The organism is Rhizobium sp. YS-1r, from assembly GCF_000757525.1.
GTDB classification, from domain to species: domain Bacteria; phylum Pseudomonadota; class Alphaproteobacteria; order Rhizobiales; family Rhizobiaceae; genus Neorhizobium; species Neorhizobium petrolearium.
Map to the genome: position 1 here is coordinate 6346 of NZ_JPYQ01000046.1, position 41247 is coordinate 47592.

Annotated in this window: 37 protein-coding genes and 8 pseudogenes; 25 read left to right on the forward strand and 20 right to left on the reverse strand. The window is 59.3% G+C overall.

What is annotated here, in order from left to right; all coding sequences use genetic code 11:
* From JL39_RS21355 to JL39_RS21370, 3 genes and pseudogenes are all read left to right on the forward strand, one after another.
* Positions 1-858 (forward strand): HEPN domain-containing protein (locus JL39_RS21355; protein WP_037155586.1); only part of this gene is annotated, 858 nt, incomplete at its 5' end.
* Positions 859-1416: 558 nt separating this feature from the next.
* Positions 1417-1770, forward strand: a pseudogene (locus tag JL39_RS21365) (group II truncated hemoglobin); the annotation flags it as partial.
* A gap of 4 nt (positions 1771-1774) precedes the next feature.
* Positions 1775-1921: pseudogene (locus JL39_RS21370) on the forward strand (DUF423 domain-containing protein); the annotation flags it as partial.
* Between the two features lie 131 nt (positions 1922-2052).
* Here JL39_RS21370 and JL39_RS21375 read toward each other — a convergent pair.
* The gene (locus tag JL39_RS21375; RefSeq protein ID WP_037155589.1) at positions 2053-2925 is read right to left on the reverse strand and encodes a GntR family transcriptional regulator; all 873 of its coding nucleotides are present in this window, start codon (positions 2923-2925) and stop codon (positions 2053-2055) included.
* A gap of 107 nt (positions 2926-3032) precedes the next feature.
* Here JL39_RS21375 and JL39_RS21380 point away from each other — a divergent pair, with 107 nt between their 5' ends.
* From JL39_RS21380 to acnA, 9 genes are all read left to right on the forward strand, one after another.
* Positions 3033-4193, forward strand: coding sequence for a C45 family peptidase (locus tag JL39_RS21380; RefSeq protein WP_037155592.1), 1161 nt, complete (start codon positions 3033-3035; stop codon positions 4191-4193).
* A gap of 36 nt (positions 4194-4229) precedes the next feature.
* Entirely contained in the window at positions 4230-5798 is a 1569-nt protein-coding gene (locus JL39_RS21385; protein ID WP_037155594.1) for an ABC transporter substrate-binding protein, read from the forward strand.
* A gap of 3 nt (positions 5799-5801) precedes the next feature.
* On the forward strand, positions 5802-6755 hold the full coding sequence (locus JL39_RS21390) for an ABC transporter permease (protein WP_037155597.1): 954 nt from the start codon (positions 5802-5804) through the stop codon (positions 6753-6755).
* Positions 6752-7567, forward strand: coding sequence for an ABC transporter permease (locus JL39_RS21395; protein ID WP_081952927.1), 816 nt, complete (start codon positions 6752-6754; stop codon positions 7565-7567). Before JL39_RS21390 ends, JL39_RS21395 begins: the two co-directional genes overlap by 4 nt.
* Entirely contained in the window at positions 7567-9174 is a 1608-nt protein-coding gene (locus tag JL39_RS21400) for an ABC transporter ATP-binding protein (protein WP_037155600.1), read from the forward strand. Before JL39_RS21395 ends, JL39_RS21400 begins: the two co-directional genes overlap by 1 nt.
* Positions 9175-9223: 49 nt before the next feature.
* On the forward strand, positions 9224-10432 hold the full coding sequence (gene rocD, locus JL39_RS21405) for an ornithine--oxo-acid transaminase (RefSeq protein ID WP_152601223.1): 1209 nt from the start codon (positions 9224-9226) through the stop codon (positions 10430-10432).
* Positions 10433-10450: 18 nt separating this feature from the next.
* A complete protein-coding gene (locus JL39_RS21410; RefSeq protein WP_037155606.1) occupies positions 10451-11890 on the forward strand; it encodes a M20 family metallopeptidase in 1440 nt (479 codons plus the stop codon).
* Positions 11891-12053: 163 nt separating this feature from the next.
* Positions 12054-13373, forward strand: coding sequence for an aminotransferase class III-fold pyridoxal phosphate-dependent enzyme (locus JL39_RS21415; RefSeq protein ID WP_081952928.1), 1320 nt, complete (start codon positions 12054-12056; stop codon positions 13371-13373).
* A gap of 32 nt (positions 13374-13405) precedes the next feature.
* Complete coding sequence (acnA, locus tag JL39_RS21420; RefSeq protein ID WP_037155613.1) at positions 13406-16018, forward strand: aconitate hydratase AcnA; 2613 nt, start codon at positions 13406-13408, stop codon at positions 16016-16018.
* A gap of 1085 nt (positions 16019-17103) precedes the next feature.
* Here acnA and JL39_RS21425 read toward each other — a convergent pair.
* From JL39_RS21425 to JL39_RS21440, 4 genes and pseudogenes are all read right to left on the reverse strand, one after another.
* Complete coding sequence (locus tag JL39_RS21425) at positions 17104-18639, reverse strand: tannase/feruloyl esterase family alpha/beta hydrolase (RefSeq protein WP_081952929.1); 1536 nt, start codon at positions 18637-18639, stop codon at positions 17104-17106.
* A 341-nt stretch (positions 18640-18980) separates the two neighbouring features.
* On the reverse strand, positions 18981-19622 hold the full coding sequence (locus JL39_RS21430) for an RES family NAD+ phosphorylase (RefSeq protein WP_037155616.1): 642 nt from the start codon (positions 19620-19622) through the stop codon (positions 18981-18983).
* Positions 19619-20446 (reverse strand): hypothetical protein, encoded by an 828-nt coding sequence (locus JL39_RS21435; protein WP_037155677.1) that lies wholly within the window; start codon positions 20444-20446, stop codon positions 19619-19621. The genes JL39_RS21430 and JL39_RS21435 overlap by 4 nt, the downstream gene beginning before the upstream one ends.
* 566 nt (positions 20447-21012) lie before the next feature.
* Positions 21013-21739: pseudogene (locus JL39_RS21440) on the reverse strand (ISAs1 family transposase); the annotation flags it as partial.
* Between the two features lie 212 nt (positions 21740-21951).
* Between JL39_RS21440 and JL39_RS21445 the strand changes: the two are divergent.
* Entirely contained in the window at positions 21952-23049 is a 1098-nt protein-coding gene (locus tag JL39_RS21445; RefSeq protein ID WP_037155680.1) for a Fic family protein, read from the forward strand.
* A gap of 173 nt (positions 23050-23222) precedes the next feature.
* Here JL39_RS21445 and JL39_RS31170 read toward each other — a convergent pair whose 3' ends face one another.
* A complete protein-coding gene (locus JL39_RS31170; RefSeq protein WP_161784787.1) occupies positions 23223-23696 on the reverse strand; it encodes an ATP-binding domain-containing protein in 474 nt (157 codons plus the stop codon).
* Positions 23697-23752: 56 nt separating this feature from the next.
* Positions 23753-23947 (reverse strand): annotated as a pseudogene (locus tag JL39_RS32600) (hypothetical protein); the annotation flags it as partial.
* A gap of 89 nt (positions 23948-24036) precedes the next feature.
* On the opposite strand from JL39_RS32600, the gene JL39_RS21455 reads away from it, so the two are divergent.
* Both JL39_RS21455 and JL39_RS21460 read left to right on the forward strand, forming a co-directional pair.
* Positions 24037-24360, forward strand: coding sequence for a type II toxin-antitoxin system HigB family toxin (locus JL39_RS21455; RefSeq protein WP_037155621.1), 324 nt, complete (start codon positions 24037-24039; stop codon positions 24358-24360).
* Positions 24350-24730: a transcriptional regulator gene (locus JL39_RS21460; protein WP_037155623.1), complete on the forward strand. Its 381-nt coding sequence runs from the start codon at positions 24350-24352 to the stop codon at positions 24728-24730. Before JL39_RS21455 ends, JL39_RS21460 begins: the two co-directional genes overlap by 11 nt.
* A gap of 210 nt (positions 24731-24940) precedes the next feature.
* On the opposite strand, the gene JL39_RS32210 is transcribed toward JL39_RS21460, so the two are convergent.
* The 6 genes and pseudogenes from JL39_RS32210 to JL39_RS21485 form a co-directional block, all read right to left on the reverse strand.
* A complete protein-coding gene (locus tag JL39_RS32210) occupies positions 24941-26005 on the reverse strand; it encodes a zinc ribbon domain-containing protein (protein WP_200883986.1) in 1065 nt (354 codons plus the stop codon).
* 120 nt (positions 26006-26125) lie between these two features.
* Positions 26126-26830 carry a recombinase family protein gene (locus JL39_RS32215; protein ID WP_200883987.1) on the reverse strand — a complete coding sequence of 235 codons (705 nt, stop codon included), beginning with the start codon at positions 26828-26830 and terminating at the stop codon, positions 26126-26128.
* A gap of 260 nt (positions 26831-27090) precedes the next feature.
* Positions 27091-27345: a toxin-antitoxin system HicB family antitoxin gene (locus tag JL39_RS21475; protein WP_037155628.1), complete on the reverse strand. Its 255-nt coding sequence runs from the start codon at positions 27343-27345 to the stop codon at positions 27091-27093.
* Complete coding sequence (locus tag JL39_RS21480; protein WP_037155631.1) at positions 27342-27761, reverse strand: putative toxin-antitoxin system toxin component, PIN family; 420 nt, start codon at positions 27759-27761, stop codon at positions 27342-27344. Before JL39_RS21480 ends, JL39_RS21475 begins: the two co-directional genes overlap by 4 nt.
* A 55-nt stretch (positions 27762-27816) precedes the next feature.
* Positions 27817-28059, reverse strand: coding sequence for a hypothetical protein (locus JL39_RS32605; protein WP_244446937.1), 243 nt, complete (start codon positions 28057-28059; stop codon positions 27817-27819).
* Positions 28049-28263 (reverse strand): annotated as a pseudogene (locus JL39_RS21485) (AlpA family phage regulatory protein). Before JL39_RS21485 ends, JL39_RS32605 begins: the two are co-directional and overlap by 11 nt.
* 924 nt (positions 28264-29187) lie before the next feature.
* Here JL39_RS21485 and JL39_RS30605 point away from each other — a divergent pair.
* The 3 genes and pseudogenes from JL39_RS30605 to JL39_RS32615 all read left to right on the forward strand — a co-directional run.
* Positions 29188-29745, forward strand: coding sequence for a lipid II-degrading bacteriocin (locus tag JL39_RS30605; protein ID WP_161784788.1), 558 nt, complete (start codon positions 29188-29190; stop codon positions 29743-29745).
* 181 nt (positions 29746-29926) lie between these two features.
* Complete coding sequence (locus JL39_RS21500; RefSeq protein WP_037155637.1) at positions 29927-30265, forward strand: hypothetical protein; 339 nt, start codon at positions 29927-29929, stop codon at positions 30263-30265.
* A 35-nt stretch (positions 30266-30300) separates the two neighbouring features.
* Positions 30301-30525 (forward strand): annotated as a pseudogene (locus JL39_RS32615) (type I secretion system permease/ATPase); the annotation flags it as partial.
* Here JL39_RS32615 and JL39_RS21505 read toward each other — a convergent pair.
* Positions 30511-30819, reverse strand: a pseudogene (locus JL39_RS21505) (MobA/MobL family protein); the annotation flags it as partial. The pseudogenes JL39_RS32615 and JL39_RS21505 sit on opposite strands and share 15 nt — an antisense overlap.
* A gap of 181 nt (positions 30820-31000) precedes the next feature.
* On the opposite strand from JL39_RS21505, the gene JL39_RS21510 reads away from it, so the two are divergent.
* From JL39_RS21510 to JL39_RS32620, 3 genes and pseudogenes are all read left to right on the forward strand, one after another.
* Complete coding sequence (locus JL39_RS21510; RefSeq protein ID WP_200883988.1) at positions 31001-31327, forward strand: conjugal transfer protein TraD; 327 nt, start codon at positions 31001-31003, stop codon at positions 31325-31327.
* A gap of 1 nt (position 31328) precedes the next feature.
* On the forward strand, positions 31329-31544 hold the full coding sequence (locus JL39_RS21515; protein ID WP_037155646.1) for a conjugal transfer protein TraD: 216 nt from the start codon (positions 31329-31331) through the stop codon (positions 31542-31544).
* 49 nt (positions 31545-31593) lie between these two features.
* Positions 31594-31887: pseudogene (locus JL39_RS32620) on the forward strand (hypothetical protein); the annotation flags it as partial.
* 71 nt (positions 31888-31958) lie between these two features.
* Here the strand turns inward: JL39_RS32620 and JL39_RS21520 are convergent.
* From JL39_RS21520 to JL39_RS21540, 6 genes are all read right to left on the reverse strand, one after another.
* Positions 31959-32588, reverse strand: a complete 630-nt coding sequence (locus JL39_RS21520) for a DUF4410 domain-containing protein (RefSeq protein WP_081952932.1) — start codon at positions 32586-32588, stop codon at positions 31959-31961.
* 89 nt (positions 32589-32677) lie between these two features.
* Positions 32678-33007, reverse strand: a complete 330-nt coding sequence (locus JL39_RS21525; RefSeq protein ID WP_037155652.1) for a hypothetical protein — start codon at positions 33005-33007, stop codon at positions 32678-32680.
* 22 nt (positions 33008-33029) lie between these two features.
* On the reverse strand, positions 33030-33722 hold the full coding sequence (locus tag JL39_RS31190; RefSeq protein ID WP_244446938.1) for an SH3 domain-containing protein: 693 nt from the start codon (positions 33720-33722) through the stop codon (positions 33030-33032).
* Positions 33723-33832: 110 nt separating this feature from the next.
* Positions 33833-34555 (reverse strand): ABC transporter ATP-binding protein, encoded by a 723-nt coding sequence (locus tag JL39_RS21530; protein ID WP_052183036.1) that lies wholly within the window; start codon positions 34553-34555, stop codon positions 33833-33835.
* Positions 34552-35712, reverse strand: coding sequence for an ABC transporter permease (locus JL39_RS21535; protein WP_037155653.1), 1161 nt, complete (start codon positions 35710-35712; stop codon positions 34552-34554). The genes JL39_RS21530 and JL39_RS21535 overlap by 4 nt, the downstream gene beginning before the upstream one ends.
* A complete protein-coding gene (locus tag JL39_RS21540; RefSeq protein WP_081952933.1) occupies positions 35709-37133 on the reverse strand; it encodes an efflux RND transporter periplasmic adaptor subunit in 1425 nt (474 codons plus the stop codon). Before JL39_RS21540 ends, JL39_RS21535 begins: the two co-directional genes overlap by 4 nt.
* Positions 37134-37634: 501 nt before the next feature.
* Between JL39_RS21540 and JL39_RS21545 the strand changes: the two genes are divergently transcribed.
* The 4 genes from JL39_RS21545 to JL39_RS21560 all read left to right on the forward strand — a co-directional run bounded on the left by JL39_RS21545 (position 37635) and on the right by JL39_RS21560 (position 40762).
* Positions 37635-38351 carry a response regulator transcription factor gene (locus JL39_RS21545; RefSeq protein ID WP_037155656.1) on the forward strand — a complete coding sequence of 239 codons (717 nt, stop codon included), beginning with the start codon at positions 37635-37637 and terminating at the stop codon, positions 38349-38351.
* A gap of 2 nt (positions 38352-38353) precedes the next feature.
* Positions 38354-39694 carry an ATP-binding protein gene (locus JL39_RS21550; RefSeq protein ID WP_037155658.1) on the forward strand — a complete coding sequence of 447 codons (1341 nt, stop codon included), beginning with the start codon at positions 38354-38356 and terminating at the stop codon, positions 39692-39694.
* A gap of 116 nt (positions 39695-39810) precedes the next feature.
* Entirely contained in the window at positions 39811-40350 is a 540-nt protein-coding gene (locus tag JL39_RS30610; RefSeq protein WP_052183038.1) for a hypothetical protein, read from the forward strand.
* Between the two features lie 169 nt (positions 40351-40519).
* On the forward strand, positions 40520-40762 hold the full coding sequence (locus tag JL39_RS21560) for a cysteine rich repeat-containing protein (protein WP_037155660.1): 243 nt from the start codon (positions 40520-40522) through the stop codon (positions 40760-40762).
* Positions 40763-41247 lie beyond the last annotated feature (485 nt).

Here is a 41247-nt window from a genome sequence, read left to right on the forward strand (position 1 = left end):
TTGGCGCGTGCCTTGAAAATCATCTTCGAGGAATTCGAGGCGGCACAGCAGTCGAAGCTTTCCGAAAAGAAAAGGGCCGAGCGGATCTTGAAGGTCATCCTCTTTGGTTCGCACGCCCGCGGTGACTGGGTGGAAGATCGCAAGAGCGGTTACCGCTCCGACTACGACATTCTCGTTGTCGTCAACCTGAAGAGCGTCGGGGAAGACAATGATCTCTGGCACGACGTGTCCGATCATTTCCTGCGCGAATTGACGATCACCAAGGAAATCGAGACGCCGGTCAACATCATCGTTCACACGCTGCAGGACGTGAACGACCAGCTGGCACGCGGCAGGCCTTTCTTTATCGACATCATCCGCGACGGCATCATGCTCTACGAGAAGGAAGGCCATCCGTTCGTGGCACCGAAGCCGCTCAGCGAAGAAGAGGCGCAAAAGGAGGCTCAAGGTTATTTTGAAAAATGGTATTCGAGCGCCGAGAGGCGTCTGGAGCTCGCGAAGGAAGGACTCCGAAGGCAATATTGGAATGACGCTGCTTTCGACCTCCACCAGTCAACCGAGCGCCTCTATCACTGCGCCCTGCTTGTCCTGATCCTCTACTCGCCTAAGTCGCATCGCCTGAAATTCCTGCGCTCTTCGGCCGAGCGGATCGACCCGCGCCTGATCGAGGCATGGCCACGAGATACCAAATTCGCGCGTCGTTCTTTCGAGCGGCTCGATCGCGCTTATGTCGATGCAAGGTATTCGCCGCATTATGAAATCACGGAAGAAGAACTTCGCTGGCTGATAGAACGCATTCAAGTGCTTCAGGGGCTCGTCCGGATAAGCTGCGAAGAGCGCCTCATGAAAATACCGTAGCCCGAATGCCATCTCCTCTGCCTCCACAGGCCGAACTGCCACGCTCGAAGGGCTTGCTAACTCCTCCTAAGGTCGCTGAACCAACCGACGGATCCGAACTCGCTGCCAAGGGTACCGATCACGATTCCCTCCTGCCCAGGCGCCCGATGTCCCGGCGACAATGGCTGCAGTGATCGCTACTTCATCCTGCCTGACGCCTGAAAGCATGGGCGGCGCCTTCGACAGTCACAATGAAGCCGTTCAAACGAAGTGGTCGGCCTGGAAAAGCGAGTTCACCAGGCAATGAGGACAGACGTCTCAGCCGATTTCGTCACCGGGGCGCATACTTCTCCGGCAGCCGGAATTCCTGAAACGACCCAGACCAAAAATTGCGGCCTGATCGCAATTGCCTCTCACGGATGCGAAGGCCTCAGTTGCATCATGCTCGAGAGCCAGGCCACGGAAGTCGTCGAAATTTCGGTGATCCCCACCTCGTCGTCAAGAGAACGTCCCCACGCGGACATCGGTGCCACATGACCTTGCACAGAAAATCATCGCCAACCTCCGAATAGCCGGTCCGGCGGCGACACGACGGTGCGTGCCCTGGTGAAGCGCTTCTATGAACTGATGGATACGCTGCCGGAAGCAGCCCGTTGCCGTGCCATCCATCCGCCGAGCCTTAAAGGCAGCGAGGCGAAGCTTTACGATTATCTCACCGGTTATCTCGGGGGCCCTCCGGTCTATGTGGAAAAACATGGCCATCCAAGGCTGCGCGCCCGCCATTTCGCCGCGGCAATCGGCCCTCAGGAGCGCGACGAATGGATGCTCTGCTTCCGCCGTGCGATGGACGAGACGATCGACAACGAAAATCTGCGCGAGATTATCTGGCCACCGGTCGAGCGCCTCGCCCTCCACATGCAGAACCGGGAATAGGCCGATGGAAAGACTCGACAATCTGCGGCCGTTGATTCTTTTTGTGAGCGGCATGATGGGGGCCATTGGCGTCGCCCTGGCGGCGACAGCAAGCCACGCCGGCGACACGCTGCTTCTGGGTTCCGCCTCCACCATGTGCCTGGCGCACGCAATCGGAGGAACCATGGAGGGGCTTGGTTGGCATTTGCCCCGACAGACATGATGCTTGTCACTATCCATGCGCGCAGGTCTGGCGCCGCGACGACGATCTGGCCAATACGGTATTTTAGAAACCAAAATGCATCATTTTGCTTTTGCGGTGCCCCGCGCACCCATCAGGTGCTTGCGCATCAAAGCCGCAGCCACGTCTTGATCGCCTTTTTCCAGCCGCTCAAGGATTTCCAGGTGTTCGCGGCACGTCACTGCAACGCGATCGGATCCGTGCTGCCAGTTGTAGTTTGATAGCCGCCGAAGCTGGTTCTGGCGGTGCATTGCCTCCTTGATATAGCGATTTCCGGAAGCCGCACTGATGCCCAGGTGAAACTCCGCATTCATCTCAAACAGCGTGACGCTCGACGTGTCCGTCCAGGGCGCGCTCAACATCGCTTCATGCCGCGACTGCATGGATTTTATCCAATCCGCGGAAAGCGAAAATTCAGGCGACATGATGGCTGCGCATTCGATGAGCAGGCGGAAGTCATAGCTTTCCGCGCGTGCGCGGGCATCGCGAACCGGATCGAGGAACTGCCAGCCATAGCCCTGCCGGCGCTCGATGACGCCCAGTCCCTCAAGTTTGATCAGCGCATGGCGCACCGGCGTTCGCTCGCAGCCCGTCAGCCGCATCAGCTCCAGTTCGGCAAATTGTTCGGCAAGCCCTCCCTCGCGGCGCAGCCTTGCGATAGCGACGAGCAGTTCTTCATCTTCCGGCGGCGTTTCCGGTTTTTCGACGCGTGGGGGGATCGTCGCAAGCCTCATGCCGCGGTTGGGCTCATGCTGCACGAAACCCTCCTCCGCCAGCATTTCCAGCGCGATGCGCACCGGCGTGCGGGAAACGCTAAGCCGGGCGGCAAGCTGGTTCTGACGCAGCCGCGCACCTGGTTTTAGATCGTCGTCATGGATGACGTCGATGATGCGGCGCATCAGGTCCTGTTGAAGAGGCGTGCTCGCGTCCGACATTTTCCGCTTGCCTTCCCGTCATTTTTGGTTTTTGTTTTATGAAATACTTTTTTGATGAAGGCAATCGGATCCGCCCTCGCCATCGTTCAGCATCTGGAAAAGCCGCCATGACCTCACCCCTTCCCTGCCCCCTCATCGAAGTTTCCGGTACGCCGTTCGAACGCGGCCAACAATATGGAGAGCAGGCTGCGGAACGGATTCTCAAAGGCATCGAACATTACAAGGTCCAGCTGCATTCCTCAGGCCTGAAGGATGGCGATCTTGCCGCAATGATCGACCGCTTCGCCGGCGCAGTCGACAATTACGGCAGCCAGTATATCGAAGAGATGCGCGGCATCGCCAGAGCGATCAATATCGACCTTGCGGCGATCCTTCTTCTCAACGCACGGACGGAAATCCTCAAGCTTGCACGAAGACGGCAAAAGGGTGAGGCCGACTTCATTCAGTCGGATGGCTGCACGGGCGTCTTCATCATGCCGCAAGCCAGCCGCGACAAGACCTTCATCCACGCCCAGAACTGGGACTGGAAGGCGGAATGTGCCGAAACCGCAATCGTTCTGAAGATCAAGCGCGACGACGGTCCGGATATCATCACCTTTACCGAGGCCGGCGGCCTTGCGCGCACCGGCTTCAACGCCGCCGGCATTTCCATCAGCGGCAACTATCTGGAGACCGATCGGGATTACCGTGAACTTGGCGTACCGCTTGCCATCATCCGCCGCAAGGTGCTCGAACAGGATCATCTGGCGATGTCGATGCAGGCCGTCTACGGCACCCGCAAATCGGCTTCCAACAACATGATGATCGGCCACGCGCATGGGATCGCGATCGATTTCGAATGCGCGCCGGACGAGACCTTTCTCATTCATCCGCAAAACGGCGTGCTTGTGCATGCAAATCACTTCCAAAGCCAGGTCGCGCTGTCGAAGCTGCTCGACAGGGGCGTCGTCAACATGCCGGATTCGCTTTATCGCGATCTGCGGGTGCGCCAGCTGATCGAACCGCATATCGGCAAGGTTACGGTCGACACGGTCAAGGCGGCACTTTCCGACACGTTCGAAAGCCCGTGGTCCGTCTGCCGCCCACCACGCAAATCGTTGTCCAACAACCAGTCCGCCACGGTGGCGATGATCCTCATGGTGCCGGCTGAAGGCCACATGGAAGTGGCACTCCTGCCGGCGCTTGGAGCGCATTTCTGGAACTACAGCCTCGACATGCAGATCAGACCCATCGAAGAGCCCGGCAGGGCACAGACGAACGCGGCCTAACCAAAACCAACAAGGGAACGAATACGGGAGCCTCCAATGAAATTTCAAACCCTCTTGAAGACCACGGCAGTCATGGCGCTGCTGGCTGCAACCACCGGCACGGCGATCGCGCAGGACAAGATGATGCGGGTGCGCATCAATGCCGACATCCGTTCGACCGATCCGGGTGTCAATCGCGATGCCAACAGCGATGCGGTCGTGCTGCACATGGTCGAGGGCCTTGTCGGCTATAAGGACGACGCCTCGATTGCGCCGCTGCTGGCAAAATCGGTCGATGTGTCTGGTGACGGCAAGACCTATACGTTCAAGCTGCGCGACGGCCTGAAATTCAGCAACGGCGAGCCGCTCACCTCCGCCGACGTACTAGCCTCCTGGCAACGCTACGTCGATCCGAAGACCGCGTGGCGCTGCCTGAAGGACGTGACGGGTTCGGGCGTCGCCAACGTTAAAAACGTCACCGCCCCGGACGCGTCGACCGTCGTCTTCACGCTGGAAAAGCCAACCGCCCTCTTCCTCACAACGCTTGCCCGCACCGATTGTGGCGGCACCGGCATCTATCACAAGAGCTCGCTCGATGCGCAGGGCAAGTGGGTGAAGCCGATCGGCACCGGCCCGTTCATGCTGAACGAATGGCGCAGCGGCCAATATGTCGAGCTTGCCGCCAATCCGAATTACGTCTCCCCCGGCGGCGAGCCAAGCGGTTACGTGGGCGACAAGACGCCGAAGGTCCCCGCCGTGCGTTTCATGGTCATTCCCGATGATGCCGCGGCCAAGGCGGCGTTATATTCCGGCGATATCGACGTCATCAGCGAGGTCAACAATGCCGATGTGGAAGAGTTTTCGGCAAGCGACGAGTTGAAGGTCGATAAGGTCGCCAGCATGGGCCTTACCGGGCTTCTTTTCCAGACGCGAGATCCGCTCCTGAAGGATGTCCGGATCCGCAAGGCGCTGCTGCTTTCGCTCGATCTCCCGCAGATCGCCGAAGCGCTGACCAACGGTCAGGCGCCGGCCAACCTCTCGGTCATTCCGGTTCCAAGCCCGTATTCCGGCAAGCTGCAGAAGGACGTACCGGCCCGCGATCTCGAAGCGGCCAAGACGCTGCTCGCACAAGCGGGATACAAGGGCCAGCCGATCAAGTGGCTGGCGACAAAGTTCTATCCCTCACTCTTCGATGCTGCCGTACTCGTGCAGGCAATGGCTCAGGAAGCCGGCATCAATATCGAAATCGAAACGCTCGATTGGGCAACGCTGCTCGACCGTTATACGGCCGGCAACTATTCGGCCATGTCGTTTACCTATTCCGCCCGGCTCGATCCGTCGCTCTCCTTCGACATGGTCAGCGGCAACAAGGACAAGAGCCCCAACAAGGTCTGGGACAATCCGGAAGGCCTGAAGCTGATCGCAGAAAGCACGACCGTCAGCGACAGCGAAAAACGCCAGGTCCTGTTCGACAAGCTGGAAGGCATGATCCGCGCCGACGTGCCGTTGATTCCGCTTTATTCCGGCACCCGCATCGGCGCAGTGCGCGCCAATGTGGACGGCTACCAGACCTGGCCGGTCGGTTATCCGCGCATGTGGGGCGTCTCCTTCGCGGCCGGAAAGTAAGCCATGCACGCCCTTTCGAAATATGTCGCGAAGCGTCTGTTATGGACGCTTCCGACACTCCTGCTCGTGGCCGCCATGGTGTTCTTCCTGGTGAGGATGATCCCCGGAGACCCCGCCCAGTTGATCCTCGGCGATAACGCCAGCCCGGAAGAACTGGCCAACCTGCGCGCCAATTTAGGCCTCGACCAGCCTGTGCCGCTGCAGTTCGTCTATTGGCTCGGCAATATGCTCAGGGGCGATCTCGGGCACTCCATCTCCAACGGGGCGGCCGTCCTGCCGCTGATGCTCGACCGTTTCCAGGTCAGCGCCACAATCGTGCTTGTCGCCGTTGCACTCGCAACCCTGATCGCAGTTCCGGCCGGACTTATTGCAGCCTGGCGGCAAAACGAGCATGTGGACGTCGCGATCGTCGCCCTATCGACATTGCTGATGTCTGTTCCGAGCTTCTGGCTCGGCCTCGTCCTGCTGCTGGTCTTCGGGCTGAAGCTCGGATGGCTGCCGGTCGTCGGCTACGTACCGTTCACCGAAAAGCCCTGGACCGCGATCACCTATGTGATCCTCCCGGTGGTAACGCTGATGCTGATCGAGGTCGGCGTGCTGACCCGCATGATGCGCGCAAGCGCCATCGAAGTCCTGCGGCTTGAATATGTCATGCACGCCCGCGCTAAAGGCCTTTCAGAACGCAAGATCTTGCTGCGCCACGTGCTGCCCAATGCCTTTGCGCCGACCTGGACGATGATCGGCTTGGTGCTCGGCGGCCTGCTGGGCGGCATCGCGGTGCTGGAAACCGTCTTCACACTGCCCGGCCTCGGGCGCCTACTCGTCGATGCGATCTTTGCTCGCGACTATCCGGTGGTACAGGGATGTCTTCTGTTCACGGCCTTGATCTACGTGATCGTCAATCTGATCGTGGACCTTTGCTATCCGTTGTTCGATCCGCGGGTCACCGCGTCATGATCAGACAACCCGCAAACCTGATCATCGGCTCCATCCTGCTGATCTTCATTGGCGGCATGGCGCTGCTTGCGCTGTTCTGGACGCCCTACGATCCGGCGGCGATCAAGCTCGTCTCCAGACTGAAACCGCCATCGGCGCAATTCTGGCTCGGCACCGACGAATTCGGCCGCGATGTCGTCTCCCGCCTGATGACCGGTGCGGTGCAGAGCATGACGGTCGCCATCTTGACAGTCGCTTTCGCGGTCATCGTCGGCACCTTGACCGGCCTGATCGCCGGATATACGCGCGGACTGGCAGATCGCATCCTGATGGTCTTCAGCGACGCACTGCTCGCCTTTCCCGGCACCCTGCTGGCGCTTGGTCTGATGGTGATTTCCGGTCCGAACAAATATGGCATCATCCTTGCTCTCGGCATCGCATATTCCCCGTCGGTGCTGCGTATCGTCCGCGCCAGCGTTCTTTCAGCCCGTGAGCGCGAATATGTCGAAGCCTCCCGTGTCATCGGCAATTGCGAATTCACCACGATGTTTAAGCATATCCTACCGAACTGCACGGCGCCGATCGTGGTGCTCGCGACCTCCATGTTCGGGTGGGTGGTGCTGGCGGAAAGCGGGTTGAGCTTTCTGGGGCTCGGCGTTCCGCCACCGGCGCCGACCTGGGGCAACATGCTGTCGGCGGCGCGCACCTATATCGAAAAGGCCCCATGGCTCGGGCTTGCCCCCGGTATCTGCATCTCGCTGACTTTGCTCGGCATCAACCTTCTGGGCGACGCGTTGCGCGACCGCTTCGATCCGAGAATGGAGCAACGGTGATGAATATCGAAACCTCCCGCCCTTTGCTGAGCGTCCGCAACCTTCGCGTCGAGACATCCAACGGCCATCCGGTTCTGCACGACGTGTCCTTCGATGTCGAGGCTGGCAGCATCGTGGCGCTGGTCGGCGAAAGCGGCAGCGGCAAGACGGTCGCGGCCCGCGCCGCCATGCGGCTGCTTCCCAAGGCAATCAGGCCGGTTGCGGGCGAAATCCTGTTCGACGGCCGCAATGTCCTGAACATGTCGGATGCCGAGATACGCCAGGTTCGCGGCGCAAGGATCGGCATGGTTTTCCAGGAGCCGATGGTCTCGCTCAATCCCGCGATGACGATCGGTGCCCAGCTCGTCGAGGGCCTGCGGCTGCATGAACATCTCACCCTGGACGAAGCTCTCGCCCGCGCGACGGAAATGCTCGCACGGGTAAAAATCGCCAACCCGGCAGCCTGCCTCTCGGCTTTCCCGCACCAGTTTTCCGGCGGCATGCGCCAGCGCATCATGCTCGCATCCGTCATGTTGCTCAGGCCGAAACTGCTGATCGCCGACGAACCGACCACGGCGCTCGACACGCTGACGCAGCGCGAGGTTCTGGAAGTGATGGTGGATCTCACCCGCACCTTCGGCACGGCGGTGCTGCTCATCACCCACAATCTCGGCCTCGTCGCGCAATATGCCAAAAAGGTCATCGTTCTGGAGCGCGGCAAACTGATCGAGACGGGGCCGGTGGCAGAGGTGCTTCATCATCCAAGGGAACAATATACGCGCACGCTGATCGACGCGCTTCCGAAGCGCGACCACGGACGAAAGCCGCCTGCCGATGGGGCAACGCTGATTGAGGCGCGCAATATCGAGGTCACCTTCTCGGGTGCCGGCAACATGTTCAGCACGGCGGAAAGGAAGCTTGCCGTGCGCGGCGTCTCGCTCGGCGTTCGCCCAGGCGAAGTCGTGGCGGTCGTCGGCGGCTCGGGTTTCGGCAAGACGACGCTCGGCCGGGCAATGCTCGGCCTGCTGCCGCTTTCCGACGGGGACGTGTTTTTCCGCGGGCGCCCGATGGCATCCACCGATCGCGCGACACGGCGTGATTATCGCCTGCAATGCCAGCTCGTTTTCCAAGACCCCTACTCCTCCCTCGACCCGCGTCAGAAGATCTCCGACATCATCGGCGAGCCGCTGGCACATGGCCCGAAACTCAGCCGGGCGGAGAAGGCGGAAAGGGTTGGCGCCATGCTCGACGAGGTGGGACTTGCCGGGCTTGGCGAGCGTTTCCCGCATGCACTTTCCGGCGGGCAAAGACAACGCGTCGCAATCGCTCGGGCGGTGATCCGCAATCCGGCCTTCGTCGTTGCCGACGAGCCGGTTTCGGCGCTGGACATGACGATCCAGAAGCAGGTCCTCGATCTCTTCCGCAGGCTGCAGGAGAACCATGGCTTCGCCTGCCTGTTCATTTCACACGATCTTGGCGCCGTCTCCCGCGTGGCCGATCGGATCGTCGTCATGCAGCAGGGCCTGATCGTCGAGGAAGGCAGTGTCGACCGGATCCTGGATCACCCGCAACATCCCTATACGCAAGCCCTGCTCGAGGCGACGCCGACCCTTAAGATCGCGGCCTAACCAGACGAGAAGTCGGTGAAAAATGGCCTCCCGGAGGCAGGAGAAATCCATCATGTTAACGGAAGACTTGATCGCTATCGAAGCCCGGTTGGGTGCCAACAACTACAAGCCGCTCGACGTGGTCCTGTCGCGCGGCGCCGGCGTCCATGTCTGGGATACCGACGGAAACCGCTATCTTGACTGCCTGTCGGCCTATTCCGCCGTCAACCAGGGCCATTGCCATCCGAAGATACTGGCCGCCCTGATCGAGCAGGCCGGCAAGCTGACGCTGACCTCACGCGCCTTTCGCAACGATCAGCTTGCGCTGTTTTACGAGGAACTTGCCGCGCTGACGAAGTCGCATCGGGTGCTGCCGATGAACAGCGGCGCGGAGGCGGTCGAGACCGCCATCAAATCGGTGCGCAAGTGGGGATACGAGGTCAAGGGCATCGCGGAGGACCGCGCGGAGATCGTCGTCTGCGCCAACAATTTCCACGGCCGGACGCTCGGCATCATCAGCTTCAGCACGGACGAGACCGCGCGCGAGAGCTTCGGCCCGTTCCTGCCCGGTTTCCGGGTCGTGCCGTTCGGCGATATCGAAGCATTCGAACAGGCGATCAGCACAAATACGGTCGCCTTCCTGGTCGAGCCGATCCAGGGCGAGGCCGGTGTGCTGATCCCGCCCGCCGGTTACTTCACGAAGGTCCGCGAGATCTGCACGGCCAACAATGTCATGCTGATCCTCGACGAGATCCAGACCGGCCTCGGGCGCACCGGCAAGCTGCTTGCCGAGGAGCACGAGGCAGTCGAGGCGGACGTGACGCTCGTCGGCAAGGCCTTGTCGGGCGGCTTTTACCCGGTCTCCGCCGTGCTTTCCAACAACGAGGTGCTGGGCACCTTAAAACCGGGCCAGCACGGCTCGACCTTCGGCGGCAACCCGCTGGCCTGTGCGGTCGCTCGGGCGGCGTTGAAGGTGCTCACCGGGGAAGGCATGATCGAGAACGCCGCCGTTCAGGGCGACTACTTTCTCCAGGGACTGAAGGACATCCGCAGCAACATCATCCGGGACGTGCGTGGGCGCGGCCTGATGCTCGCCGTCGAACTGCATCCGCAAGCTGGCGGCGCCCGCCGTTACTGCGAGGCGCTCCGCCGGTCGGGCATCCTTGCCAAGGAGACCCATGACCACACCATCCGTCTTGCGCCGCCGCTGGTCATCGAGCGGGAGCAGATCGACTGGGCGCTGGAGCGGCTGACGCCGGTTCTAAGCGGCATGAACTGATCAGGCAACGAGGACGCAATGCGAAATTCCCAATCCATCTGGACGATTGTCGACGAAAAGAGCCCCGCCTTTTTCGAGCTCAGCGACCGCGTCTGGGAAACGCCGGAGATCAACTACGAGGAGTTCCGCTCCTCTCGCGAACATCGGCGACTTCTGGAGGCGGAAGGGTTCAGGATCGAGCTCAATGTCGCGGGCATTCCGACTGCCGTCATGGGAGAGGCTGGCGAAGGCGGCCCAGTCATCGCCATTCTCGGCGAATACGACGCGCTGCCCGGTCTCAGCCAAGAAGCCGGCGTTGCCGAAAAGCGGCCACTGGTGAGCGGCGGACACGGGCACGGCTGCGGCCACAATCTTCTCGGCGCCGGTTCGATGCTCGCGGCCGCCGCCGTGAAGGACTATCTCGCCGCCAACGGTCTGAAGGGACGTGTCCGCTATTACGGCTGCCCGGCGGAGGAAGGCGGGTCGTCGAAGGGCTTCATGGTGCGTGCCGGTGTATTCGACGATGTCGATATCGCCATTTCCTGGCACCCGGCAGCCTTTAGCGGCGTCAACAATCCGATCTCGCTTGCCTGCAGCGAAATGAACTTCCACTTCTCCGGCCGGGCTTCGCACGCCGCCGCGACGCCGCATCTCGGGCGCAGCGCGCTCGACGCGGTCGAACTGATGAATGTCGGGGTTAATTTTCTGCGTGAGCACATGCCCACAAGCGCTCGTATCCATTACGCGATCACCGATACCGGCGGATCTGCGCCGAACGTTGTGCAGGCCAACGCGACGGTGCGGTATCTCGTCAGAGCAAGGACGTTGCCAGAACTTCTTTCGCTTGTAGCGCGCGTCAAGCGCGTGGCCGAGGGGGCGGCATGGATGACCGAAACGACCATGCGACACGAGATCATATCGGGGGACGCCAACCTGATTGGCAACCAGCCTCTGGAAAAATGCATGCATGCTCAGCTGGAGCGCCTGGGACCTGTCGTTTTCGACGAAACCGACAAGGCAACCGCGCGAACGTTCCAGGCGACATTCACGCCGGACGATATCGCCTCGTCTTATGCTCGCTTCGACCTCAAACCCGGCAAGGACGAACCGCTCTGCGATCTGATCGTGCCGCTTTATGCGGGCGACGGATCGATGGTCGGGTCGACCGATGTCGGCAGCGTCAGCTGGGTGGTCCCAACCGTGCAGATGCGCGGCGCGACCTACGCGATCGGCACCCCCGGCCATTCCTGGCAACTCGTCGCGCAGGGCAAGCTGCCCGCAGCCCACAAGGGCATGGCGCACGCGGCAAAAATCATGGCTGGCACGGCGATCGAGCTCGTCTGCAATCCCGCACTCATCGAAGCGGCCAAGGCCGACCACAAAGACCGCCTCGACGACAATCCCTTCGTTAATCCCATTCCCGATGAGGTCATGCCGCCTACCCGGCCGGAGCCCGACACACCGGATGCTTCGCAATGACGAAACCAGATCCCTGCGAGCGGCGACAACCTCGCCTGCGACGCCAATGCGCGCCTCGGACGGTATTTTGGCAAGGATCGCTGGCCGCACGTTGTTGGGGCCGCGATCGCAAAAGCTCTCCAGAAGAGCGACGTCACCTGATCCAAGAATGAAAGCCATGCCCATGCAGCAGCTGAATGCCAATTCGCTCGAAGCCTTTTGGATGCCGTTCACGGCGAACCGGGATTTCAAGAAGAAGCCGCAGATCATCACCGGCGCGTCGGGCATGTATTACCAGATGAGCAACGGCCACCGGGTGCTGGATGCCATCGCCGGCCTGTGGTGCGTGAATGCCGGGCATGGGCACCCGAAGATCGTCGAGGCTATTCAGAAACAGGCAGCACAGCTCGATTTCGCGTCCTCCTTCGGCCTCGGCCATCCGCTCGCCTTCGAATATGCCAGTCGGCTGACATCCGTCGCGCCCGAGGGGCTCGACCACGTCTTCTTCACCAATTCCGGGTCGGAGGCGACCGATACCGCGCTCAAGCTTGCACTTGCCTATCACCATGCGCGCGGCGAGGGACAAAGGCAGCGGATCATCGGCCGTCAGCGTGGCTATCACGGCGTCGGTTTCGGGGGACTTTCCGCGGCCGGCATGGGAGCGCACAAGAAACAGTTCGGCATGCTCCTGCCGGGAGCCGCCCACATGCCACATACACACGACCTTGCCCGCAATGCCTTCAGCCGCGGTCAGCCGAGCCACGGCGCGGAGATCGCCGACACGCTCGAACAGATGCTGCAGACCTACGATCCGTCGACGGTCGCGGCGGTCATTGTCGAACCGGTCGCCGGCTCGACCGGGGTTCTGGTCCCGCCGCTCGGCTATCTCGAACGGCTGAGGGAAATCTGCACGCGTTACGGTATTTTGCTGATTTTCGATGAGGTCGTCACTGGTTTCGGCCGGCTGGGGCGGCCATTCGCGGCTGATCGTTTCGCCATCACACCCGACCTCATCGCCATCGCCAAGGGCATGACGAACGGAGCGGTCCCCATGGGCGGGGTGATCAGTTCAAACGATATCTACCAGAAGCTCATGGAAACGGCGCCGCAAGGGACCGTGGAATTTTCCCACGGTTATACCTATTCCGGTCATCCGCTGGCTTCGGCGGCGGCGCTTGCAGCGCTCGATGTCTACGTCGATGAAGGCCTGTTCGAGCACGCAGCGTTAATTGAACCGGTCTGGGAGGAGCACGCGCATGCGCTCAAGGGCCTGCCCGCAGTGGTCGACATCCGCAATATTGGCCTGCTTGCAGGCATCGAGCTCGGTGAGGAGGTCGCAAGCGGCAAGGCGATGGCCAAGAAAGTACATGACTTCTGCTTTGAGCGCGGCGTCCTAATACGCCCCGTTGCGAACACGATCGTGCTGTCTCCCCCTTTGGTTATTTCAGAAGCGGAAATCGCCACCGTGTTCTCGGCGATTGCCGCCGGGTTGAAGACGCTGTAGCGCGGAAAACGGCGAGAGGCTGAACCGAAGGCATGCACGCAACCATCGAAATTGACGGCGTAAGTTTTGACTTCATCGACGTGCCGGCGGTCGTCGGCGAGGCGCTTGTGCGCATGCCCTATATCCATAGAATCTTGCTGGAGAACGTGCTGAGGACGGCTGGAGGCAACGCTGCGCGCGCCAAGGCGGCCATGATAGGTTGGCTAAAGACGGGCACCAGCGATCACGAGATCCCATTTCTGCCGAACCGCGTCCTGATGCACGACACGACCTGTGGCCCGGCTCTGGTCGACATTGCCGGCATGCGATCTTGCCTGACGGAAGCAGGCGGCGATCCGGCACAGCTCAATCCGGTCGTGCCGGTCGACGTGTCTACCGATCATTCGGTCGCGGTCGACGCTTTTGGCGAGCCTTTTGCACTCAAACACAACATGAAGCGCGAATACGAGCGCAATGCCGAGCGCTACAGCTTCATGAAATGGGGAACGAATACGCTCACCGGCTTCCGGGTCCATCCCCCTGGGACCGGGATCATGCATACGCTCAATCTCGAACGCCTTGCCACGATCGCGACATCGCAACGGCAAGGCGGTCGGCTCTGGGCCATTCCCGACACGCTCATTGGCACCGACAGCCATACGCCGATGATCAACGGGATCGGAGTGTTAGCCTGGGGTGTGGGTGGGCTTGAGGCCGAAAGCGTCTTTTTTGGGATGCCGGTCACGTTGCGGGTGCCTGATGTTGTCGGCGTCCGCCTGACGGGTGCGTTGAAGAAAGGTGTTCTTGCCACCGATCTGGCGCTCCTCGTCACGCATCTCTTGCGCCAGATCGACCTTCAGGACAAGTTCGTGGAGTTCCATGGCCCCGGCGTCTCCAACCTGACAGCCGGCGATCGAGCCGTCGTCGCCAACATGGCGCCTGAATTCGGGGCCAACAGCGGCTATTTTCCGATCGATCGCCAATCGATCGACTACCTGCTGAGAACTGGCCGCGGTGAGGGTCACGCACGGTTTGTCGAACGTTATGCGAAACGGGCTGGTCTTTGGTTCGATCCCTCCACCGATCCTTGCTACACCTCGACGCTCGCTCTGGACCTCGGCAGTGTCGAGCCGAGCCTTACAGGCCCACGCCGCCCCCAGGACAGGATCGCGGTCAGCGAGACGCGTTTGGCCATTCGCGGAATGAAGAAGCGTTGCGACAAATCAACCAAACAGGGCGCACCCAATGACGGCGCCGTTGCAATCGCTGCGATCACCAGCTGCACGAACACCTCCGATCCGCGGCTTCTCGTGGCGGCAGGTCTCCTCGCCCGCAAGGCACGCGCCTGGGGGCTCCGGCCAGCGCCTTGGGTGAAGACGTCCCTTGCGCCCGGATCCCCGACCGCCGAGCGGTATCTCGCCCGCGCCGGCCTGTTGGAAGACTTAGAAGCCCTTGGCTTCGGCATCGTTGGATATGGCTGCACATCCTGTATCGGCAACTCCGGATCTCTGACCGAGCCTATTGCCGAGGCCATGACCGAACGCGGCATACTGCCGGTGGCGGTTCTGTCCGGGAACCGGAACTTTCCAGGCCGGGTGCATCCGCAGTTGGAGGCCGCCTTCCTCGCCTCGCCGCCTATGGTCGTCGCCTTCGCGCTCGCCGGAACCGTCGCGCTCGACATTCTGCGGGATCCGATCGGAACTTCCGCCGATGGAACGGCGGTCACGCTGTCGATGCTCTGGCCAGATGCTTGCGAAATCGACGCAACTCTTTTGGCCGCGTCTGACGCGAATGATTTTTCGCTCGCCTATGATGCCGCTGAGGCGAGCAGGACCTGGAAAGAGCTTCCCGCACCTGGAACGACACTGTTTCCTTGGGATGAAGGCTCCACCTATATCCGGCGCCCTCCATTCGCAAGCTTCGGCGAAGGAATACGGCTCGGCACCTATGAAGCGCATCCGATCCTCGTTCTCGGCGACGACATCACCACTGATCATATTTCTCCAGCCGGTGCCATCCCGGCAAACGGCGCGGCAGGGCGGCATCTCATCGAACGCGGCGAAGACCCGAAGAACCTCAACGTCTTTTCATCTCGCCGCGGAAACTGGGAAGTCATGGTTCGCGGCCTCTTCACCAACAAGACAGTGGGTAACCTTCTGGCAACAGGCATTGCGCCAGGCTCCACTGTTTATGCCGGGTCGGAGAAGGTCCTCCCGCTATGGGATGCGGCGCAGCGCTACAAGGCTGAGGGAAAGTCCGTCGTGCTTGTGGCGGGAGAGCGATACGGGATGGGCTCGTCCCGCGACTGGGCGGCCAAGGGCGTGGCACTTCTTGGCGTGCGGGCCGTCCTTGCATCAAGCTTCGAGCGCATACACCGCTCGAACCTGATCGGCATGGGCATCCTGCCGCTGCGTTTTCCACCCAATGTGAAGCCGCAGACGCTCGAACTTCGTGCGAACGATCTCCTGGCAATCCACGCCGATATCGACATGGTCTCCCCGCGCTGCGAGATACCGGTCACGGTCAAAAGAGCCAACGAGCCATCGATGACGTTCAACACATCCGCGGCGATTGAAACAAATGCCGAAATTGAGATCTTGCGCGCCGGCGGCATCCTTTCGCTTATCCTCAAGCGGTGTCACGCAGAAGTGCCGCAGTCCAGGTGACCCAATGAGCATGTCTCGATGACTTCCATTCTTCGATGACAGACGAGGTGCAGGGATGAGGGTGATCGCCCTCGCCTCAGCAATGGGGACGGATCGCGAGCCTCCAGGCTGCCTCTCTTTCGAAAGTCGATCCGAACCGGAGTTTGATCGTCCCTGTCTCGTTCCACCGTCCGGAACGGAAGTTCCCGGTCGCCCAGGCCGATATTCGCATCCAGATCAGGATTTCCATTACCATATTCGCAAGAATGGTAATAACGCATTTTCTTCACCGGTTCCGGCGGGGAGCTGCTGAACTCTCAAGAAAGGAAAGTTCATGTCTAGCGACGCCGCTCACTGCGAACAGGCAGTGCGCCTTGCCGTCATCTGCCGCGACCCCTGCGCCCCCTCAGAGCTTTGCTCCAACCCTCAGTCTCAGGCTCAACTATCCGGAGGCACTAGAGGGCAGACAACAACAACCATCTAAGAGCTAACCCACATCACTCGGCCCCTGGCCAATCATGACAGCCATATGGCCTCTGCCATCCCTATACCGAACGCGCCTCCCAATGCTCGATAACCTTGACGGAACCGAAGGTCTACAAGACGACTTATTGATGGGTGCCGATGCGATCGCTGCATATCTCGGCATCACCCGCCGTCAGGTTTATCGTCTCGTTCATGATCGTATAATGCCTTCCTTCACAGGATTATGAGAGGTAAGGCGATTAACAATTTTCTGGGGCGCAGGGGCAAATATGACTGGAAAGGCGACAGTGACCACCGCCGGCGAAGATGACCTCCTCCATGTAGTGGAACGATTGAGGGTTGCTTTCAAAATTCGTCGAGTCTCGGTCACTCGGTCGGCACCCTGAGACGCGTGACCAGGCAGAGTTTAAGCGCCCTGTCATCGAAGCGAAAACGATCATCGATACAGAGCTGGGCTCCAGCCAACTCCTTTTCACTCAATTTGGCAACTGTAAATATCCATTCAGGCGGCATGGCGGGAGGCCCCCCTATGCTGGGGGTGCAGGAAGCTGCAGTTATCGTGCGCGGGGCGATAAACGGCATTAGTCGGAAGGTGGCAAACTCATATGCGGCGCCTCAGCTCATCGGCGGCATTCGAAGCTCGCTGCATTGTTCGCGTCGCCCTCGCCTTTGTAATGCGCATATGAAGGATATGGGCAAAGCGGCCTTGTTCGATCGGCAGGTGCGGCTCCTCCTGCGTCCACGCTTTGTGGAGCCTTTCCATTTTCCACCCAATCAACGAGTTTCGTCAGCATGTCGAACTTTTCGAGCCCGCCTGGACCTCCCCGGCAATGCGACATGCCTGGAACCAGATAGAGCCTTGCCCAATCATCGGCAGGTATGTTGGTCTTCGTTGCCTTTTTCATTCGATTGAAGAAGTCGATGGTGTCATTGGCGGAAAACCATGGATCGCTCATCCCATGGAAGAAGATGATTTTACTCCCCTTTGAGGCAAAGGAACTGAGATCGGTCCATTGGTCTACATTGATCAGCCGTTGCTGCGGATCGTCGACATCCACCTTCTCAATAGCGTCGTCGACATCAAATGTGAGGGCATGATTGGCGAATTGGCGGTTGCGCTTGTCGTCGAAGCGCATGAGGCCGGGAATGGCGTCAGTCGTGCTCATAATCCCGCTATCGTAGGGAAATGCGGGGTAGGCCGTTCGCCCTGACGCGTCGAGGGTCGGAGAAAAAATCTCGGCAACGACCTTGGCCTGTTCGGGTCTCAGGCAATCCTTTGATGTACCGCTTGCGCATATCAGGCTCGAAGGATCGAATTTGCAGGCAGAGGCATTTGCGATCATGCCGTCTTCGATCCCATCCAGCTTATCGCAGGCATTTAAAATTCCGCTTAGAACGAGCTTCCGATCAGCATCGCTGAAGGCGGCAGAACGATCAGGCACCCCATCCGTTCCTACTGGCGAAATCCGGTTCATCGCCACATTCTTTTGGGCCAAGGACATATTCGAACGTCCGGTGCGTATGGCGGGGGCCCCGGCAATGATACCGTCAAACAGCAAGGGGAAGCGCTGCGCGGAGGTCATCGCCTCTCTCCCGCCCGTTGAGCAGCCGGCAAAATAAGAATGGTGCGCGCTTGTCCCGTAGTAGTTTGAAACAATCGCCTTTCCCAGAACGGTAACCTTTTCGACCGACCATCCGGCAAAGTTCAGCGTCGCAATCTGGTCAGCCTTGAACGAGCCATCCCACACCTCTCCTCGATGGCCGCTGTCATGCGAAATAACGGCAAAGCCCCGAGCAAGTGCGGTGTTCGCCCCGGCCGCGACATCCCCGATGGGCGGCTTCACCACACCGTTTAGTCCCCCTCCTCCTTGAACGAGGAACCGCCCTGACCAATCATCCGGCAAGGCGATCGAAAAACCGATAGCGTACGGTTTTCCGTCGGCTCCCGTTCGATGCTCAAAGGAGCCGTTCACCAAACAATAGGACGGTCCCTTGCCGCTGACGTAGTCTGTGCCGGCAACTTTCACGTCAAACCCCGGCAACTCGAGGGCTCTTGCGGCTTTGCACGTCGCACCGGCCGATTGGTCGGACGCCCCGTATGCGAGTTGCACCATCAATAAAAGCGCTGAAGCCGTTGCAGATAGCAGCGTTCTCATGCCTATCTCCTCCCTATTGCCTTCTCCACTCTCCCACAACAAATGGAACGAATCTCAGGCTTCCTGTCAATCGACAACTGCAAGCTTGCGAGGACGTTGGTTTCAGCGCCCAGGCCTGCCCTAGACAGTGCCGCGTCAAGGCGGCGTCGCCTTGACGGATTTTGCTGTGCCAAGTGCTATTCGATGACATGATCGAAGAGCACCCACTCGTTACCGACGCCATCGTTTTCCAGACGAAATTATCGCCCAGGCCGTAGGCTCTCTTGTCGGTCTCCGCTGAACCTGCGCGACGTCGAGGACCTGTTCGCCGAGCGCGGCACTGCGATCAGTCCGATCTGGAGCTATGCGATGATGGTGATGCCGGCGCGCTGCCCGAAGCGGCGCATTTCGAGCAGAAAGTCATCGTCCTTTCCGACGTCGATCTCCTCGATCACCTCGAAATCATCCTCGCCAATGCGATCTTCGAACAGAACGAGACATCGTTCCGGATCGCACTGCCTGGAGGTCCAGATCATCCCGTCGAGATCCGGACGCGCCTTATGGATCGCCTTTGCCCAAAGGACGGTTCGGGCGTAGCTCGATTTGGGCGTGTCGATGATCTGGCCCCGGTCGATCCCCCAGAGTTTCAGGTCGGGGGCAAAAAGCGCAGCAAGGGGTAAATCACGCTTCGGCGATATCGTGCTGGCGGTCCTGGCTTCCACATTATTCAAGCGGACGGTCTTGAACCTCGCGGCAGGATCGATGTCGTGGAAGATCGTTTCGAAAGCGGCCGCTTGTCGGCTGGTGGCGGCGTAAAGCGTTGCGACACAGCCGCCAGCCGCGTCCAGGAAGGGAGCGAAGCGGGTCGGCTGTCCCTTGCAGGGATTGAACTGCGCGGAGCGGAAGGCGGACAAATGATTGCGATGGAGGACGGTTCCGGCTGAGAGCGTTTGGGCGTTGACGGTTGGAAACGGATCGGGCGGTAGAGGCAGCGGGGATGTCACCCGACCACCTCTTGCCTTTCATGCTCGGCCGCTTCGGTTACGGCCTTGGCGTTATCGAGCACGTCGACCGGCGCCTTGTCGCCCAGCCAGCCATTGGTCGACACGAACCAGAACGCCTTCTGCCATCCAGACAGGTGCGCGGGCAGCGCCTTCAGCACCTTCTTGATCGCCGGATGCGGTCGGCCGTCGCGGAACTGGAAGGCTGGATAATATTCGGTGCCGCGATGAAGGACGGAGAAGATCTCGCCATTCTTTTTCCACCGGGCGGCAGTCGCATAGGGGTTCTTCGTCTGCAAGCCTGCCTTGGCGCCGATCTCCGCGCTTGTCAGTTGCGGGACTTCCGAAATGAACCTGTCACGCAGTTCCAGATTGTCCGCCGCGAGCGCTCCCCTCGCTACGGACAAATCATCGGGCAGCATGAGATCGGCAAGCTTGCTGATCGTCGCCTCGAACCGGCTTTCGTCCAGGTTCTCCGACACGCGCACCAGCGTCTCGAGGAAGTTTCTGACGGCGCTCCGCTCGCCTTCGGCCAGATCCGGCTTGAGCTGCAAGAGCACGGACCTGCCGCTCACGAAATCCGCAAAGGCGTCAGCCAGCTTGTCGAACTCGATCCCAGCCGCTCCCTCCCTCGGAAGGCCCGAAGGCACAGCTTGCTCTACGCTTTGCCGGAACGCCCTGACCAAGGCATCGTGGAGCGTCTGATCGTCCGGCCCGCGTATAGGCGCAGTCCTGAGCGCCCGCCTGGTGCGAGGCACTTTTCGATCACCTGGTGATGGGACAACCCCGTCGATCATCAGGAATTGGGAAATGAGCGCTTCGGTCATGATCTGCACATGAGATAGTTTAGTTACGTATCCATATCACGTATATCACGTCACGTCGACTACAAGACCCGTTCCAACCCGATCTGCGCATTTTTGATCGCGGTCGAGCCGATGGCACCCACTTTGCGCGTGAATGGATGGTTCAATTCGGTCCTTGGCCCTCGATCCGCACACCTCTGACCCGCGTGAAGACCGGAGGCAAAAATCGACTGCTGCTCATAGCGCAGTGGCAAATCCGGTCGTTGGGCATCTTAGTGACAAGATTGGTCGTCGTCCCCTCGTGCTGACGTCGGCCGCGGGCCTAGGCTATCGACCGACTTTCGGACGAACCGGTACGAAGGCCGTGGCGAGGCTAGAGCGAACTTCTAATTCGAAGGCATCCTGCCCATCACGCGTGGACTGAAAGGAGCGTTGATCGGTCTGTATTCGAGGCAAGCGGCGCTGCCGTAGCCGTCAGTATAAAACCACTCGACCCGCCCCTCCAGACCGATGGCCTCGGCCTCGACTCTTGCGATGGTCGACAGCCCGGGCATGGCGGGACGATCGCAATCGGCCTTGCCTGCCAACAGCCAGTCCACCGCATGCACGACACAAGTGCCGGCGAACTTCGATGCGCCCGTGATCGGCATACGTCGTGGTCAGGGTTTCGGCGATATCCGCGTCGGGGTCGGCAAAGTAGTCCCCGACGTCTCGCAAGGTCGTCGGCCTGTTGTTCTTCAGCGAAAACAGATAGTCGGCACCGCGATCGAGCACCGTCTGGCCGGTGTCGCGATTGCAATGGACGGCATCGGCCGTGATCAACGCTCCCCGGACGTCGATCATCTCCAGCAACGCCCGTGCGGCGATGATCGCGTTTTCGCCCACCCCGAACGCCGCCTGCCCCAGGACCAGTTGCGCCTCGGCAGCGAAGGCTGTCACGACATGAAGCGGGCTCTTGGCCGCCGCCCGATCGAAAGAGCGGCGCAACGTCTTGCCGTCAATGGCGATGATACCCGCACCATCCGCTCCCAACGCCTCCAGAAAGCGCCCGAACGCCGACGATAGGGATGATGGGTCAAGCAACCGGAACAGCCGCGAAAACGTGTCATGGCTCGGAAGACCATTCTCCAGGATCAGAAATTCCCGAAACAAAGCTTCCCGATCCTCGGCAAAATCGGCGAAATCAACGCAGCTGTCACAGCCGCAAATCGACGCCACAAGCGCTATCGTCAATATCTCCAGAAGATCGTGACGCCGTGCATTGCCCGTCCGAGGATCAGTGATCCCGTGAAGTATCGTAATGAGCGAAACCATAAAAAGCTCCAAAGCAGAGCTCCCTAAAGAATCCATCTCAATTCAAGCCGCCATATTTTTTTCTAAATGCGATTCCCCTGCGGCTCGATGCCGTGCCACTTGCGCAGCAGTTAACATGTCGATAAATTTTACAAAAATCGACACGTAATCCCGACCTGTCGATGACGTCGACAGGTCATTCCCGCATGTCGATCAGAAAGTAGGTGATCGACATGACCTTTCGTCCGGACCGCCCGTTCAACGACCTCCCTGCCCTGCCGCCGGCACAGGACATAGAGACCAAACCCGTGCTGAAGGCCTGCATCGAGGCACGGGCCGCTCTGGCGGAGCTGCGGGTCTCCGGGCGGATCATCCCCAACCAGGCGGTGCTGATCAACTCCATCCCGCTGCTCGAAGCCCAAGCGAGTTCCGAGATCGAGAACATCGTCACCACCACCGACCGATTATTCCGCTTCGCCAATGATACGGGCGGTCAGGCGGACCCGGCGACCAGGGAGGCGCTGCGCTATCGCACCGCCTTGAACCGTGGTTTCGGAATGCTGCAGCAGCGCCCACTTTCGACGACCATCGCCGTCGAGGTCTGCAGAACCATCAAGGGTGTCGAACTCGACATCCGCAACACGCCCGGCACCGCGTTGATGAACGATGCCACCGGGGCCGTGATCTACACCCCGCCTGAAGGTGAAGACCTGCTGCGCGCCAAGCTTGCGAACTGGGAACGTTATATCCACGAGGCAGAGGATACCGACCCGCTGATCCGACTCGCGATAATGCATTATCAGTTCGAGGCTATCCATCCCTTCATCGACGGCAATGGCCGCACGGGAAGAGTGCTGAACCTGCTCTATCTGGTGGACAAGGGGTTGCTGGACATCCCGGTGCTGTATCTCAGCCGGCACATCATCCAGAACAAGGCGGTCTACTACAGGTATCTGCTGGAGGTCACCACGCAGGGGGCCTGGGAGCAATGGCTGCTGTTCATGCTGGAGGCCGTCAGGGCGACGGCCCGATGGACGACAGCGCGGATCCACGCGATCCGCGACCTGCTGGAACAGACCGCCGCGCGGATGCGTCAGAACCTGCCCAAGGTCTATTCCCGTGAACTGGCCGAACTGATCTTCGTCAACCCCTATTGCCGGATCGGCGATCTCGTGGGCTCTGGTGTCGCCAAACGACAGACAGCGGCAGTCTACCTCAAGGCGATGGTTTCCGAAGGGTTGCTGGAAGAAGTAAAGGTCGGGCGCGAGAACCTCTACATCAATCCCGCTCTGCTGGCACTGCTGTCGGAACGCGATCACTCAGACGCCTAACCAGGCGGCAGTTGTGCTCCCCAGGGACCGCGCGCGCAAAGATTTTCTTGCAAAGTTCAGTAGGGGAACCGTGCGGTGTTCATGCGGCGAAGTGCTTGGCGATGTTGCCTGCGGCGTCCTGGCTAAGCTGCGGCCCTTCGAAGGTCTCGATCATGCGGCCCGGAAAGTGCTTGTCATACCATGCGATCTTTCTCGCCCGGTGCTCTTGGTAAGAATCTGAAGACGTCATCCCCCAGTGCTCCCAATACTAGTGCACTGACGCAAATCAGCCCGGTCTGAGCATTCTCCGGCCGCCGCGCCGACAAAAGCGTCGAGACATCGCCCTGCACAAGCAAGGTGCAGGGCTGCCGAGCGCGCGTGAGCGCCATATAGAGGAGCTCGGAGGACGGCGATCGGCCCTTCGAACGAGGCACCACCACATAGGAATGGTTAAACTCGCAGCCCTGCGCTTTGTGGACGGAAATCGCGTACGCCAGCTCCAGATTGTCTTCGACACTCTCGAACCTGCCGTTTGCGGAGAGTTCGCTGCCATAGCCGACGGCAAGGTGATCCTTCCTTTCAAACTTGACTTGGAAGCGTTTCAGCCGGGGCGTAAACTTCTTGTCGAAGTTGTGCTTTTGGACAAAGCCGATCTCGCCGTCAAACACTTCGACCCGTTCGGCTTTGCGGGTCTGAAAATTGTAGGCCCAGACTGGGTCAGACTGAGGTCCGCGGACCAATAGTGCTTGGCGATATTCTGGGAGTTGCGGATGACGTGATAGGCAATTTCAGGGTTTCCCCCTTCGAATGTATCCGGGGCTGCACCACACATGCGACAATACATTCTCTGATGAACAACTGCCGCAAAATATTGCAATGCGGGCGCAGCATCTTCCTGGTTCACGATAGCCTGCATTTCCCACCGCAGGTATTTCTTGTCCGATTGAGATTGGGATTTTTTCACATCATCATTGATCCCGTATCGGGATCATGATAAAAGGTCAGTTCATGAGGATTATCGCTCGGCGCACCCTGCGGGTATTCGTTGACAGCCTTGCAGGGCAGAAAGATCAGCCCGCCGTCAAGTCTGCGCTCGATGCCTGGTTCGATGAAGTCAGCAAGGCGAGCTGGGCGAGTTCCGCCGACGTGAGGAGGCTGTATGCCACGGCGAGCATCGTCAGCGCCGAGCGGATTGTGTTCAACATAAAGGGAAATGACTACCGGCTCGTGGTGGCGGTCGATTTCGAGAAGAGCATCGTCTGGATCAAATGGATCGGTACGCACAGAGCATATGACAAGATTGACGTGACAGAGGTGACGCATGGCGACTGACCTGAAGCCCATTCGCACGGAAGCGGACTACGACGCGGCGCTCGCGGAAGTGGAACGGCTTTGGGGTGCAAAAAGCGGTACGCGAGAAGGCGACCGACTTGATGTTCTGGCAACCCTCATCGAAGTCTATGAAGCTAAGCATCATCCGATGGACCCGCCTGACCCGATCGAGGCGATCAAATTTCGGATGGAACAGCAAGGACTGACCCGCAAGGATCTCGAGCCGATCTTCGGCACCCGCAACCGCACCTCGGAAATCCTTAATCGGCGACGCGGCCTGTCGATTGAAATGATCCGGCAATTGCACGCAACGCTCGGTATTTCGGCCGAGGTGCTGATCCGCCCCTCCCTCCACGACAAGGCGGCCTGACCGGAAGGAACTGTCCGATGACCCGCGTCGCGCGCTACGTCCGCGCGAAGAGGCAAAGCGAGAACAGTGGCAGATCGTCGCGACCTCCAAGGATGCAGCCATCTCCGGCTCTAGATCGTCGGGCGGATTCACAAAATCCGCCCGACGATTTAGCCTCCTTGACGATGTGCCGCGGGATGTCCCTGACTGGCCGCCCAGCGCATCTGCGATCTATGCCGGCAAGGTCGCCCGCCTGACGGAAGCGCCAAATCGCCCCGAGAAACGGACCGAAGCGGCGTAGGTTTTGCGTACCTTGATTGAAAAGATCGTCCTTCGTCCCGGCCCACAGCGAGGCGATATTGACGCGATGTTGTACGGCGAACTAAGCACGATCCTGAATTGGATCGAGCGCCAAGCTGTTGGAACTATTGCACAAACAACAACTCCCGCAGCAATGGCTACGGGAGTGTCGGTATCAGTGGTTGCGGGGCCGGCTTCAACTGCTGGCATAAATCCTGCTGGCCTGCTGGTTTCTTCGGCCTTGGCGAAGTCGAGAATGCCGAACAACTCGCCGCATAGGGTGGCATGAACCTCGCCACGCTTGGCTCCGGGGGTGAGGACGATTTCCCCGATGAGGCTACGCAGCGCCTCCGCCGCCTGCCTGCCGCCGTCCGGGTCGCTGAGGACTTCGGACAGGCGCTCGACGCGGCGGCGATAGAGGTCGGCGAGGTTCGGGTGAATGTCGGGCATGTCCGCGGGCGCTTGCGCAAGGCGGGCGACGATTTCCGCCTTCTGCCGTTCAAGGTCATCCATGCGCGCTTTCATGCTCGGCTGGTACATACCGTCCTCGATAGCCGCGATAATGCCCGCAATCGCCTTCTCGATCTTCGCAAGCACCTTCTGGTCCGTGGCGGCCTGTGCACGCCGGTCACGGTTCAGCCGGTTCATTTCCTCCGCATAGGCGCGGACGGCTTCTGCAACCGCTTCCGACGACATCAGCCGCTCTTTCAGGCCGGTCAGCACGCGGGCCTCGATCTTGTCACGGGTGATGGACCGGCCATTGTCGCAGGTGCCGCGCCTGTGGTGGTTGAGGCAGGCATAGCGGTTCGGCGTGATGATGCCGACCTTGCCGCCGCAGCATCCACAGGTAAGAAGGCCGGAAAGGAGATGAACGGGGCCGTTCGCCAGATGCACGCGCTTCATACGCCCTTCCAGCGTATTGGCGGGATTGGGGCCGAAGATTTCCGATATCTGCTTCTGGCGGGAGCGAGGGGCATTCCAGAGTGCGTCATCCACGATGCGGAGATGCGGAACCTCCGTCCTGATCCATGCGGCTTCCGGGCTGATGCGCGATACACGCTTGCCGGTGGCAGGGTCCTTGATGAAGCGCAGCCGGTTCCAGACAAGGACGCCGGCCTATAGCTCGTTGTTGACGATGCCGGTTCCACGCGAGGCATGTCCCCGGATGCTGGTATCTCCCCATGCCCGTCCAAGCGGGCCGGGAATGCCGTCGCGGTTCAGGTCAACCGCAATGGCCTTCGGGCTTTTGCCGGAAGCGAACTCGCGGAAGATGCGGGGGATGGTGTCGGCTTCTTCGGGGATGATTTCCCGGTCGCCCCGGATCGGCTCGCCGTTGGCGTCCAGCTTCTTGAGACCCTTGTAACCGTAGCAAAGCCCGCCGCCTGCCTTGCCCTTCTCAACCCTGCCCCGAAAGCCGCGATGCGTCTTCATGGCAAGGTCTTTCAGGAATAGCGCGTTCATCGTGCCTTTAAGGCCGACATGCAATTCGCTGATTTCGCCCTCGGCCAGCGTGACGATGGTGACGCCCGCGAATTTCAGGTGCGTGTAGAGGGTGGCGACGTCCGCCTGATCGCGGCTGATCCGGTCCAGCGCCTCGGCAAGCAGGATTTTGAACTTGCCGCGCTGCGCATCCCGCACAAGCCGCTGAATGCCGGGACGCAGGATGGTGCTGGAACCGGATATCGCCGCATCCTCGTAGGAACCGACGGTCTGCCAGCGCTCCCGCCCCGCATATTCTCGGCAAAGCCGGAACTGGTCCTCAATCGACGCCTCGCTCTGGCTGTCGGACGAATAGCGGGCATAAAGGGCTGCGCGGGTCATGTTCAAGCTTCTCCTTCATTCAGCAATGGGCTGCGGCTGCCGACATTTGCGCCGGAGCGTCATGGCTGGCGCTGCCTGCCAGCGCACGCCCCGCCTTTCCTGCTTCAGAAGCCCACGCCGGGAGGAAACTGCCCGGTCAAGGCTGGTGCGCAGCACCACCGCGGAACGCGGCGTGGCCTTGAGGGGCGGTTTCGTTCCGGCCCAATCGCTGCAAGCCAAAAAAGGTTTTCATCGCACCCGTTCAGGTCCGATGCATTGCATCAAATGGTGTCTTCCTTCAGCGGCGGCACATCCGGTGCTTTGTCCAGCAAGCCTGTCAGCGCACCGCGCTTCGTCGTACCTGCACGCGCTTTCAGGAATTCGCTGGCCGTCTCCACAGCCCCGATCTTCTGCGCAACGGCAGAGATGATCCACTGATTGAGCGATACGCCGTCCTCCTGCGCCAGACGTGCCGCCGTTTCCTTGAGCGACTGCGGCAGTTGCAGCGGATATTTGTAGCGTTGGGTCTGCGTCATGTGTTCAATCTCCTGACGATCTCTCCCGGTGTAATCACAGTCACGCCCAGCCCGAGCGCCGGACGGAAATCCCTGACGTTATGCGTCACGATGGCCTCGGCCTGTCCGTTCAACGCGGCTTCCAGCACCATTTCGTCCGCGACATCGGAGAGCATCGGCCGCGTCCGAAACGAAATATCGACGCCTTCGGCAATGGCGGCAAGCGCGCTCATCACCGAAGCGACGTCCTCAAGACTATGGCCGGTTGCCTGCCGGGTTTCCTCCCGGCTCAGCACCGCCTCATATTCCAGAAACAGCGCCGTCGAGCAAAGCGGCGTCACCAAGCCCTTGTCTGCGAAACGCAGAAGCAGGTTGCTCGCGCCGTTGCGGCTGCGGAACGCGGACACGATTACATTGGTGTCAAGAACCAGCCTCATGGGAGATAATTTATAGACATCCCATAAGATGTCAAATCTTGATTGGCACTTGCCGTCATCCCTCGTCATCCTCGGCGCTTTCCGGGCGGTCAGCGTTTGCGGCCCGGTTATCGTTGGCGGCAGTACGGGCTGCAAAATCCTCCCGTGCCATCTGCCTGCCGACCAGTCGGGCGATAGACAGCACAACCGCATCCAGCCGCTCGGAAGCATCGGCTTTGCCTCCGCTCTCCTGTCCATCGGGCGGGCGGTTGTCATTCGCCGGACCTTCTCCGTTATTGAGCTTTCCGTCATCGACCATCGCTGCGCTCTCCCTCCGGCCGCCATGCGACGGGTATGCGATCCAGCGATTGATGTCGGATTCCCGCCATCCCGCACCGTTGACGCTGATCCTGATCTGCGCGGGAAACGTGCCCTCGGCGATCTTGCGGTAGATCGTGGAGCGGGAAAGGCCTGTGCGGGAAAGCACGGTGTTCAGGCGGATGATACGGTCTGGCATGAGCATGGCAGCGCTGCCTCCTCCTGCTGGTTCTTCGTGGCCGCCCCTAATCCAGACAGAACAAGAATTTATTGTTTTGCAAGAGGTATTTAGCCGTCGTCGTACTGTGGCGCGCAAAGGGCGGTAAAAAGGAAAAACCTGGGGTTCGATATTCCAGCCCCGCACCCAAGATCGATACCGTGATGGAAGGCAGATTCAAGGCCGAGTCTACGGCCTGCTTCGGATGCGATGCAAAGCTCGCGGTTGCGGTTGGCAAGGATGGATTCCGGCTATGGATCGCGGGCAAGCTTGCGGCGGATCTCACCAAATTTGGAGGAGAATCAGGACTGAGGTCACTCGCGCGGGCCGTCTATAACGCAAAAGTGAAGGTAGCGCCGCTTTGCCTCCGCCAGACGACCCTCTCGGGGAGAGTGACCGTAAGCCTTTGAATTGCAGCGCTTCGACCAGCCATTAGATAAAAAGAAATTACAGACGACGGGATTCAACCCAGCCTTGCGCTTCTGAAATTATGAGATTACCACTCATCTTAATGGGGATGATGTGTTCGAAAATATCGCGAAACTTAAATTTCCCATTGTTAGGCCCACGGATCGAGCATCACGGCGTTTTTTATTTATACCCGTATTTCATTGCGTATAATTGAATTAATCTCGATTAACATTAATATATTTCAAAAATACTTAGGTGTTTTGCGAAAAAAAACAGAACTTCAACGGAATTATAAGCGTATTTCTTGGACTTACATGAATAATCAACCCTTGTGAGGACATAATGGAAACAGTTCTTGAGCCGATAATTATTCGAAATCCAGACATAACTAACAGTTATTATACCCAATTTCCTTAATTTTCCTTGCAGGATTATGGCGCTGACTGGACTCATACGCAATATATGATTGATCTCGCGATCGAGTCCTACAAAATATACTGGATGAATAGAGCAGTTGAGCTTTTTCAGTCCATTGAAGGTTATGTTATGTTTGGCATCCTGCTGGATCAATTGGCTGTTGATGATCTCTCTGCGTTTAAGGAAACCATGTATGGTTACGCTTACTATGAGCACATATTGGAGGCTGGAGAGACAATTGCAGATCTGCCCCAGGCAATGGCAGATAATGACATGCCCCCTGAGACCATGCCGACAACCTATGATTCATATGACAATACCTTCGATGGCAACTATGCGACACCGATGGCCGCGCTGTCTCATTATCTCTTTGGTGATGGCGAGGAGATGAATGTATCGATACATGGTGTCGGCCTCAGCCTTACTCCGAACGATGTTGTTGTCGAAGGTTATCGTCCTCTGGAAATGCTGGCTGCGGACACCAGTTTTATCGGCACCAAGAGCGTTACAGTTGAGCAATTCGGCTACGACACGGCCGACTCGTCCTTCATCTCCGGCGCGTATCTCGGAAACATTTCGTTGAAACTCGAAGGCGACTCACACGCTATGCTGACGGCAGTTGGGACTTTGAGGGCAATGTAACTGCCTATAATGATATCTACGACTTCAACCCGAGCACACATCGAGACTGGTGGGAGGAAACATTTACTGTGGGAGGAAACATTTACTAATGTGATGGAGATGCTTCCCGGCTCCGCTTATTATATCGACATTCAAGGTTCCATCCCCGTCGAGTGGCACAGCGATATCGGGGCGTGAAGCAATGAGGGCAATTGTCGTCGTAATGTTTTTCGCAGCTCTGGCACAAGGAGCACTTTCGGCTGAACTTGCGGCTGCCGAACCTCAATGCAGCAGTCTATCGCAAGGGGAGTTAGAACAGCGGATAAAGAGCTATACGGCGAGGCCCTCGCTGTCACGTATTCTGGCAGCGGATAGTCTGGAAATCTTACTACAGCGCGCAAGTTACAGCGATGCCGCCGCGCTTTGGTCAGTACCGTTTTATCTGGTGAATGACGGAAAGCGGGTGAAGCGTTTCTTCGCCTTGCTTGATTGTGATGGCGGGGTAGAACTGTCGCGTGATCAATGGTTCAAGCCAAAATAAGACCGAAAGCGGCATAGAAAACCGGTAACTTCCGCATGTGGAGAGGCTGTCCTCTTTTGAAGTCCTTTCCTCTGACTTCCACGATTTTGGGAATTTCATTGATCAGCGGCGTTGTCAACGCGCTCGCGCTGACCTCGCCGCTGTTCATGCTGCCGGTCTACGACAGGGTCCTGGCAAGCGGCAGCGTCCCGACGCTGGCGGGCCTCGCCGTGCTTGCTGTGGGGCTTTATGCGTTCCAGTCCGTGCTCGATGCCCTGCGCCTGTGACAGTTCACGCGGAATGGCGAACTCCACCTCGCGGGCAAGCTGGGCATCCTTGCGAACCTCGAAGGCTTCGACATCGTTCCAGAGCCGTTCGCGGTCGCCCCATTGTTCCGGCGCGTGTTCCGGCAGCATGACCTCGGAATGGACGACGCCGCGTTTGGCGGAAAAGTCCTGAACGCGGTCAATGCGATCGTCGCGCAGCCGTGACGCCGAGCGGTAGGCGGCGGACGCCACCGCGCTGGAGCCTGCCTTGCGGCCAATGACCTTGACGTGAAGATGATAGATCGCCATAGCGATCTGAACATCAGCACGGAAAAGCGCACATCGGCACGACGTATAAGCGCGCCCTCCCTCGAAAAAATCTCGGGCGGGACCGGCGCGTGCCATACCGTCCCACCAACATAGAAGCGTTTCGCAAGAGGCTCAACTATCATGCCTGCATCGACAACAAACGGAACCGATGGAGACGGACATGCGCAAGCCGAGAGATTTCGACGCGGAACTGAGGGCGCTGGAAGACAAGGCCAAGGAACTGAAACAGCGCAAGGTGCAACAACTTGGCGAACTGCTGATCGCCACCGGGGCTGATAGCCTCACGCCCGACGAACTGGCCGGCGCGTTGGTCGCCATCGCAGAGACGAAGGACGCAACCAAGCGGGAGGCGTGGGCCAGACGCGGGGCGGCGTGGTTTCGGAACAAATCGCGGCGATCTGCTGCGGCAAATGATCATGACGCTGGTAGCTATCCGACGCAATCGGGCAGCGCGCAATCGCCATCAGGTGCAACGGGCGCGGCATGACATGCGGACATGGCAAGTCGAGCGACGAAAGAGAACGCGGCACCTGATCGAGCTTGGCGGCCTCGTCATCAAGGCGGGCATCGTGGACCTGACGAACGATGACCGCTCCATTATCTTCGGCGCGATGATTTGGATGGCCGAAAAGCTCCAAAGCGAACAGGGCGAACAGGCGCGTAATCTGTGGACCGAGAGAGGAAAACAGGCGTTCAAGGATTGAGCGCGCAGTCTGGGCATGGCTTGGCGCTTGCACTGGGAAGGAGAACTGTTTTGGGTAGCAGGTGCGGGAGGCGATGGACCAGCACCACGAGCATCATATCGAACAGAGACGCGCTACCCGTAAGTAGAACGATCGAAAGCAAGTTCAGCCGTATCGCGCCGCGGATTACGAGAGCGGTAAGTTCACCGGAACAATGCAACTATCGAGCGGTAAATACGTCCTGGTTGAGAAATCGGCGAGTTCACCTTAGTTCCCGACGGCCGGTCATAGACCGCGAGATCGCGTGGGCGCTGTGCAGAGGGGCTCGAAATCGTGGCAGTTGAGACGGTGGCGTGGATTGGAGATTCAGGTATTGCCAGCATCAAGCACCGCTTTATGTCACGCCTGCGACCAGTTCCTTTGGAGCATTGCTGGTTATCGCAATTGTTGAGCAACTGTTTTCGCGATGGCCTTTGCCGTCGATTGCAGATCCCGATCGGGGGTCTTTGTGAGACCGGTTGCCAGATTGACGCCGGCCGATGCGAGAACATAACCACCCGTCGCGGCTCCAATACCGAGCGGCATGACAATCCCTGGCTTATGGCCACTCCCCGCATTCGTCCTGAAACCTGCAATGACCTTCTGCTCAGCCAACGTAGGGGCCAGCAGCTTGGCGTCGACTTCAAGCTGTGATTTCCCATACCCAAAGCCGATGATAAGGCGCTTCGTCGCATTGCCCCTCTCCGCTCTTGCTATCGAGAGCGCGAGCAAAGCGGTTCTTTCCCCTCCAAAACCCCTTTGTCCCTCCGTCGACGACACACTGACGGCTGCAATGCCGCGCTTATTCAACTCAGCGACAACAAGGTCCTGAAGTTGAGCTGCGGCGTTCGCTGCATCGCTATACGACAAGTCATTCGTTGCGACTGAAGACCTTGCCTCCACAACTATCAATTCAGTTTTCCCTTTTTCGGCTCCCGTGGCACTTGTCATGGTGACGCGGGCGCCGCAGCCGACCAAGACGGTGACAGCGATTGCCAGGATCATAGAAGACGAAAATCGGAGCATGAGAGAACCCTGATTGCGCTGTTGTGAAATATGACGAAGAACTGCCCCGCAACAGAACAGGCAAAACCTCACACGGACATCCGGTTAGGTCAGAATTGCGTAGAGCGCAGGCCGTTGACGGAAGGGTCCGACCTGTGTTCAGGAGCAAGTCTCATGCTGCCATCGTCCAATCGATAGCTGCTCGAGCAGCGCATCTTTCCGCTCATCTCGTCCTTAAGGCAGATCTCGTAGCCATCCTTGTCTACGAAGAAGGCGGCACAGGTATTACCCGTCATTTCATCAGGGAGAAGGCAGACTTCGACAAGAGGAAGCGGGACAGCATCGGGTTCCTCGCCGAAGGCGGCCTCCACTGTAAATATGAGGGAAAACAGGACGGGCGAGCCCCACAGGATGCCCTGAACAGCGGAAATTCTGGTCATGTCCGGCGCCGTAGTCCTATTGTTATCGTTGAAACTGACGCGTGCCTGTTGCTGTGCCGCCGCGAGGACCTGTTCTGGTCACGCTACAGGACTGTGTGTTGGCGCTGCAGTTTCGGACGCGCGATGCACTGTTTCCATAGGGACCAACTGTCTCCCTCGTAGCTGAGCATTCTCCGCCGCTGCATGTGCGCGTATGGTTTGTGGAGCCTCCATAAACACCTGTCGCTGAACGGGTCGCCGTGCAACTTCCGTCGGCACAATTGACCGACCGATCATAGGAGGTGACGCGCGGCGGGGGCGCGACAGGATAGGCGGGATAGGGACGATAATAGGACGTCCAACGGCCATACCATGGATAAGCTGGGTAATAGGCATCCCAGTAGGCCTTGCCGAAGGCCACGACTGTAACGCCGACCACGGGCGCTATGGCGGGCGTGAGCACGACCGGGCCTCCTTTATAGACGACCTGAATGTAATTGGCCGAAACCCAGCCGCGGTAGGTCCCGAAGGCAATGTCGCACCAAGTGTAGCCCGAAAGGCAGCCGTGCGTCGTGATGCGGGCTCCGACCGGAACCACGACGACAACGGGATAAGCAGTGGAAGGCCCTGCCCGCAAATTGACATTTCCCGTTGCCACTGCAACGGTGGCCGCAGCGGCGACCGACGAAGCACCGGCCAATATCGCCAGTGCCAGCAAGAGCTTTCTCAACATCATGATCTCCATTCTTTTCTTTGCGATGTCGCGTGCGCGACAGGGATTAGGTATGATTGAATTCGAACTTGGCCGGCGTCTTTCCCAGCTGTTGAGTTTTGTAGAGATTTGTATCAGCCGGCAGTTGCCGTGCCGTCATTGGCTATGTACTCGGAGGCGATCTTGCCGTCCCTGAGTTCGATCGTGCGGTCGAAGAGATCCTGGACCCGAGGATCGTGTGTGACGACGGCAACACCGGCTTGTCTCGTGTCAGCGATCTGCCGGAACAGGGCAATCACCTGGCGCCCCCGGACGCTGTCGAGCGCAGCGGTGGGTTCATCGGCAAGGATCAGCGATGGATCGTTTGCAAGTGCTCGGGCAACCGCAACGCGCTGCTGCTCGCCACCGGAAAGCCGTGTCGGGAGATTGTCGATGCGGTGGGCAAGATCCACACTATCGAGCAGGTTTGAGGCATATTGGCGCGCCGGTCGCGACGGTACATCGTCAATCTCGAGCGCGAGTGCCACGTTTTCGACGGCGGTCAGAAAGGGAATGAGATTGGCCTTCTGGAAGACGAAGCCGATATTGTTGCGTCGGAAATCCCTGAGGCTATCCAGATCGGCGTCCGGATGCGAGACCAGCCGATCCCGGAAATAAACTTCGCCGGCCGTCGGAGGCTCCAGCAGTCCGGCGATCAATAGCAGTGTGCTCTTGCCCGAACCGCTCGGACCGAGAATGCCGACGACTTCGCCCGGATAAATGTCCAACGAAACATCGTCGAGTGCACGGACCACCGTTTCGCCGCTCGGATAGTAGCGGCACGCGTTCCGCACGCTCAGGATTGCTGGACTGCTCATGACAGCACCTCCTGCGCCCGGACCTTGAGGGCGCGGGAAATGCCGAGCAAGCTGGCAAAGCCACAGATGATGGCCATAGCGAGCGCAAGCATTCCGAGATCAAGGGTGTCCATGACGACCCTGCGCGGAAAAAAAGGAAAAACGAGCTTGGAAAGCGCAAACCCGAGCAAAAGGCCTCCGGCACCGATCAAATAGGACTGTTCGGCGATCATTCCGATAATGACCGAGTTGCGTGCGCCGATCAGCTTCAGCATCGCGATCTGATGACGCTTTTCCATGGTCAGCATGTAGATGATAAGCGAGATGACGATTGCCATCACGATAAGCAGCACCGCTGTGAAGGCTAGGATCTGCACCCTCAACCGCCAGAGGCGCTGGTTGAGCAGGAGGTTCTCCTGGTCGGTCTTGCTGAGAACATTCGCATCGCCCCAAACCATGATCGCGGCGCGTACCGCTTTCTCGTTTGCCGCTGGGCTGAGCGTCACCAGTGTCGCTGCGATCTTGCTGTCCTGCTCAACGGAACTGCCGCTTGCCGCCTCCACACTTTGCCCCCTTGCGTTTCGGGCAAGCAGCACTTCTTCGCTCGTCCTCCGCTGGGCGATTGCCATGGCATCATTCACCGTGACGAAGAGCAGGCCGTCGCCGCTTATGTCGACCATTCCCCGCGTCATGCCGACGATCGTATAGTCATCCTGGCCGAGCCGTACACGATCACCGAGACCGAGACCGATGCTGGCGTCGGCGATCGCCTCGAAATGGCCGTTCGCCAGATGTCGGCCGGCGGTCAGCGGTACCCATTCGCCACGGTCCTTCGGATAGTCGAGTCCCGTGATAGAGGCACGCAACTGCCGATCGCCAAAGGCAAATTGCTGGCTGACCTGCACGAAACGCCGCACGTTGGCAACGCCAGCAATGCCCTCCACGCGGCGGTCCATGTCGGACGATATCGCCGAGCTTTCCGAAAACGGACCGGAGCGTCCGCCTTGCACAACCCACAGGTCGGCGCCGATGCGATCAATGATCAGCAGCGCATCCTCGACGATGCCGCGGTAAAGGCCAATCATGCCAACCGAGGCGGTCACTAGGAAGGCGACGCCGGCCGCAGTCATCAGGAAGCGGCCGAGATTGTGTCGGATGTCCTTGAAGCCGAGATTCATAATTGCCTCGCCGCTTCCTTGACCCGCATGAAGGAATAGGCGCTCTCGGGATTGGTGATCACGACGTCGCCTCCGTTGAGCCCGTCCACAATCTCGACGAATTTCCCTCCGATCATACCGAGTTCGCAGAAACGCCATGCCGCCCTGCCGTTTTGGACCATCCAGACGCCAGGGCTGCCATCCTTTCTTCCGATGGCCGAGGAAGGGACAGCGATGACTCCACTCTTGCCGGCGATGCCGATGACGGCGATACCGCGTTGGCCTATCGCCCAGTTTGCCGGCAAGCCATCAGGCGTGATATCAGCGGTGAACTCCCGTGTTTCAGTGTCGACCTGACGACTGATACGGCGCACCTTCCCGCTAATGGAGGTCTGCTGCTGTGAGATGAACCGGATCGTCGCGGTCTGACCTGCCGAGATCGAAGCAATCCCGCTTTCATCGAAACGGGCCGTGAGCACGATACTCAAGGGGTCGGCGATTTCCACGATCACTGTGCCGGGTGAAACGATGTCCCCGATATTGAGGTTGCGGGCGATCACCACGCCGTCGATCGGCGCGCGGATCACCGACTTGTCCAGCAGCGCCCGGTTCATCTCGACAGTCGCGACGGCCGCCGCTTCCTGCGCCTCGGCCTGATGAACGGAGGAGTAGGCCTTGGCGACGTCGGCTTCCCCCTGCTGAACAGAGGTTTCAGCCGATTCAAGGGCAGATCGTGATGACGTGCCGGTGCGCGCCAGTTCCCGTTGCCGGACAAGCGTTGAACGGGCATTTGCGAGTGTAGCTTCAGCTCGCCGGCTGTCGGCATAAGCCGCTTCCACGGCCTTACGGGCAGCTTCTTGCGATGCGATGGAAGCGTTAAGCTGCGCCTTCAGATCCTGGGCGTTTACTTCGGCGATGATTTCGCCTTTGGCGACCACGTCGTTGCGATCGACGTAAAGCGCAGTGATGACGCCCTGCAGACTGGAGCTGACACCAGCTTTGTCGATCGCATCAAGCGTGCCGGGTCCTGTGATCTCCGCCTGGAAAAAGCCACGGCTCGCAGACATCAATTCTACTGGTTTGGCGACCATGTAGCGCGTTGCCAGCAGAACTGTAACCACCATCAAAATAACCGTGATCAGTACAGCTATCCTGTTTCCCGATCGCGAAGGTGTAGAAGGCGGCCGAGCAAGGGCACTTTGATGCTGCCTTCCGCCGGATCGCAGGCTGGCTGGCAAGACCGGATGTGTTTGCGACGGTTCGGCTTTTTCTTCCGGTTTCACTTCGCTCACCGGTCTGCCGCCAGTATTGGGTCCAGGCGACAGCTTTTCTGTTGCCGGAACGATCGGATTCGGGCGCAGGTCGAGATCTCCAGGCGAGGATGCGCCCGACAGAGCCTGGATAGGGCGGGAAGGTGCTCCATCGGGCGCTGCGGGCGTCATCGTGCGATGCTGCCCTGACGGGTTATCGTTCCTCCATATGGGCCTGTGGTCGTGCGTGAGCCGCTGCAGGAACCGGTTGCGGAATTGCAGCTCGCGGCTGCGGATCGGATCAAGGTTCCGCCATAAGGGCCTGTACGTGCAATGCTGCGAGAGCACGAACCTCCGCTGCATCCTCCCTGGGCATGCACGGAGGATATTCCCCGTGGGCCGGTAACAGTTGCATTGCGCTCGACAGCGCCGGCCTCACCGATGCCGGCGAGAGCGAGAACGCCGATAATAACGCCCGCTCGCAGTCTTCTGTTCATCTCTCTGTTCCTTGCTCCGGTTTCCTGTCGACGCTTCAAGTCTGCAGTATCGACTTACGCATCTTCGGTTCCGTTCTTTTCCGGCCGATGAACCGGTCTTTTCAAGATGTTGAGAGAGTTTTCCGGCATGTATCGTTTTGTATATTCCCCGATTTCGCAGTTGATTTTCCCGCCGTGAAATGTCCTGCTGCGAGCCATGGAGCAAGAGACAAAGACCATCCTCATCGTTGACGACGACTCCGAAATCCGCCGGCTGGTCGGCGATTTCCTTCGTCGCGAGGGCTTTGGCGTGGAAATGGCCCAGGATGGCCGGGAGATGGACAGGATTCTTGAGCGCAGCAGGCCCGATCTCGTCATCCTCGATCTGATGTTGCCTGGAGAGGATGGGCTTTCTATCTGTCGCCGGCTGCGGTCGGAGCAAAGCACGCCCATCCTCATGCTGACAGCGAAGGGCGATGAGACGGACCATGTGGTCGGCCTTGAGATCGGCGCGGACGACTATGTCGTGAAACCCTTCGGGCCAAGGGAACTTTTCGCGCGTGTGAGGGCGCTGCTGCGCCGCACATCGGCGCAGCAGGTACAGCTCGTTTCGCGCCGTTACGCCTTCGACCGTTTCGTGGCCGATCTGGATGCCAGGCAACTTTATACTGAAGAGGGCGAACTGGTAGCACTAACGGGCGCGGAATTCGATCTGCTTTCGTGCTTCATCCTGCGCCCACGTCGCGTGTTATCAAGAGAACAGATCCTCGACTGGACACACGGCCGTAGCGCCGATCCCTTTGACCGAACGGTCGATATCCTGATTTCGCGCGTCCGAAAAAAGCTGGACCGACTGAGCTCCGGCTGCAACCTCATCAATACCATTCGCAATGGTGGCTACCTGCTGACCGTGCCGGTCAGGCAGGTAACATAGACATGCGCTTCGGCCTTACCGCCCGGGTCGTCGCCATCGGGGCAAGTGCTCTGCTGGCCTTATGGATTACTCTGATCGCCTCCTTCTACTGGTCCAATGATCTGTCTCGCACAACCACGCAGCTTGCACCTGAACAGCTGAAGGCAATCAGCGATCTTGTATCATCCATTGCGCCGAGTGAACGACGACTCGCCCTCCAGGCCCTTCAATCCTCTATGCTGGATGTGCGCTTGGTTTCGACCGGCGCGGTTCCAAAGGATGGCGAAAACCTGGCCGACAATGCCGACTTCTCACCCTATAGGCTGCTTCTCGGCGACAAGCTGCAGCATATCCAGCTGAAGGACGCGGAAAACGGTATCCGGCGCCCCCGGCATCTGGTCCGAACAGCCAGACCTCTCGAATTCTGGATCAGACTCAACGATAGTCAATTTCTTGTGGCAGAAGCACGTACACCTTTCATCGTGACACTTTTTGGCTTGCCCGCAGGCATGGGAGCCGGGCTGGTCGGAACCCTGTTTGCCTGTATCGCCTTCTATCTGCTGCACCGGGAGATCAAGCCGCTCACCAGACTCGCCACCGCCCTGGATAGCATCGATCCATCAGGCGAACCTGTTTCGCTTCCCCACGTTCGCACTACGACGCCGGAGATAAGCGCACTGGTCAGGGCTTTCGACAGGCTGCAGACGAGGCTGCATACCATGACGCGATCCCGCATGGCCCTGATCGGCGGAATCCAGCATGATATTCGTAGCTTTGCTACGCGCCTGCGGCTGCGCCTTGAACAGCTTCCTGACGATAGAGAAAAAGAACGGGCCACGGCTGACATCGACGACATGATCGACCTCCTGGACAACGCATTACTGACCTCCCGGGCGGGTGTCGGAGCGCTAAACGAGGAACTGCTCGACCTTGCGGCACTGCTGAGCGCCGAAATGGCGGATTTCAGGAGTTCTGGCCTGCCCGTGACACTCGAAATGCCCCCTTCCCCGAGGGAGATCTGGATTCTCGCCGACCGGATCGCCCTCAGGCGCGTCATCGGCAATATCGTCGATAATGCCGTGAAATACGGGAACCGTGCGCATGTGACGCTGGCTGTGGAAAGTCGGTACGCCCGAATTTCTATCGCGGACGAAGGGCCTGGGTTTTCGAAGGAGGAAAGGGAATTATTGCTGGAGCCGTTTGTCCGTGCCGAACCTTCCCGCGCCCGCAAAACAGGCGGCGCAGGGCTTGGCCTTGCCGTAGCTCGAACGCTTCTGGAAGCACAGGGCGGAACAATCTCAGTGGAAAACGGCACACGCGGTGGGCTGGTGAGCATCAAGCTCCCTTTGTACATCGCCGGCTGAGCCGGCCAGCATGCCTTGCCGAAGCAACAAATAGCTACATTTTCCTACAGGAGAGAAATTCGGGAGCAAACTGCAGCCCTCATGGTCATGCCATCGATAAACAAACGGAGGTCGCCATGAAGAAACCGGCGCTGTTCTCAATTCTCACCGGCACGTTGCTGTTCGCCGTGATTCCGCTTGCGGGATTGGCTCAGGGGCAGGACGCGAACGCCCCTCGTCCTGAGGAGCCCTATGATTATCGTCATTTCGGAGCTTCGGAAGGCGGCTTTCCGAGCTTCTATGCTCTGAGCGCTCGTCTTGATGACCTGCGCTATTACTACACCGGGAAGGTCATCCGTTTTCGGCTGGCGGGTATGCTTTCCGCCCAGGAAACTGCTATCGGCATCCGCGCTGATCAACAGGACGCTTGGCGAGCTTACACCCAGGCCGTCCTCGCGCTGATCCCGGATCGCGAGGCCCTGATTTCCGTGATTGGTGGGCCTGATGAGCACCCCGAGGGACCGGAAGCGTTCGGCCGGGTCGAAGCCATCTCAGATGCCTTGGCAGTATATGCCGGCAAAGCCCAAGCTCTGAAGCAGGCAATCGCGGACCTTCGCTCGAAGCTGACGCCCGAGCAGCTTGAAGCGGCGCGCATGCCGCGGCTCATCCGAGGATGAAACGATCCTGCGAAGATTTGAGACCGGCTGGACTTTCTTCTCTTTCCGCACCTTGGTCATGACTTTCGGCACTTACCCCCGTGCCGGAACGGACGGGCCGTCGCACCATCGATCACACTGCAGGCCCGTCCGCCTTCTCTTTCATACAACCACATTCGGGAGTCTACGAATGAAAGCTTATTTGATCCTTGCCTTTGTGGCAGTCGCCGGTACGGTCAATGCTCAGGAGATGAGCCGCCAGCAAATGCGTGAGGTGCGCTCAGCCTGCGAGGCAGACGTGCGGCGGCTGTGCAGCGGAATTCAGCCGGGTGGCGGAAAATTGCTGCAATGCCTCCAGCAGAATGCGTCCAGCGTTTCGGCGACCTGCACCGCAAAGTTGATGGAGATTAAAGCCACCCGCCAGTCGAAATGATCCCAATAAACTTCAGCCTTTCGCGTCAAACTGGAAATCTCGGTAACAACGGTGGCAAATGCCGGCTGGCCTCATCGATGCGATGTGGCCAGTTCGCGTTCGCCAAAACTTGCGCTGCCTAAGACGGAGCGCAGAGGGCATAGTATAAATGGTGGACAAGACCGTCTTCCTGAACACCTCGTGCTGCACGCTCGCCATACTTTCTCTACTGTATGGCGTCGCTCAAGGTTCGGTCAGCAAGCACGCTGCAGATGAACTCTCGCAGCGCCACAACCTTACGCAATCCACGCTCGACGGTCCCCCCCGATCAACGACCAGATGAATGAGAGCCCTCCGAGTCCTGAGGACGGCCGACCATTGCTGCCTGATGGCGCCGATGCCCTCAAAGCGGGCTTTGGCGACTGGGCGGTGGAGTGCAAGGTTGCCGCGCAACGATCAACGTGGAATTCCAGCGTCAATCAAGATGGGACTTTGCGGGTGGTGGG

What these genes read in the sequence shown, in the direction of transcription:
- JL39_RS21550 (WP_037155658.1), top strand. Translation starts at nt 38,354, where the DNA reads ATGCGCTTCGGCCTTACCGCCCGGGTCGTCGCCATCGGGGCAAGTGCT.
- JL39_RS21455 (WP_037155621.1), top strand. Translation starts at nt 24,037, where the DNA reads ATGAGGATTATCGCTCGGCGCACCCTGCGGGTATTCGTTGACAGCCTT.
- JL39_RS30605 (WP_161784788.1), top strand. Translation starts at nt 29,188, where the DNA reads ATGAATAGAGCAGTTGAGCTTTTTCAGTCCATTGAAGGTTATGTTATG.
- JL39_RS32605 (WP_244446937.1), bottom strand. Translation starts at nt 28,059, where the DNA reads ATGGTCGATGACGGAAAGCTCAATAACGGAGAAGGTCCGGCGAATGAC.
- JL39_RS21445 (WP_037155680.1), top strand. Translation starts at nt 21,952, where the DNA reads ATGACCTTTCGTCCGGACCGCCCGTTCAACGACCTCCCTGCCCTGCCG.
- JL39_RS21390 (WP_037155597.1), top strand. Translation starts at nt 5,802, where the DNA reads ATGCACGCCCTTTCGAAATATGTCGCGAAGCGTCTGTTATGGACGCTT.
- JL39_RS21415 (WP_081952928.1), top strand. Translation starts at nt 12,054, where the DNA reads ATGCAGCAGCTGAATGCCAATTCGCTCGAAGCCTTTTGGATGCCGTTC.
- JL39_RS21510 (WP_200883988.1), top strand. Translation starts at nt 31,001, where the DNA reads ATGCGCAAGCCGAGAGATTTCGACGCGGAACTGAGGGCGCTGGAAGAC.
- acnA (WP_037155613.1), top strand. Translation starts at nt 13,406, where the DNA reads ATGCACGCAACCATCGAAATTGACGGCGTAAGTTTTGACTTCATCGAC.
- JL39_RS21385 (WP_037155594.1), top strand. Translation starts at nt 4,230, where the DNA reads ATGAAATTTCAAACCCTCTTGAAGACCACGGCAGTCATGGCGCTGCTG.
- JL39_RS21425 (WP_081952929.1), bottom strand. Translation starts at nt 18,639, where the DNA reads ATGAGAACGCTGCTATCTGCAACGGCTTCAGCGCTTTTATTGATGGTG.
- JL39_RS21500 (WP_037155637.1), top strand. Translation starts at nt 29,927, where the DNA reads ATGAGGGCAATTGTCGTCGTAATGTTTTTCGCAGCTCTGGCACAAGGA.
- JL39_RS21530 (WP_052183036.1), bottom strand. Translation starts at nt 34,555, where the DNA reads ATGAGCAGTCCAGCAATCCTGAGCGTGCGGAACGCGTGCCGCTACTAT.
- JL39_RS31190 (WP_244446938.1), bottom strand. Translation starts at nt 33,722, where the DNA reads ATGATGTTGAGAAAGCTCTTGCTGGCACTGGCGATATTGGCCGGTGCT.
- JL39_RS21475 (WP_037155628.1), bottom strand. Translation starts at nt 27,345, where the DNA reads ATGACGCAGACCCAACGCTACAAATATCCGCTGCAACTGCCGCAGTCG.
- JL39_RS21375 (WP_037155589.1), bottom strand. Translation starts at nt 2,925, where the DNA reads ATGTCGGACGCGAGCACGCCTCTTCAACAGGACCTGATGCGCCGCATC.
- JL39_RS21460 (WP_037155623.1), top strand. Translation starts at nt 24,350, where the DNA reads ATGGCGACTGACCTGAAGCCCATTCGCACGGAAGCGGACTACGACGCG.
- JL39_RS21520 (WP_081952932.1), bottom strand. Translation starts at nt 32,588, where the DNA reads ATGCTCCGATTTTCGTCTTCTATGATCCTGGCAATCGCTGTCACCGTC.
- JL39_RS21515 (WP_037155646.1), top strand. Translation starts at nt 31,329, where the DNA reads ATGCGGACATGGCAAGTCGAGCGACGAAAGAGAACGCGGCACCTGATC.
- JL39_RS21525 (WP_037155652.1), bottom strand. Translation starts at nt 33,007, where the DNA reads ATGACCAGAATTTCCGCTGTTCAGGGCATCCTGTGGGGCTCGCCCGTC.
- JL39_RS21400 (WP_037155600.1), top strand. Translation starts at nt 7,567, where the DNA reads ATGAATATCGAAACCTCCCGCCCTTTGCTGAGCGTCCGCAACCTTCGC.
- JL39_RS30610 (WP_052183038.1), top strand. Translation starts at nt 39,811, where the DNA reads ATGAAGAAACCGGCGCTGTTCTCAATTCTCACCGGCACGTTGCTGTTC.
- JL39_RS21380 (WP_037155592.1), top strand. Translation starts at nt 3,033, where the DNA reads ATGACCTCACCCCTTCCCTGCCCCCTCATCGAAGTTTCCGGTACGCCG.
- JL39_RS21410 (WP_037155606.1), top strand. Translation starts at nt 10,451, where the DNA reads ATGCGAAATTCCCAATCCATCTGGACGATTGTCGACGAAAAGAGCCCC.
- JL39_RS21535 (WP_037155653.1), bottom strand. Translation starts at nt 35,712, where the DNA reads ATGAATCTCGGCTTCAAGGACATCCGACACAATCTCGGCCGCTTCCTG.
- JL39_RS32215 (WP_200883987.1), bottom strand. Translation starts at nt 26,830, where the DNA reads ATGACCCGCGCAGCCCTTTATGCCCGCTATTCGTCCGACAGCCAGAGC.
- JL39_RS21395 (WP_081952927.1), top strand. Translation starts at nt 6,752, where the DNA reads ATGATCAGACAACCCGCAAACCTGATCATCGGCTCCATCCTGCTGATC.
- JL39_RS21540 (WP_081952933.1), bottom strand. Translation starts at nt 37,133, where the DNA reads ATGACGCCCGCAGCGCCCGATGGAGCACCTTCCCGCCCTATCCAGGCT.
- JL39_RS21545 (WP_037155656.1), top strand. Translation starts at nt 37,635, where the DNA reads ATGGAGCAAGAGACAAAGACCATCCTCATCGTTGACGACGACTCCGAA.
- JL39_RS21435 (WP_037155677.1), bottom strand. Translation starts at nt 20,446, where the DNA reads ATGACCGAAGCGCTCATTTCCCAATTCCTGATGATCGACGGGGTTGTC.
- JL39_RS21560 (WP_037155660.1), top strand. Translation starts at nt 40,520, where the DNA reads ATGAAAGCTTATTTGATCCTTGCCTTTGTGGCAGTCGCCGGTACGGTC.
- JL39_RS21480 (WP_037155631.1), bottom strand. Translation starts at nt 27,761, where the DNA reads ATGAGGCTGGTTCTTGACACCAATGTAATCGTGTCCGCGTTCCGCAGC.